The 57,671-nt window shown below is 42.5% G+C and carries 54 protein-coding genes (1 of these 54 running past the window's edge); 13 read left to right on the top strand and 41 right to left on the bottom strand.

Annotated elements, in window-relative coordinates; all coding sequences use genetic code 11:
- Positions 1-38: 38 nt before the first annotated feature.
- From L1611_RS10965 to L1611_RS10890, 16 genes are all read right to left on the bottom strand, one after another.
- Complete coding sequence (locus tag L1611_RS10965) at positions 39-296, bottom strand: HPr family phosphocarrier protein (protein ID WP_225066462.1); 258 nt, start codon at positions 294-296, stop codon at positions 39-41.
- A gap of 175 nt (positions 297-471) precedes the next feature.
- Positions 472-1,407, bottom strand: a complete 936-nt coding sequence (gene whiA, locus L1611_RS10960) for a DNA-binding protein WhiA (RefSeq protein WP_236313129.1) — start codon at positions 1,405-1,407, stop codon at positions 472-474.
- Between the two features lie 34 nt (positions 1,408-1,441).
- The gene (locus L1611_RS10955) at positions 1,442-2,398 is read right to left on the bottom strand and encodes a gluconeogenesis factor YvcK family protein (RefSeq protein ID WP_236313128.1); all 957 of its coding nucleotides are present in this window, start codon (positions 2,396-2,398) and stop codon (positions 1,442-1,444) included.
- Positions 2,382-3,284 (bottom strand): RNase adapter RapZ, encoded by a 903-nt coding sequence (rapZ, locus tag L1611_RS10950; RefSeq protein WP_236313127.1) that lies wholly within the window; start codon positions 3,282-3,284, stop codon positions 2,382-2,384. Before rapZ ends, L1611_RS10955 begins: the two co-directional genes overlap by 17 nt.
- A 96-nt stretch (positions 3,285-3,380) precedes the next feature.
- Positions 3,381-3,839: an NUDIX hydrolase gene (locus tag L1611_RS10945; protein ID WP_236313126.1), complete on the bottom strand. Its 459-nt coding sequence runs from the start codon at positions 3,837-3,839 to the stop codon at positions 3,381-3,383.
- 1,020 nt (positions 3,840-4,859) lie between these two features.
- Positions 4,860-5,813: a thioredoxin-disulfide reductase gene (gene trxB, locus L1611_RS10940; protein ID WP_236313125.1), complete on the bottom strand. Its 954-nt coding sequence runs from the start codon at positions 5,811-5,813 to the stop codon at positions 4,860-4,862.
- Positions 5,814-6,055: 242 nt separating this feature from the next.
- A complete protein-coding gene (locus tag L1611_RS10935; RefSeq protein WP_236313124.1) occupies positions 6,056-7,672 on the bottom strand; it encodes a tetratricopeptide repeat protein in 1,617 nt (538 codons plus the stop codon).
- A gap of 686 nt (positions 7,673-8,358) precedes the next feature.
- Positions 8,359-12,207, bottom strand: a complete 3,849-nt coding sequence (locus L1611_RS10930; RefSeq protein ID WP_236313123.1) for a family 43 glycosylhydrolase — start codon at positions 12,205-12,207, stop codon at positions 8,359-8,361.
- A gap of 991 nt (positions 12,208-13,198) precedes the next feature.
- Entirely contained in the window at positions 13,199-13,849 is a 651-nt protein-coding gene (gene hisIE, locus L1611_RS10925) for a bifunctional phosphoribosyl-AMP cyclohydrolase/phosphoribosyl-ATP diphosphatase HisIE (RefSeq protein WP_236313122.1), read from the bottom strand.
- Positions 13,846-14,604 carry an imidazole glycerol phosphate synthase subunit HisF gene (hisF, locus tag L1611_RS10920; protein ID WP_236313121.1) on the bottom strand — a complete coding sequence of 253 codons (759 nt, stop codon included), beginning with the start codon at positions 14,602-14,604 and terminating at the stop codon, positions 13,846-13,848. The genes hisIE and hisF overlap by 4 nt, the downstream gene beginning before the upstream one ends.
- The gene (gene hisA / locus L1611_RS10915; RefSeq protein WP_236313120.1) at positions 14,605-15,339 is read right to left on the bottom strand and encodes a 1-(5-phosphoribosyl)-5-[(5-phosphoribosylamino)methylideneamino]imidazole-4-carboxamide isomerase; all 735 of its coding nucleotides are present in this window, start codon (positions 15,337-15,339) and stop codon (positions 14,605-14,607) included.
- A complete protein-coding gene (hisH, locus tag L1611_RS10910) occupies positions 15,326-15,973 on the bottom strand; it encodes an imidazole glycerol phosphate synthase subunit HisH (RefSeq protein ID WP_236313119.1) in 648 nt (215 codons plus the stop codon). The genes hisA and hisH overlap by 14 nt, the downstream gene beginning before the upstream one ends.
- On the bottom strand, positions 15,974-16,564 hold the full coding sequence (gene hisB / locus L1611_RS10905; RefSeq protein ID WP_236313118.1) for an imidazoleglycerol-phosphate dehydratase HisB: 591 nt from the start codon (positions 16,562-16,564) through the stop codon (positions 15,974-15,976).
- Positions 16,565-16,567: 3 nt separating this feature from the next.
- Positions 16,568-17,836 (bottom strand): histidinol dehydrogenase, encoded by a 1,269-nt coding sequence (gene hisD / locus L1611_RS10900; protein ID WP_236313117.1) that lies wholly within the window; start codon positions 17,834-17,836, stop codon positions 16,568-16,570.
- Complete coding sequence (gene hisG / locus L1611_RS10895) at positions 17,833-18,453, bottom strand: ATP phosphoribosyltransferase (RefSeq protein ID WP_236313291.1); 621 nt, start codon at positions 18,451-18,453, stop codon at positions 17,833-17,835. The genes hisD and hisG overlap by 4 nt, the downstream gene beginning before the upstream one ends.
- 23 nt (positions 18,454-18,476) lie before the next feature.
- Positions 18,477-19,655 (bottom strand): ATP phosphoribosyltransferase regulatory subunit, encoded by a 1,179-nt coding sequence (locus tag L1611_RS10890; protein ID WP_322972542.1) that lies wholly within the window; start codon positions 19,653-19,655, stop codon positions 18,477-18,479.
- A 730-nt stretch (positions 19,656-20,385) separates the two neighbouring features.
- Here L1611_RS10890 and cax point away from each other — a divergent pair.
- Positions 20,386-21,444 carry a calcium/proton exchanger gene (gene cax, locus L1611_RS10885; RefSeq protein ID WP_236313116.1) on the top strand — a complete coding sequence of 353 codons (1,059 nt, stop codon included), beginning with the start codon at positions 20,386-20,388 and terminating at the stop codon, positions 21,442-21,444.
- A 630-nt stretch (positions 21,445-22,074) separates the two neighbouring features.
- Here the strand turns inward: cax and L1611_RS10880 are convergent.
- The 11 genes from L1611_RS10880 to uvrB all read right to left on the bottom strand — a co-directional run bounded on the left by L1611_RS10880 (position 22,075) and on the right by uvrB (position 33,899).
- Positions 22,075-22,605, bottom strand: a complete 531-nt coding sequence (locus L1611_RS10880) for a hypothetical protein (RefSeq protein WP_236313115.1) — start codon at positions 22,603-22,605, stop codon at positions 22,075-22,077.
- A 19-nt stretch (positions 22,606-22,624) separates the two neighbouring features.
- Positions 22,625-23,152, bottom strand: a complete 528-nt coding sequence (locus tag L1611_RS10875; RefSeq protein ID WP_236313114.1) for an acyltransferase — start codon at positions 23,150-23,152, stop codon at positions 22,625-22,627.
- Positions 23,152-23,796, bottom strand: a complete 645-nt coding sequence (ppaX, locus tag L1611_RS10870; protein ID WP_236313113.1) for a pyrophosphatase PpaX — start codon at positions 23,794-23,796, stop codon at positions 23,152-23,154. The genes L1611_RS10875 and ppaX overlap by 1 nt, the downstream gene beginning before the upstream one ends.
- Complete coding sequence (locus L1611_RS10865; RefSeq protein WP_236313289.1) at positions 23,786-24,739, bottom strand: nucleoside recognition domain-containing protein; 954 nt, start codon at positions 24,737-24,739, stop codon at positions 23,786-23,788. Before L1611_RS10865 ends, ppaX begins: the two co-directional genes overlap by 11 nt.
- Before the next feature lie 31 nt (positions 24,740-24,770).
- Positions 24,771-25,583: a prolipoprotein diacylglyceryl transferase gene (gene lgt / locus L1611_RS10860; protein WP_236313112.1), complete on the bottom strand. Its 813-nt coding sequence runs from the start codon at positions 25,581-25,583 to the stop codon at positions 24,771-24,773.
- A 13-nt stretch (positions 25,584-25,596) separates the two neighbouring features.
- Positions 25,597-26,532, bottom strand: a complete 936-nt coding sequence (hprK, locus tag L1611_RS10855) for an HPr(Ser) kinase/phosphatase (RefSeq protein WP_236313111.1) — start codon at positions 26,530-26,532, stop codon at positions 25,597-25,599.
- A gap of 496 nt (positions 26,533-27,028) precedes the next feature.
- Positions 27,029-27,394, bottom strand: a complete 366-nt coding sequence (locus tag L1611_RS10850) for a phage holin family protein (protein ID WP_236313288.1) — start codon at positions 27,392-27,394, stop codon at positions 27,029-27,031.
- Between the two features lie 9 nt (positions 27,395-27,403).
- Entirely contained in the window at positions 27,404-28,528 is a 1,125-nt protein-coding gene (locus tag L1611_RS10845; protein ID WP_236313110.1) for a DUF4097 family beta strand repeat-containing protein, read from the bottom strand.
- A 51-nt stretch (positions 28,529-28,579) separates the two neighbouring features.
- Entirely contained in the window at positions 28,580-28,885 is a 306-nt protein-coding gene (locus L1611_RS10840) for a hypothetical protein (RefSeq protein ID WP_236313109.1), read from the bottom strand.
- A gap of 152 nt (positions 28,886-29,037) precedes the next feature.
- Entirely contained in the window at positions 29,038-31,911 is a 2,874-nt protein-coding gene (gene uvrA, locus L1611_RS10835; RefSeq protein ID WP_236313108.1) for an excinuclease ABC subunit UvrA, read from the bottom strand.
- 5 nt (positions 31,912-31,916) lie between these two features.
- The gene (gene uvrB, locus L1611_RS10830) at positions 31,917-33,899 is read right to left on the bottom strand and encodes an excinuclease ABC subunit UvrB (protein ID WP_236313107.1); all 1,983 of its coding nucleotides are present in this window, start codon (positions 33,897-33,899) and stop codon (positions 31,917-31,919) included.
- Between the two features lie 434 nt (positions 33,900-34,333).
- Here uvrB and L1611_RS10825 point away from each other — a divergent pair, with 434 nt between their 5' ends.
- From L1611_RS10825 to L1611_RS10800, 7 genes are all read left to right on the top strand, one after another.
- Positions 34,334-34,612, top strand: coding sequence for a YobA family protein (locus L1611_RS10825; RefSeq protein ID WP_236313106.1), 279 nt, complete (start codon positions 34,334-34,336; stop codon positions 34,610-34,612).
- Complete coding sequence (locus tag L1611_RS20940) at positions 34,554-34,715, top strand: DUF3221 domain-containing protein (protein ID WP_407681721.1); 162 nt, start codon at positions 34,554-34,556, stop codon at positions 34,713-34,715. Before L1611_RS10825 ends, L1611_RS20940 begins: the two co-directional genes overlap by 59 nt.
- Positions 34,716-34,778: 63 nt before the next feature.
- Complete coding sequence (locus tag L1611_RS10820) at positions 34,779-35,477, top strand: AIM24 family protein (RefSeq protein ID WP_225066488.1); 699 nt, start codon at positions 34,779-34,781, stop codon at positions 35,475-35,477.
- Between the two features lie 128 nt (positions 35,478-35,605).
- Complete coding sequence (locus L1611_RS10815; protein WP_236313105.1) at positions 35,606-36,463, top strand: sulfite exporter TauE/SafE family protein; 858 nt, start codon at positions 35,606-35,608, stop codon at positions 36,461-36,463.
- Positions 36,464-37,048: 585 nt separating this feature from the next.
- On the top strand, positions 37,049-38,383 hold the full coding sequence (locus L1611_RS10810; protein ID WP_236313104.1) for a spore germination protein: 1,335 nt from the start codon (positions 37,049-37,051) through the stop codon (positions 38,381-38,383).
- On the top strand, positions 38,376-39,437 hold the full coding sequence (locus L1611_RS10805; protein ID WP_236313103.1) for a GerAB/ArcD/ProY family transporter: 1,062 nt from the start codon (positions 38,376-38,378) through the stop codon (positions 39,435-39,437). The genes L1611_RS10810 and L1611_RS10805 overlap by 8 nt, the downstream gene beginning before the upstream one ends.
- Positions 39,434-40,504: a Ger(x)C family spore germination protein gene (locus L1611_RS10800; protein ID WP_236313102.1), complete on the top strand. Its 1,071-nt coding sequence runs from the start codon at positions 39,434-39,436 to the stop codon at positions 40,502-40,504. Before L1611_RS10805 ends, L1611_RS10800 begins: the two co-directional genes overlap by 4 nt.
- A 543-nt stretch (positions 40,505-41,047) precedes the next feature.
- On the opposite strand, the gene L1611_RS10795 is transcribed toward L1611_RS10800, so the two are convergent.
- Both L1611_RS10795 and L1611_RS10790 read right to left on the bottom strand, forming a co-directional pair.
- Positions 41,048-42,403 carry a murein hydrolase activator EnvC family protein gene (locus L1611_RS10795; protein ID WP_236313101.1) on the bottom strand — a complete coding sequence of 452 codons (1,356 nt, stop codon included), beginning with the start codon at positions 42,401-42,403 and terminating at the stop codon, positions 41,048-41,050.
- A gap of 461 nt (positions 42,404-42,864) precedes the next feature.
- Complete coding sequence (locus L1611_RS10790; RefSeq protein ID WP_236313100.1) at positions 42,865-43,383, bottom strand: AAA family ATPase; 519 nt, start codon at positions 43,381-43,383, stop codon at positions 42,865-42,867.
- Positions 43,384-43,780: 397 nt separating this feature from the next.
- On the opposite strand from L1611_RS10790, the gene L1611_RS10785 reads away from it, so the two are divergent.
- Entirely contained in the window at positions 43,781-44,890 is a 1,110-nt protein-coding gene (locus L1611_RS10785; protein ID WP_236313099.1) for a hypothetical protein, read from the top strand.
- 52 nt (positions 44,891-44,942) lie between these two features.
- Here L1611_RS10785 and L1611_RS10780 read toward each other — a convergent pair whose 3' ends face one another.
- Together L1611_RS10780 and L1611_RS10775 are read right to left on the bottom strand one after the other, a co-directional pair.
- Positions 44,943-45,170 (bottom strand): DUF2198 family protein, encoded by a 228-nt coding sequence (locus tag L1611_RS10780; protein WP_236313098.1) that lies wholly within the window; start codon positions 45,168-45,170, stop codon positions 44,943-44,945.
- 138 nt (positions 45,171-45,308) lie between these two features.
- The gene (locus L1611_RS10775) at positions 45,309-45,731 is read right to left on the bottom strand and encodes a hypothetical protein (protein ID WP_236313097.1); all 423 of its coding nucleotides are present in this window, start codon (positions 45,729-45,731) and stop codon (positions 45,309-45,311) included.
- A 147-nt stretch (positions 45,732-45,878) separates the two neighbouring features.
- Between L1611_RS10775 and L1611_RS10770 the strand changes: the two genes are divergently transcribed.
- Both L1611_RS10770 and L1611_RS10765 read left to right on the top strand, forming a co-directional pair.
- Positions 45,879-46,334 (top strand): nuclease-related domain-containing protein, encoded by a 456-nt coding sequence (locus L1611_RS10770; RefSeq protein ID WP_236313096.1) that lies wholly within the window; start codon positions 45,879-45,881, stop codon positions 46,332-46,334.
- Entirely contained in the window at positions 46,235-46,831 is a 597-nt protein-coding gene (locus tag L1611_RS10765; protein ID WP_236313095.1) for a hypothetical protein, read from the top strand. Before L1611_RS10770 ends, L1611_RS10765 begins: the two co-directional genes overlap by 100 nt.
- 165 nt (positions 46,832-46,996) lie before the next feature.
- Here L1611_RS10765 and L1611_RS10760 read toward each other — a convergent pair whose 3' ends face one another.
- From L1611_RS10760 to rpsN, 4 genes are read right to left on the bottom strand one after another with little or no spacing between them, the layout of a single operon-like run.
- Positions 46,997-47,365, bottom strand: coding sequence for a hypothetical protein (locus tag L1611_RS10760; RefSeq protein WP_236313094.1), 369 nt, complete (start codon positions 47,363-47,365; stop codon positions 46,997-46,999).
- Positions 47,366-47,392: 27 nt separating this feature from the next.
- On the bottom strand, positions 47,393-47,647 hold the full coding sequence (locus tag L1611_RS10755) for a type B 50S ribosomal protein L31 (protein WP_236313093.1): 255 nt from the start codon (positions 47,645-47,647) through the stop codon (positions 47,393-47,395).
- A 28-nt stretch (positions 47,648-47,675) separates the two neighbouring features.
- Positions 47,676-48,836, bottom strand: coding sequence for an FAD/NAD(P)-binding protein (locus tag L1611_RS10750; RefSeq protein ID WP_236313092.1), 1,161 nt, complete (start codon positions 48,834-48,836; stop codon positions 47,676-47,678).
- 23 nt (positions 48,837-48,859) lie between these two features.
- Positions 48,860-49,129, bottom strand: a complete 270-nt coding sequence (gene rpsN, locus L1611_RS10745; RefSeq protein ID WP_225066500.1) for a 30S ribosomal protein S14 — start codon at positions 49,127-49,129, stop codon at positions 48,860-48,862.
- A gap of 847 nt (positions 49,130-49,976) precedes the next feature.
- Between rpsN and L1611_RS10740 the strand changes: the two genes are divergently transcribed.
- A complete protein-coding gene (locus L1611_RS10740) occupies positions 49,977-51,116 on the top strand; it encodes a YibE/F family protein (protein ID WP_407681720.1) in 1,140 nt (379 codons plus the stop codon).
- A complete protein-coding gene (locus L1611_RS10735; RefSeq protein ID WP_236313091.1) occupies positions 51,113-51,889 on the top strand; it encodes a YibE/F family protein in 777 nt (258 codons plus the stop codon). Before L1611_RS10740 ends, L1611_RS10735 begins: the two co-directional genes overlap by 4 nt.
- 538 nt (positions 51,890-52,427) lie before the next feature.
- On the opposite strand, the gene L1611_RS10730 is transcribed toward L1611_RS10735, so the two are convergent.
- The 6 genes from L1611_RS10730 to L1611_RS10705 all read right to left on the bottom strand — a co-directional run.
- The gene (locus tag L1611_RS10730) at positions 52,428-53,519 is read right to left on the bottom strand and encodes a Gfo/Idh/MocA family protein (RefSeq protein WP_236313090.1); all 1,092 of its coding nucleotides are present in this window, start codon (positions 53,517-53,519) and stop codon (positions 52,428-52,430) included.
- A 172-nt stretch (positions 53,520-53,691) separates the two neighbouring features.
- The gene (locus L1611_RS10725; protein ID WP_236313089.1) at positions 53,692-54,657 is read right to left on the bottom strand and encodes a Gfo/Idh/MocA family protein; all 966 of its coding nucleotides are present in this window, start codon (positions 54,655-54,657) and stop codon (positions 53,692-53,694) included.
- A 97-nt stretch (positions 54,658-54,754) separates the two neighbouring features.
- On the bottom strand, positions 54,755-55,633 hold the full coding sequence (locus tag L1611_RS10720) for a sugar phosphate isomerase/epimerase family protein (protein ID WP_236313088.1): 879 nt from the start codon (positions 55,631-55,633) through the stop codon (positions 54,755-54,757).
- 65 nt (positions 55,634-55,698) lie between these two features.
- Entirely contained in the window at positions 55,699-56,532 is an 834-nt protein-coding gene (locus tag L1611_RS10715; protein ID WP_236313087.1) for a carbohydrate ABC transporter permease, read from the bottom strand.
- Between the two features lie 17 nt (positions 56,533-56,549).
- Entirely contained in the window at positions 56,550-57,488 is a 939-nt protein-coding gene (locus tag L1611_RS10710; protein ID WP_322972541.1) for a carbohydrate ABC transporter permease, read from the bottom strand.
- Positions 57,489-57,553: 65 nt separating this feature from the next.
- Positions 57,554-57,671, bottom strand: partial view of an ABC transporter substrate-binding protein gene (locus L1611_RS10705; protein ID WP_236313086.1) — the end only. It continues 1,187 nt past the right edge of the window; 118 of the gene's 1,305 nt are visible here — the last part of the coding sequence; its start codon lies off the right edge, out of view; the stop codon is at positions 57,554-57,556.

Raw genomic sequence — 57,671 nt, 5'->3', positions numbered from 1 at the left:
AAACACCGCTCCTTCACAAAGGAGCAGTGTTTTTGTACTTATTCAGCTGTTGTAATGTATTTTTCTAACGCTTTGAGAGCTTCTTCTTCATCTTTCCCGTCTGTCACAATCGTTACTTTCGAACCTGATCCTACAGCCAGGCTCATAATTCCCATGATGCTCTTTGCATTCACTTTCTTTCCGTCTTTCTCTAAAAATACATCCGCTGAAAAACGATTCGCCTCTTGGACGAAGAGTGCTGCTGGACGAGCCTGCAAGCCGGTTTTCAATTCAACCGTCAAATTTTTTTCTAACAATGGATCATTCCTCCTTGTACAGTCCTATATTGATTTATATAACAACTCTTCATAATAAATGTAAAAAAGTTATATTACGTTCTCCTAAAACAGGCAGTCAGCTGTCCCCTTCGTTTTGCTTGTGACCGGTCTATATGTAAGCGTTCACTTCATTTTGAAAAGAAAAACGCCTGTCTTATATTTTTCCCAGGCGTATTTTATTGGCCATTTCATCTAGCTTCCGTAATCGATGATTGATTCCGGATTTACTGATTGGACCAGAAGTGACGAGTTCTCCAAGCTCTTGTAGTGTAACATCCTGATATTTTACACGCAGTTCTGCGATTTCCCTAAGTTTGTCAGGCAGTTTCTCCAGTCCGAGTTCACGCTCGATCAACCGGATGTTCTCGACCTGGCGCATGGACGCTCCGACGGTCTTATTCAGATTCGCTGTTTCGCAGTTCACGAGACGATTCACCGAATTACGCATATCCTTCATGATCCGCACATCCTCAAAATATAAGAGAGCATTATGAGCGCCGATCAAAGTCAGAAACTCAGAGATCTTTTCTCCTTCTTTCAAGTAGATGATAAATCCTTTTTTCCGCTCTAACATTTTTGCATTGAGATCGAAAGAATTCATCAGTTCCAACAGCGATTGGGTATGCTCTTCATACATTGAGAATATTTCCAGATGATACGAGGTTTCCGGATGGTTCAGGGATCCACCTGCAAGGAAAGCGCCTCTCAGGTAGGATCTCTTACAGCAGCTTTTCTTAGTGATCTCTTTCGAAACGTCCCTCTTGAAGGAAAAGCCTTCACCCATTATATCCAGTTCGTTCAATAACGTCCGTGAATCATGCTTGATCCGTACGATGTAGACATTATTCTTTTTCAACCTCATTTTCTTCCTGACGAGCAGTTCAGCTGGATAACCATACAGCTGCTTGATCAATGTATAAATCCTTCGTGCGATTGCAGCATTTTCGGTAGGAATATCAAGTATAATTTCCCTGTTCGCTATTGAAATTGAACCATTCATTCTAATCAGGGCCGACAACTCAGCCTTTGAACAGCACTTTTTCAACTCAAGCTTCGTCAATTCTTTTTTCGTATCTGAAGCAAAGGACACCACGGACACCCCCTCTTCTTTTCCATACCGGGGTCTAATAGTCTGATACTAAATCCAGAATGATTTCTGAAACACGCTTCGCATCATGCCTGATCAGCGAATCATTATATTGAACTATTTTATCACTGATTACCTTAAAGCCAAAGGATTTTAGCCTCTTCTCATCATATTCAACAGGCTCTCCACCTTCTGCTTCATATTTCGTCAATACATTGTCTGGTACTTTATCATTATTTACAATAATTGTATCAATTATCTGTTGTCCGATATGGGAGACGAGTTTATTCACATGATCAGAAGCAGTAAAGTAGTCAGTCTCGCCCGGCTGTGTCATCACATTGCAAATATAGACTTTCCTGGCAGTAGAATTCTTGATCTCTTCAGGAATGCCTGGTACGAGCAAGCTCGGAAGTATGCTCGTATATAAGCTTCCCGGCCCGATCAGGATCAGATCGGCATCCCGGATCGCACGTAAACTTTCATCAAGAGGCTTTACCGTATCTGGCGTCAAAAAGACCCGAACGATCTGTTTACCTGTATGAGGGATTTTCGACTCTCCTGATACGATCGATCCATCATTCATCTGGGCATTCAAGATGACACGGTGGTCGGAAGCGGGCAGTACTTTTCCGCGTACGTTCAAAACCTTCGACAGTTCCCGGATTCCCGTCACAAAATTACCGGTGATGTCTGACATTGCAGCCAACAATAGATTTCCTAGCGAGTGTCCTGATAAGCCATTTCCATTTGTAAAACGATGCTGGAAAAGTTGCTCCACAAGCGGTTCCACTTCTGAAAGGGCAGCCAATACGTTCCGAATGTCTCCCGGAGGTATGATGTCGAGCTCTTCCCTTAATCTCCCCGAACTCCCGCCATCATCAGCAACCGTAACGATTGCTGTAATATCAACGGGGAATTTCTTCAACCCTCTCAACAGGACTGACAATCCTGTCCCCCCGCCGAAAACGACTACTTTAGGCCTTCGATTCAATCTCTGGTACCTTTTTATCTTTCTTGATATCACGGTGGCTGCTATGAACGTGATATTCTTTGCGTAAATAATCCTTCAAGTGTTCAGCAAGGGTGACTGAACGATGTTTTCCGCCAGTGCAACCGACCCCGATCACAAGCTGGCTTTTTCCTTCCCGCTTATAATGAGGGATGATGAAGTCCAGTAGTGCAGTAAGCTTTTCGATGAATTTTTGTGTTTCAGACCACTTTAGTACATAGGAAGAGACTTCTTCCTCCAGGCCGGTTTTTGGACGCATATGCTCGACATAATGAGGGTTCGGCAGGAAACGGACATCGAACACAAGGTCAGCATCAATCGGCATTCCGTATTTAAAGCCGAATGACAAGACATTGATCGTAAATGGATGGGATTCATTGGTCTTATATCGATCAATGATCGTTTCCCTCAGCTGTTTCGGCTTCATATCCGTCGTATTTAAAATGGTTTGGGCTCTGCCTTTCAGTTCTTCAAGCAATTCCCTTTCATTTTTGATTCCGTCGAGCGGCAAGCCGTCAGGAGCAAGAGGATGTGAACGCCGGGTCTCTTTATAGCGTTGCACGAGTGTGGCATCCTCTGCATCCAAAAAGAGGATGTGCGGTTTTATAATTGAGGAATCTGTCAGTTCATCGATCGTTTCAAACAACTGATCGAAGAACTCCCTTCCGCGTAAATCCATGACAAGTGCAACTTTGGTCAGTTTACCAGTGGAATCTTCCATCAGTTCGACAAACTTCGGAAGGAGCGCTGGCGGCAGGTTATCGACACAGAAATAGCCAAGGTCCTCGAAGCTTTGCATCGCTACCGTTTTTCCTGCGCCGGACATTCCCGTGATGATGACCATCCTGAATTCTTGTTGTTGTTCCATCTATACCCCGCCTTTCTTATTTAATTTCAAGTAAAACAGGCTTGATCCAGCCTCTTTGAAATCGATCAAACATTCACCTGTTTTCGACAACCTTTTTTATGATGGATCTAAACGATAACTGAGCAGTTTGAAGTCAGGTGTATACGTAAACGTCCCGATGATCATCCCGTTCCCGGTCATCATATAATCGAGGATATGATAATCCCCTGGGGCCATCGGCAAGCTTGAAATTTCTTCTTTCGGTTTCCAGGCCAGCTTCCCTTCCTCCGATTCAGAAACCACTTCACCTTCGAAGCCAGTTGCATAGAAGGTGAACATCATCCATTCCTCTACAATTTGCTCATCTTTTTTAATGATAAAATTGAAAACACCTTTTAATCTTGGATTGAGTAGATAAAGTCCTGTTTCTTCACGATACTCTCTGATAACCGCATCTTTAATCGTCTCTTCAGACTCCATTTTTCCACCGGGTGCTACCCACCACCCACGACGAGGTTTTTGCAGCACTAAGATTTGATTATCTTTTTCGAGTACACAATTCGTCACTCGTTGCACATGATTCACCTCTTTCCTTGATTATACTACGTTTTCGAGCACTCCAACAATTCTATTAACTAGTTTATGTAACAATTCAATGAATATAAGAAAAGCGCAAATGCCCTGGACAACCACGAAGGTCACTGGAAGCCCGACGAGGAAGCTCATAAGATCGGTTTTTCGTGTTGTAAGTACTCCATAAAGGTCTTATGAGTACCTTAAGATCGGTTTTTCGCGTTGTAAGTGCCTCATAAAGGCCTTATGAGGACCTTATGATCGATTTTTCGTGTTGTAAGTGCTTCATTCAGGTCTTATGAGTACCTTAAGATCGGTTTTTCGCGTTGTAAGTGCCTCATACAGGTCTTATGAGTACCTTAAAATCGATTTTTCGCGTTGTAAGTGCCTCATTAAGGTCTTATGAACCAAACAAAGTTCGGTTCTGCGCGGGTGAACCCTTTGACCTAAATCAATGTATCGACCGCCGCAAGAGGACTGAAGGTGATCCAAGGGGTTGGGCGTTGGAGCAACAAAATCATTATACTTTCTTATCCTTTTGAAAAAGACACCTACCTATTTGGATTGATTTCTCTAGTTTCGATGAACCCAGCTTGAACTCCTTTTAATTGGTAAAAAGCAATTTGGCATCAAGCCGTTTCGTGTAAATAGATCTCTTGCGGACATATAGGCCCTTATCAGTGAAAAAACCAAGTGATTCAAACATCAGTGGACATACATGCCTCTATTTGGCTCAATGAAAGCTGTTTTTTGATGATTTGCAGGATAAAAGATCTCTGGTGTCGACTAATGATATAGAACGTAGTTATCTTGTGCGATTAAGGTTTTTCTCATAACCTTCTCAAAAAGCAGGTCTAGGAACAAAAAAAAGCACGGAACCATATGGCCCGTGCACAAAAATAAGAAATTTATTAAAAGGGGGTCAATTTCTTAAGTCTATAATACCCCACCAATATTTCACATTTGTTACAAAATGGTTAAGACGGAATTACTTTTTCCGACTAAAGAAAAATCAACTTGTTTTTACGAATTGACACTCAACTTTTCCATAAGGGTCTCGACATAATGCTGCGCACTTTGTGCCGCAATACTTCCATCACCAGTCGCTGTTACAATCTGACGTAATGTTTTTTCGCGGATATCTCCCGCTGCAAAAATGCCTGGAATCTTCGTTTCCATTTCAGAGTTCGTTTCAACGTAACCATTTTCATTCGTGATTCCAAGATCCTTGATTGCTTCATTCAGCGGAAGCATTCCGATATAGATGAAAACACCATCCGTCTTGAATTCTCGTTCTTCACCGTTATTAGTGCTGACTAGCGTCACACTGCCGACTTTGTTGTTATCTGCGTTGATTTCTTTTACAGTATGGTTCCAGATGAAGTCGATCTTTTCATTATCAAATGCACGGTTTTGTAAAATTTTCTGGGCACGAAGCTTATCACGACGGTGGACGATAGTCACTTTTGAAGCGAAGCGAGTCAAGTAAACGCCCTCTTCAACCGCTGAGTCTCCTCCGCCTACGACGACAAGCTCTTTGTTTTTAAAGAATGCGCCGTCACAAACCGCACAGTAGGACACACCACGTCCGCTTAATTCTTTTTCCCCAGGGATGCCAAGTTTTTTGTACTCTGCACCTGTACCGATGATGATCGAGCGGGCTTTATATTCCTTGCCACCGCCTGCTTTAACTATTTTATATTCTTCCCCATCAATGATTTGTTTCACGTCACCATATGCATATTCAGCACCGAATTTCTTTGCGTGCTCGAACATTTTATTGGATAGATCAGGCCCTAAAATATGGTCGTATCCAGGATAATTCTCAACATCTTCTGTGTTTGCCATCTGACCGCCTGGAATTCCGCGTTCAATCATCAATGTGCTCATATTAGCACGAGACGTATATACAGCAGCTGTAAGCCCAGCAGGACCCGCACCCGCGATGATTACATCATAAATCTTTTCCTCTGACATGCTCTCCACTCCTTTTCAACAACCAATTTCAATTTATAGTTAGTTTAAACGGATAATGATCTTCTTATTAGTATCGTATTAAATGCCCCGATGTTACGTCTAATAAAATGCTCATATCGTCCTAAGTATGTGCTTCGTTGGTAACTGGGCGCTATAAACTGCAGTGTCTGGCACCGAAATCCAGCCTTACTCTCCCAAGGGGTTGTGGATGGTGCCTGGCACCGCTCTTAAGACACTGCTCTTTAGTTTGGTTTCATGGTTTGTCGGTGGTGGAGTATTTTGAGCGTTTTGCTATATTTTTGGATTGTTGAGGCCGATATCCCGAATTGTTCAGCTACACTCTTTTGGGTTGTTTGCTTCTCTTGTAGATAGTCTGCCATATAAGCGATTGCAGCGGCCCATGCTTTAGAATTTACAATTGACAGTGATCCTTCTCTCGCCTCATTGATCAGGAGGTGCCATAAGAATGCGGTATTTGAATCAAGTTCACCTCGCATGGCTAGCACTTGTTCAAGAATGACCAATCCCTTTTCCATATCGTCTGACGGCTGGTGAAGGTGTTCGATTCCGCTCTCTTTCTGGATTTGTACCGATTCATAGCCTCGTTCGAACAAGATCGTCGCAGCCAGTTCCTTCATGATCAAGGTCTCATTTTTTTCCGCACAGAATGCTTCCAGGGTCGACGTCGTGTCCTCATCATTCCAGTTCCGGATCAACAACAAATGGGACAACTTGTTTTTATGGATCGTACTTTTCAGCTTCTTGATCCTTTCCGACAGATCATTTGGATCCTGCAGTTTATTCAAGGGCATAGTATATTGATATTCAGCTTCCTCTGAATCGAGAGTGTTATCTCGCAACTTTTCCAAATAGTACGTTGCAACTGTGCTCTCCTCATCCAGATCAAGTACCTTTTCCCATGCTTTTTCCGCTGATTGTATTCGCCCTGTCTTTAAAGAAGCTACTGCCAACCAGTGAAAAAACGTCACATTCCAAGCGTATCCATGTGATCTCACCGAATTCAGCCACTGGAAAGCAAGCTCGTCCTCTTCTAATAAAGCGAACGTGCTACCAAGCTTGTAACGATGTTCCGGGATGATCGGATGGATCACCTTCAGACAATTTGTAAAACGTTCAAGTTCTTTTTGCTGGTGCAGCTGCTTATAAAAAAGAGCAGCATTACAAAGCGCATGAAGATTCCCGGAATTTTTACCGAGGACATCATCAAGCACCAAAAAAGCTTCATCATATTCACCAAGATAAAAGTGAGCGAGCGCCAGATTATTATAAGCCGCCCAAAATTCAGGATGTGCCAGGACCATCTCTTTAAGCAAATCCCGCGCACCAGAAAAATCGCCTTTTTCAAGGCTGCGCCGCGCTTTTTCATGTTTGACAATCAGCTTCTCTTCGGATGAACACTTTTCTAGATCTTCCCCAAATTCAGTATGTATCAGATCAAGCAATTCCTCACAATCCTCATAGAATTCACCGTTCGGATCGTTCTCCATATAGCGTACGGCTTCACTTTCAGCTTCCCGGAACATACCGAGATGAGCATAATTATTCGCCATGAAGTAATAGCATTCCGAAATGTCTGAGTCAATTTCGCTTACGATATATTCAAGCAAGTCGTTCGATTCGATGAAATCTCCTAACTCTGCTAATGTGGCTGCAAGTTGGCACAGGTAAGTCGGTTCCTCAGGTTCGACTTGGACCGCTTTTTCAAATAGCTGTTTGGCTTTTACAAGGTCTTTCTTTTGGTACGATTTAATACCACGCTGAAAATAATACTCCCCGCTTCTCGCAAAGGGAACGACATTACCCCTTGATTTCACCGGAGTGTTCTGGTTTACATTCATTTAATTCAATCACCCGTTCTCTAAAACTGTCCATCGAAAGTATAACACACCCTTTCTCTGACGAACACAATAAATCAAGAGTTTTCATTTCACGGAAAATTATAGGAATTACCAAAGTGTTACTTGTGAATACACACTTTCCTGTAATAAACCCCAACATATAGGTGAATACTTTAAATGATCGGTAACTCGAACATAAATATGGAATGTCAATTTCCGGATCCATTAATAAAAATTTTAATTAATTATGCAGGAGGAGTGCCCATCCTGCTCACTAGTAAACCTTTCGTTAACAACGTTCGTGACAAGCTTCTACTCGCCTGAAGTCAATCTTGGGTAAGCTGTATACATTTCATACACCTTTCTCAATCAGAAACTCTTTCATCCGATTGAAATCATCCGTACATACTCTTAAGGCTTGTAAATGTTATACATTGGTTTGATGGAAAGTTCCAAGTATTAAGGAACGTTAGGAAAAATCGTTTTAAAAATAAAAGTGACAGATTAAGATGGCTATAATATTTCCTTTCTAGAGGCATGTTTTCCTCATTCCATTTACAAACAAAAAGGAGTACTGCATGACGTAGTTTTCTTCGGGTCCATTGTTAGTAAGAGGCAGATACATATATATAAAAGAACACACAAACTAAATTCCTCAAATTTGTGTGTTCTTTCTTAAATATTTTTTATTTTAGAAGATCAGCTAACTCTGTCAAAAGATCGCTATTTTCTTCAGTAATAGATTTTCCCTTCTGAGAAGCCAGTTTATTTTGATAAGCGGTAATCTGGCCATTCACCGTCTTATCATTACCCTTTTCAGCTGATTTTTCTGCTGCTTGCAGCGATTTGACCAGTGAGTTGGCAACTCCTTTATTTGTTACAAACTCCTCTGTCAGACGGCTTAAGCTATCAAAATCGACTTTCACTGTAAACTGGATTTTCGCTTCCGCCGTGTTTCCAGCATGGTCAGTAGCAGTGGCAGTTACGGTGTTTTCTCCGATATCAAAGCTGTAGGCTGGTCCTTCAACAACCGAACATTCTTTAAAAGCAACACCAGATACCTCGTCGGTTACACTGCAATTGATTGCAATAGCGGCATCTACGGAATAGGATTCTTCATTACCGCTAAACTCAATCACAGGAGCGTTTGTATCAAGGGTTATTGATTGTCGGTACGTTTCACTGGTATTTCCGGCATTATCATTAAACTGGACATATACCGTTTTTTCGCCATCGCCGGCCGGTAAAGTGAATGGCTTCGAAGCCTCGTACGCTTCCCACTCTGTCCATTCTTCTGTGTCTGTAGAGAAACGAACCTGATTCACTCCGCTCTCTTCATCGGTCGCTTCGAGCTTAAGCGTTATTTGCCGATCATTCGTAAATTCATCTCCGTTATTAATCGTAAACTTGCCTTCAGGTCCTTCGGTATCATTCCCGGAATCGATGAATACCGGTTCGGTGATGCCTTCTAAAGTCGGCTGAACTTGTTTGATTGTACCGTCTTCGTTAAACTCCATCTTATCGATCATCACTTCACGATTATACCCGTTACCGCCAGGAATTGCGTGTCGGTGATAAACCATATAGTAATCTTCGGTATTTGGAACATTTAACACAGTGTGGTGCCCAGTCGCCTTGATTCCCTGCGATAAGTCTTTACTTAAAATCACACCCTGCTTTGTCCAAGGTCCCATCGGTGAGTCACCTGTTGCATAAGCAACCTGGTAATTTTCGTCACGTGTATCGTTTTCTGACCACATGAGATAATACGTATCATTGCGCTTAAAAACAACTACGCCTTCTCTAAAGTTAGGCGGGGTCATTTCAACGGGGTCTTCTGCAAAGGAAACCATATCCGCATTCAACTTGGCACCAAATAAGTGCCCATTGCCCCAATAGAAGTAAGACTCTCCGTCATCATCTGTAAACACATACGGATCAATAGCCTGTCCCGGATGTTGGCCTGCCGGTATTAAAGGTTCTCCTAAAGCATCTTCAAACGGACCTGTGGGAGAGGAGGATTTTGCTACGCCGATGTTCGTGTCTGCTGAGAAGTAATAATAGTAGTTACCATCCCTTTCCGCAATCGCAGGCGCCCACGCGCGGTTATCAGCCCATGTCACATCATCAGTCGCCAGATCCAATATTACCCCTTGGTCCTCCCAGTTCAATAAATCTTTGGAAGAGAACACTTTGAATTGAGAACCGGACCATCCTTCAAATCCATCGGTTGTCGGGTACAAGTAGTAAGTGTCCCCGAACACAGCAATATGCGGGTCCGCATAAAGTCCAGGCAATGTCGATTTTGGATGGACCTTGACACGGACCGTCCATTCCTCTGTATTGCCATCTTCATCGGTCACCGTGTACGTAACAGGATTCGTAAAATCTTGCGCTTCACCGGATGCAGGGCTTACAGTAGAACCAGATAATACAGTAATCGTTGGAGTTAGATTGGTAATGTCAACGCCTTCCCCGTCCTTTACATGAACGGTGATCGTGTTGGAATCTTTATCGATTTCCGATCGACTCTTTTGGCCAGGGACTTCGAAATTACCGATATCTGTGGCGTCAAGATTAGATTCCAAGACTTCTGTTTCGTTAAGAGCACGGTTATATACTTTTACATTGTCGAAATACCCTTCAAAGTACTGGTCTCCGGAGTAAAAGGACTTCCCTAAATAGGCCAGCAAGTCTGTCCCCAGGTCTGACATAGACACGGTAACATCATTGTTTTCATCAACAAGCACGCCGTCTTTATACATCTTCATACTCGTAGGTTCAATCACCAAGGTGATATTCATCCACTTACCCTGGATCGGATCGGTACTCGTTTTCACATCCTGTTCATTTGACCAACTGCCTGTCGTGATGGCGTTTCTAATTTCATTGTTCCGGGTTCTCAGGAACATATATCTCTGATTATCTTTTCCAACCGTAAAGGTGAAAAAGTTTCCGGAAACAGTTTCCGCTTTAATATCCATGGAGACGGTCACGGTATCTCTTCCTTCGAAGAAACCTATCGGAAAGGAAGCAAACGTTTCGTTTGTCCCATCTAAATACAGCACTTGTGAATCTTTTTCTTCATCTGTCACATACGTGGCATTTCCATGCAAAGTACCGGTGTAGCTATTGCCGGAAACGTCTTGAATGGTATCGCCCGAAGCCGTTTCGTCAAAATTGTACGTAAGCACAGGCTCTTCTTGTTCTTCTTCGTCAGGTGTTTCCACTTCGACTGCCCATTTTTCCATTACGGCATCATACTCTTCCTGGGTGATATTCAGCACAGAACCATGTCTTTTTTTGTTTGAACCTAATGAATACTCGGAAGTAGACAATTTTTCAAAGTCCCCGCTTGCCAGGTCAGTCGTCAGTAGTGGAAGATATCCTTTGCCGGTTGCATACTGATCGACCATCAGGTTCCATTCTTCACGATCATTGAACTTAAAGATGAGCGGTCCTTCCACATCACTTCCGGTTAAGCCCAGCGGTTCAAGGTTGCCAACCTTTGACCATTCGCCAAGGATTTCCTCGCTTTTTTCAATTGTTAACTGTCCGTCCCCCGAGTAGCGGTAATACAATCCATCGTCTTCGATGATGGTTGTATCGATAATATGTTGATCGCCCGGGCGGTCAATATACACCTGTGGTTCGGTGAACGTATGGAAGTCTCTTGTCTTTGCATAGTAGATATCGTGCGGTTGAAAATCTTCTTCACCAGGCATCCTTGAAGCCCAGAACACGACATACTCACCGGTTTTCTCATCATAAAAAGCTTCCGGTGCCCACGCATTGCCCGCCTGTTCCGGTGCGACTTCTACCATTCTGGGTTCCGACCAGTTCACGAGATCAGTAGATTCCCAAACTATAATCGACCGGCTGCCTGCCCTTTGTGCCGCATTCCAGCCTTTTCCATTAGCAATCCGTAAATCCGTGGCGATCATGTAAAATTTATCGCCTTCATGAGAACGGAAAAGATACGGATCACGTACACCTTTTTCACCTACATCGGATGTCAGTACCGGATTACCGTCATTTAAGTCTTTCCAATTCAATCCGTCGGTACTACTGGCGAAATAGATTTGTTCACCGGTAGAATGTTCGCCGGTAAAATGAGTCATTAAGTATGCGTCGTATTCCTTTTCCTCTGGTTTTGCTTTTACTGTGAGCGGAATCTCTTTTGTTGCGCTTGCTTCCCCGTATGTGATTGTTGCCGTTAAGGTTACTTCTGTATCGGTTTCCTGCCTTGTAACAACACCTGAAGGAATGTCATCATAGTTTTCATTTACCTGTTCGTTGACATTGACCACATCCGTTTTATCTGTTTCCCAAGTGATTGCGGCTCCTTCCATACTGCTTGATGGTAAGGTGATATTGCCGCGAATGTCGTCTGCGTTCGGAATGACAAGATCAGCTTTTGCTTCCTCAACCAATTCTTCGTCTGTTAATTCCTCCGCTTGCACAGCTTGTATTGGAAGTAGTGAAAATAACAGGGTGATCGTTAAAAATATGGAGAAATACTTTTTACTCTTCAACCTTTTTACCTCCTTGTTTTAAAATGAACTCCTGACGCTCTTCGTCCTACAATCCCCAGCAATGCTCCGGTCAGAAGAAAAATAATGGCTGTCTCCGTGTTATTCTCTTTTTGGGCCGTAATTACGAGATACTCGCCAATCATTTCTCCGGTCCCCATCAGAAAGCCATCAACGGGTTTAATAAAATCCGGCTTGGTTCAATTGTAAAGCGTTTTCAAAATCAACTGAATAGAATCATTTATCAGAAAAATAGAAATATTTTAACACATAGAGAGCAGGCAAACAAAAAAGTGGAAAAATTTTAGGGAAAGTGTAATTTTTTTAAATCGACACTGTTTGCAGTGAGCGATGGATATTTTTATACAAAAATCAACTTCGGGGAATGCGGAAAGGGTACAGCAGCTTACATACTTTTTGAATAGGATTATATATTTAAAAAATTTATAAAAGTAACAAATTGCAACTATTTTCAGAAAAGTGTATTTATTTTACTTGAGGATTGTGATTTAATGGCTCGTCTTACATAACACACCAATCAATTATTGTTGTAGGCTCTTTACAAAAGAAAACGACAGGATTCTAACGTTTTCCTTTCCACATCTGAAGTCATTTCATGTTAAAATCACACTTTTATGTACACATATCTGTGACACAATTCCTTTAAAAATAGCTTTTTCCAGCCCATGCAATGGCTTCTTGTACCATACATTATGGTGTTTTTCCCCATAAGAAATCCCCTCTAGAATAAACAGTACAGTAACTCTCTTTCTACTGTCTACTAGAAGGGGATATACCACCATACCGAGGTTATCTTCTTGTAAACCTCAGAAGGTCAAACCTAAATCTTCTTGAACATTTACACTTTTTAATAAGGAATTTCTTCTTGTATGGATTCAGCTGCATAAGCGCTTTTTATTAAATTGCGCATTTATAGGGTATAGTTCAAAAAACCTCCAAAGAGCCTTTTTTATTTTAGACACAATTTAGGCGATTATTCCTTTCCGTTCTTCCTGGTATGTCGTTCTTTTAAAACAGCTAAAACATCGTTGAGCGGCAGATCCTGTTCTCTGAGCAAAACCATCAAGTGGTAGAGCAAGTCGGCAGATTCCCACATTAGCTCATCTTTGTCCCGGTTTTTGGCGGCGATGATCACTTCCGAAGCCTCTTCACCGACTTTTTTGAGGATTTTATCGACGCCTTCCCCAAACAGGTATGTCGTGTAAGAACCTTCAGGACGGGTCCGCTCCCGTTCGGCGATCAACTGTTCAAGCTCTGAAAGGATCGCCAAATGACCATCAGGCCCTGTACCCTTGACCTCCCCTTCGTCGAGGAGCGAATCATCAAAACAACTGAACGATCCTTTGTGACAAGCAGGCCCTTTCGGATTCACCAGCACTACAAGTGCATCCTGATCGCAATCATAACGGATATCGTTGATTGTCTGCGTGTTCCCGGATGTCTCCCCCTTATGCCAGAGCTCCTGCCTTGACCGGCTGTAAAACCATGTCTCCTTTGTTTTGAGGGATTTTTGCAAGGATTCCTCGTTCATATAGGCAAGCGTCAGCACTTCCTTGCTCTTGACATCCTGGACGATTGCTGGAATCAAGCCTTTTTCATCAAAACGTAGCTCGCTTAACTTCATCGGACATTCACCCCTTGCTGCCGCAAATGATCTTTTACTGCTGATATGGAAGTCTCTTTGTAATGAAAAATGGAAGCCGCTAATGCTGCATCCGCATCTGATTCTGCAAAAACCTCATGAAAATGCTCGGCAGATCCTGCACCACCCGAAGCGATCACTGGCACTGTCACCGCATCACGGACCGCTTTCGTAAGTTCGATATGAAAGCCGGATTTCTCACCATCACGGTCCATGCTCGTAAGTAACAGCTCGCCGGCTCCTCGTTTTACAGCTTCCTTCGCCCAATCGATCACTTCCCAATCAGTAGAGCGTTGCCCGCCATTCGTATACACCCGCCATGAGCCGAGATTTTCGTCATAACGGGCATCAATCGCGACGACGATGCATTGTGAACCGAAATATTCAGATCCGAGTGTGATCAGATCCGGGTTTTTAACCGCTGCCGTATTCAAGGAGACCTTGTCAGCCCCTGCGCGCAGTACACTCTTGATATCTTCCAAAGAGTTGATTCCGCCGCCGACCGTAAATGGGATCGCGAGTGTTGCGGCAACCTGCTCGACCAAGCCTATAATCACATTACGCCGTTCATTGGAAGCTGATATATCAAGGAAAATCAGCTCATCCGCACCTTGTTCGTCATACGCTTGAGCGAGTTCGACTGGATCTCCTGCATCTATGATATTGACAAATTGAATACCTTTAACAACCCGTCCGTCCTTTACATCAAGACAGGGTATGATTCGTTTCGTTAACATCTACTGACCTACCTTTTCTAGTGCCTCCGAAAGAGTAAAACGCTCCGTATAGAGCGCCTTCCCTATGATCGCACCTTGGATTCCATCTTGCTGCCGTCCTGCTAATACGTGTAGATCCTCCAGGGAGCTTACTCCGCCGGAAGCAATCACCTCTGCACCTGATTCCCTTGCAAGCTCTGCGATCGCTTCGACATTCGGGCCTTCAAGCGTTCCGTCACGGGAAATATCGGTAAAAATGAAGTGCATGGCACCAGCCTCTGCAAGCTCTTTCGCAAGCTCGACCGCTTTCACCTTCGAGTCATTGAGCCAGCCTTCCGTTGCAACATAACCATCGCGAGCATCAAGTCCGATCGCAATTTTCCCTTCATACTTATGGAGCATATCTTTCGTGAAAACAGGATTTTTAACGGCTACACTTCCTAAAATGACGCGGTCAACCCCATTTCTCAAATAGAAATCGATGTCTTCCTCCGTCCTGATGCCACCGCCGATCTGCACCTTTACCTCTAACTCAGAGGCTACTTGAAGGACATGTTTGTGATTTACTTTCTCAGCTGTTTTCGCTCCGTCCAGATCCACCATATGTATCCATTTGGCACCATGATCTGCAAAAAGCTTCGCCATTCCAAACGGGGAATCGCCATAGACAGTCTCCTGTTCATAATCCCCTTGAAAAAGCCGAACACATTTACCGCCACGCATATCGATGGCCGGATACAGTTCAAATCGCTTCACCCTGCTGCCTCCTCTCCACATAAGCACCGAAGTTTTTCAGGATTTCCATGCCAGCATCACTGCTCTTTTCCGGATGAAATTGAGCCCCGAAAATATGGCCACGGCCGACGACCGCCGGAACTTCTTCAAAATAATCAGCCGTTGCAAGCAGGACATCCCTGTCTTTCGTCTGCACAAAATAAGAATGGACGAAATAGACGAAATCAGTGCTTAGATTCTGAAGTAAAGGTGTTTCAGGCTTTTGAATGAGCATCCGATTCCAGCCCATATGCGGTACTTTATAAGTCGTGTTGTCTGACGTGATCCCCGGAAGACGCACGATACGTCCTGGTAAAAGCTTCAGCCCTTCCGTTAAACCATTCTCTTCACTCTCTTCAAACAACAGCTGCATCCCGAGGCAAATGCCGAGAATCGGCTTTCCGGACTGGACAGCTTCGACGATGAATCCGTCCATGCCATCTTTTTTCAACGCATGCATCGCGTCTTTAAAAGCACCGACCCCAGGCAGCAGCAGCGCATCCGCCTCTACCAATTCTTCTTTCTTTTCGGAGAGGAAGTGATCAATTTCAAGACGTCTCAGCGCATTTTGTACCGAGTGCAGATTTCCCATTCCATAATCGACAATCCCGATCATTTACAGCATTCCTTTCGTGGAGGGTACACCTTTCACCCTCGGATCGATCTGTGTCGCTTCATCCAGCGCCCGTCCAAGCGCCTTGAATATCGCTTCGATGATGTGATGGGTATTCGTTCCATGATGGACGATCACATGCAGGTTCATCCTCGCTTCAATCGAAAGCTTCCAGAGGAACTCGTGTACAAGCTCTGTGTCAAAGGTTCCGACTTTTTCAGACGGCAGCTCTGCCTTCCATTCAAGATGCGGACGGTTGCTGAGATCGATGACAACCTGGGCCAATGCTTCATCCATCGGAACGATTGCATTCCCGTACCGGCGGATTCCGCGCTTATCTCCGAGCGCTTCAATGAGAGCCTGACCAAGGCAAATCCCGATATCTTCCGTCGTATGATGATCATCAATTTCTGTATCCCCTTCCGCTTGCACGTTCAAGTCAAACAGTCCATGCCTGGTCCATAGATCGAGCATATGGTTCAAAAACGGCACTGGTGATTGGATATTCGACTGACCGTCTCCATCAACCTCGAGGCTCAGTTGGATCGCCGTTTCGTTCGTTTTCCGTGTAATCGTTGCTGTCCGTTCTGTCATACCTTACTCTTCCTCCAATCGATAATCGATCGCTCGCGCATGGGCTTCCAAACCTTCAAGACGAGCGAGTTTACTGATTTTTCGGCCGTTCTCAAATAAAGCGTCGGTACCATACGATATGATGCTTGATCTTTTTGTATAATCCTCCACACTCAATGGACTTGAAAAACGGGCTGTCCCATTTGTCGGGAGAACATGATTCGGTCCTGCGAAATAGTCACCGATCGGCTCTGAACTGTTTTTGCCGAGAAAAATGGCACCAGCATGCTTGATCTGTCCAAGTAACTCGAACGGTTCATGAGCCACGACCTCAAGATGTTCCGGGGCAAGCTCGTTGACAGCGTCAATCGCCTCTTCTTCCGTATTCGCTATATAAATCACACCATTGCTGATGACAGATGCTTCAGCAATTTCTTTCCTCGGGAGGCTTTCGAGTTGGCGGATCACTTCCTTCGACGTTTCTTCGGCGACTTCAATTGAGGTCGTTATAAGAATTGCCGATGCCATCTGATCATGCTCCGCCTGCGACAAAAGGTCTGCCGCCAAAAAGACTGGATTCGCTGTATCATCGGCATAGATTAAGATTTCACTTGGGCCTGCAATCATATCGATTCCAACGAGACCGAACACTTCCCGTTTGGCCAACGCAACGTAGATGTTTCCTGGTCCGACGATTTTATCGACTGGCATAACTGAGTCGGTTCCGAACGTCAATGCCCCGATCGCTTGTGCGCCTCCAACTTTATAAATCTCATCAACCCCGCTCTCATGTGCGGCGACCAAAACACTTGCAGGAATCGTTCCATCCGGGCGAGGAGGCGTTGTGATCGCGATCCTGCCGACCCCTGCTACCTTTGCAGGAATAGCCCCCATCAGGACAGATGAAGGGTATTCTGCTTTTCCGCCTGGTACATAAATCCCCACTGATTCAAGCGGTGTAATTTTCTGTCCTAATACAGTTCCATCTTCCTCTGTCATCATCCACGATTGACGGACTTGCTTTTTATGATAAACCTTTATGTTCCGGGCAGCCTCCTCGATGATCTCGATCACTTCTTCATCAAGTGATTCATAAGCTTTTTCAATTTCGACATTCGTGACCTTCAATGCTTCAAGTTCTGCTCCGTCAAATTTTTCCGTCAACTCGAAAAGAGCTTGATCTCCATCTGATTTAACCAGTTCAAGAATCTCAATGACAGCCTGCCTCTGTTCTTCAGTTCCTTGATTCAACTGCTTCCGAAGCTTAGCTCCTTTTAATTGTTTTACTTTCATCGCGCGATCTCCTCCCCTTCAATGACCTTATCCAATCGATGCACCATCTCATCGACTGCGTTTGCTTTGATCCGGTAACTGACCGGGTTTACGATGAACCGCGATGTAATATCGATGATTTTTTCCGTTTCAACGAGCCCGTTTTCTTTTAACGTCCGACCAGTCGAGACGATATCGACAATCCGATCCGCCAGCCCGATCAATGGGGCCAACTCGATTGATCCGTTCAGCTTGATGATCTCGACCTGCTTGCCCTGGCTCCTGAAATAATTCGAAGCGACATTCGGATATTTCGTTGCGATTTTTGGTGCTACTGCATCAAGTTCTGTACCTGGGATTCCAGCCACCGCGAGATAACACCGTGAAATCCCAAGATCGAGCACTTCATAAACGTTCCGCTTTTCCTCAAGCATAACGTCCTTCCCTGCGATTCCAACATCTGCAACACCATGCTCGACATAAGTCGGAACATCCATCGGTTTCGCTAATATGAAGCGTAAATTTGCCTCCTCGATTTCAAGGATCAATTTTCGGGAATCTTCAAACTCTGGCGGAAGAGTATAATCTGCTTCACGAAGCAGTTGGACAGCTTCTTCAAAAATCCGCCCTTTCGGCATCGCGATCGTCAATGTTGAAGAACTCAATGCTCTCCCCCCTCTTCTTTTCCGAGATAATACGTAACATTGGAAAATTGTTCCGTATAAGCATCAAGGCTCTCGATCCCCTTGATGTCCTGGGCAACCACCATTCCGCCTTTATCTCTCAATTTCCTCACGAACGCATAAGCTTCTTTCCTATGCTTTTCCGAAAAAATGACGCAATGTGTGAAAGGCTCCGTTTCTCCTCTCTGGATCGCTTCCATCAAGTAATCCAAGTCGATGCCAAAACCGGTCGCCTTAGCTTCCTTATCAAATTTCCCTAGGAGGTCATCGTACCGGCCACCGTTGCTGATCGGTGATCCGAGCTCAGGTGCGTAACCTTCAAACACGACACCCGTGTAGTAGGTCATATGGCTGACCAATGTTAGATCAAGCGTGGTAAGCTCATTGACTCCAAAAGCTTTCAGGCATTCCCGCAATGCATGAAGTTCTTCGATCGCTTCATATCCTCTTGTTGAGGTGATCAACTTCTCAGCATCCTCCAGCTTATTTTCTCCTCTCAGATGAAGGAAGTCCAGGAGGCGCTTTTGATCGATTGACGACAATGGAAGCTTCTTCACATGCTGCTTGTATCCGACGTAATTTTTCTCATATAAAAAGCGCTTCAACTTTTCAACACGCTCGTCCGTTCCGAGGATTTCCTTGAATAACACATCTACATAGCCAAGGTGGCCGACCGCAACCTGGAAGTTTCGCAGCCCCACATGCTCAAGCGTTTCGATCATTAAGGCAATCACTTCACCATCCGCACTTGTCGAGCCATCACCGATCAATTCCACTCCGAATTGTTCAAACTCCGCAGGATGTCCTCCTTCCTGCTGTTGGGCACGGAATACATTCGCCGAATAAGCAATCCGCATCGGTTGTGATTGACCTTGCATGGTTGACGCAGCTACACGTGCAATCGGGGCTGTCATATCCGGTCTCAGAACAAGCGTTTTACCCTCTTGATCAAGCAATTTGAAAAGCTGCTGCTCCAGAGTGGCCGAAGCTTCACCTACTGTGTCGTAATATTCGATGGTAGGGGTCTGCATAAAACGATAGCCCCATTTTTGAACAGCGTGCTCCATCGCCGAACGGCTCTTCGATTTGATTTCATACAGGTCAGGCAGCGTATCCCGCATACCTAAAGGTTTTTCAAAGACTAATGGTTTCGTCACAACTCTCACTCTCCGAATCGATCTATTTGAATTCAATATTGGATTGAGTTTATAAAAAACCTGATACGCAAACCCTTTTTGGATCCGCTTCTTTGCCCCCTTAAAAAAATGGATGAATTTTTTGAGCGAAGCGAACAATGGCTCATGAAAAAGAAGGCGTTTTGTCTTGCAAATAAGCCTCTTTTTCCAATGAGACAGTTTAAGGGGGCAAGGTGCTTTGTAAGGGATTCTTCAAGAATCTGTGTAAACATCACTCACGAATACCTTCAATTTGGATCCGCTTCTTTGCCCCCTTAAAAAAATTGATGAATTTTTTGAGCGAAGCGAACAATGGCTCATGAAAAAGAAAGCGTTTTGTCTTGCAAATAAGCCTCTTTTTCCAATGAGACAGTGTAAGGGGGCAAAGGTGCTAAACCGAAAAATCCTTTAGTTCGCTAATCAACTAATAAGATAAAGGTATAATAAGTAGTCTAACTTTCTTCCCAAAACACGTCAACCAAAAATTTATACATCTGACGCTTATCTTTACCCTATTTATTCCTTCTTAAAATAACCAGTGAACAAAAACTTGAATTTTAATTAACATGAATCGTTCCTTACAATTCAGAGTAAGTTAAGATAAAATGAAAATATTAAATAGGCATCCATATATTTTCCCGTACACCCGGCAATTACATAATGGGATTTTCTGCTTGGTACGTATTAAATAAGCTGTGAAAGAAGGTGTCATATGTTCAATAAAATATTTTTCCTTGCCATATTGGTCGGTGTCCCGGTATCTGTAGCAGGCAATATACTGCATTGGCCAGAAGCGATCATGTTCATTATATACTGTCTGACCATCGTAGCTCTTGCCGCTTATATGGGGCGGGCGACAGAAAGCCTCGCTATCCACTCTGGACCGCGGATCGGCGGACTGTTGAACGCTACATTCGGAAATGCTGTTGAACTTATCATTTCGATTTTTGCTTTGAAAGCTGGTTACGTCTCGATCGTCCTTGCCTCTTTGACTGGTTCGGTACTAGGGAACTTGCTCTTGGTCGGTGGTCTTTCCTTTTTCATCGGTGGCCTGCGTTTTAAAAGACAAAGGTTCAATGTCCACGATGCAAGGCATAATTCCGCCTTGCTCATGTTCGGGGTTGTCGTCGCCTTCGTCTTTCCTGAAATTTTTGCGATGAATCTGAATGAGGCTGAAGCCCTGACACTAAGCATTTGGGTCTCCGGAATATTGATCGCACTTTACTTAGGTGCCCTTTTCTTCAAGCTGGTGACACATCGCGGTGTATACAGCACTGAGGGTGGAGATGAGGAACCCCATGATGAAGAAGCTGAATGGACCGGAAAGAAAGCGTTGATCATCCTTGCTCTGGCGACTGCTGCTGTAGCTTATGTAAGTGAAGCGCTCGTCCATACATTCGAAACCGTCGGTGAACAATTCGGCTGGAGTGAAGTATTCATCGGGGTCATCATCGTTGCGATTGTGGGTAATGCTGCAGAACATGCCTCTGCGATCATTATGGCGTACAAAAATAAGATGGATATAGCAGTGGAAATCGCAGTCGGATCAACCCTGCAAATAGCGATGTTTGTTGCACCGGTACTCGTGCTGCTTTCTCTGATTTTCCCTAAACCGATGGCGCTCGTCTTTACGATACCGGAGCTTGTCAGCATGGTGCTCGCCGTCCTCTTGACGAATACGATCGCTAATGACGGTGATACGAACTGGTTCGAAGGGGCCACCCTCCTTGCCGCTTATTTCATTATGGGCGTCGGCTTCTACTTGTTATAAGATAGCCCAATCATTTTGAATATTTCAATCGTAGGGCTGTCCCATTAGTGTCTGACTCTCACCGTCCCTAGCAAACATTTTGAGAAAAAGTGTGTTTTTGAAACAAAATGTTGTGTGGTGGTGTCTGACACTATTGTTTTTGGGACACCCCCTTCCTTTTTTATCTTTGTAAGATGGAAGTCATGTTTGCGTGATGGTGACCAGAAATATGAAAAAAAATGCCGGTCTCTCACAAAAATCAGGTTAAAAAGCAGATTCCACCGATTTTTTCGGTCAATCTAAGAGTAGTATCGTGCTACGGGAGTCTAATTGCACGTTTTTGCAGAACGGTTGCTCGAATATAAAAATTATTGCACGGTTTCATTGATTAATTGCACGATTTCAGAGAACAATTGCGCGAATCCCAAACATATTGCATCAGGAGTAAAAGAATTGCACCGGATTATTAAGAAGTGCACCACTTTGAAGGGGAGCGACCCGAAGTTCTTCACTGGAGGTCCAAAAAGATTGTTGGCACCATAGGAAGACGAAAAAATACTTCATTGTAATTATAAACATAAAAAAAGCCCCACTCTGAAGGAATCGATACAGATTCGCTCAGGATGAAGCTCATAGCTTTAAAGTCTCAATCTATTTATAAACGTGGTTCACATAACGATGGACGAAACGGCGTACTTCCCGTTCCTGGACATGGAAATGGAACTGGCATCTATGGACATTTTTGAAATAACTGAAGTCTGTCTGAAGATATTTCTCGAGTTGCTTTCGATGCATATGTACGACAAGCTCACTCGACTGGTATGGCACAGCAATTTTCAACATTGAAATGTACGGCAGCTCCTTGAACAAATAGACCAAGTTGTCAATCAGCAGTCTTCCGATTTTCATTTTGGTTGAAAAATAATGATCATAATCATCCAGATATTCCGGGCTGACATGGTCACTATTTTCGAAACGGATGACCGCTTCTTTACCGTTCCAATAAGCATCACGGATATAGTCGCTACCTCTTAGACGGGAAACAGCAGACAAAAAGAAGAAACGGTCCTGTTGCTCTGTTTCCTGTTTCACTTTCTTCTGGACAACTGGCCGAACCCAGGCATCGCTTATTTGAAACTCACCATTCATATAGATCAACGACATTCTCTTCTTTTGCTCCATTTGACACCCACCTTTTAATCTATATATCGTCATTATTCGACAATTGTTTATATTTGGCCATCTCTTGTTTTGTATAAATAAGCCTCATAGGATTTCCTCCTACAAATGAACCGGGCTCAACATCCTTATGGACCAATGTTCCGGCTGAAACGACAGCGCCCTCACCGATCGTCACACCGGGCAGGATCGTACTGTTTGCCCCGATCATCACTTCGTCTCCAATATTTACATTACCAAGACGATACTCTTTTATCAAATATTCATGTGTCAAAATTGTCGTATTATATCCGATAATGGCGTTTCGACCGACCGAAATCCGTTCAGGGAACATGATATCGACCATCACCATCAATGCAAAAGCAGTTTGTTCCCCCACTTTCATACCTAAAAAAGTGCGGTACAACCAATTTTTCACTGGGATGATCGGTGTATACCTGGCAAGCTGTATGACTACAAAATTTTTCAATACCTTGAAAAACGGCACCGTTTTGTAGATCTGCCAGAGCGCATTGCTCCCATTTACAGGATGACGCTCAGTATTACGCATTATACATTCACCTCTAGAACTTTTAATAGGTCCGGCATTTCCTCAAGCATGAAATCAGGCTCAGATCGTTCAAGGGCTTCTCTCCCTTTGATCGTCCAGGCAACAGCGGCCGTCAGTGTCCCCGCATTTTTACCAGCCTCAATATCATACTTGCTGTCCCCGACCATGATCGCTGAAGCTGTGTCCGACTGAAGCTTGTCCAACGCAAGGGTCACTGGCTGCGGATCCGGTTTCGCCCGTTCGACATCATCGATAGTCACTATCGTGGTGAAGTATTCACCTAAACCAGTAATCTCTAAACCCAGCTCAACAGCATCCCGCATTTTCGTGGTCACGATTCCAAGCTTAAACCCTTTCTCATGCAAGGTTTTCACAGTATATGCTACACCTTCATAAGGTTGTACATATTTTTCATGATGGGCAAGATTATGCTCTTTATACGTACGGACCATCTCGGCAACCGACGTCTCATCCACTCTTGTAAAAGAATCCATCAAAGGCTCCCCAATGAAGGAAATGATATCTTCACGAGTGTATTGCTTTGGCTTGAACTGTTCCAATGTATGTGTAAATGAAGCGATGATCAAATCATTCGTGTTAATCAATGTTCCATCTAAATCAAAAAGGATCGTATCAATTTTCATAGTTGGCTTCCTTTCGATGTCTATAAACGTTCTTTCCTTCAACACGGTTCCACACAAAAGCAACCACCATCGTCAATAAGATCGCAACAACAAGCCGGATGGCGAGCAACGGCCATACGGGTATTCCGAGCGGTATGAAAATCAACGTATCTTCAATGACAGCATGGCAGGAAACGAGAAAGATGAATGCAAGATAGAGATCCTTCTTTTCAACGCCATCTTCCTTGACTGCCTGCATCATTACTCCAGCACCATATGCAAGCCCGATTAAAATCCCTGCTGCTAGAGTTGTAGACGTATTCGGTTTCATACCGAGTGATCTTGTAATCGGCGACATCCAGCGTGAAAATACCGTCAACCAATTCAAATCCTTCATGATCTGAATGAAAATCATCAATGGGATGACGATCGCTGCAAGCTGGACGATTCCGATGAATCCTTTTTCCAAACCGTGCCATAAAATGTTCCAAAAACCATAAACCTGTTCTTCTGTTCCTGAAATGAATCCGTAGACCGCTTTCTCTGAGCCGCCTTTCCATATAACTGAAATGACGAAGGCGGAAATCAGAGCAAGTCCGATCCGAACGACAAGCACAATCCACATCTTGATCCCGACCTTTGTGGCTACGGAGGATTCAATCAATAGATTATGTGAAAACGAAAGCATGACTGCCAGGATGAACACTTCTTTTACAGTAAGATCAAGACTCAGTATCGCTCCTATACCTGCATATAGGTTTAGAAAGTTACCGATGACAAGCGGCAGGGCTGCTTCACCTGATAGACCGATCCATTTCATCAGAGGCTCTGCAAGCTTCACAAGCCAATCCATCAATGGAGTCTGTCCGAGAATCGTAACAAGAAGTGTGATCGGGAAGATGATTTTTCCTAGCACCCAAGTTGTATCTAAGCCTGCCTTTAAGCCATTTTTCAATGTATTCATCATTTCCCCGCACTTCCCTTTCTCTATGCTGCTATAATTCGTTATATTTTTTATCTGCTAATCCCGTCTTACGGCGATAAATGATAAGACCGATGCTGACGACAATCAACACGATGGAAATCACCTGGGCGATACGCAAATATTCCGTCAGCATCAAGCTGTCTGTCCGCATTCCTTCCACAAAGAATCGTCCAACTGAATAATAAATGACATAAGTCAAAAACAGCTCGCCCCGGCGTAAATTGACGCGTCTCATTCCAATTAACAGGGCAAAACCTATGAAATTCCAGATTGACTCATATAAAAACGTGGGATGATAGTACGCCCCATCTATGTACATCTGATTGATGATCCAATCCGGCAGATGTAAGCCTTCTAAAAATCCACGTGCCACTTCGCCGCCATGGGCTTCCTGATTCATGAAATTTCCCCAGCGTCCGATTGCCTGGCCGAGGATGATACTTGGCGCTGCGATATCCACAAGTTTCCAGAACGATAGATCTTTCACTTTTGAAAACACGTAAGCTGTCAAAAACGAACCGATCAGCGCACCATGGATCGCAATCCCGCCTTCCCAAATTTTGAAGACTTCCCCAAGATGATCTTTATAATAATGCCATTCGAACGTAACATAATAGATCCGCGCACTAATGATCGCTACTGGCACAGCGATCATGACGAGATCAACAAATGTCTCTGAGTTTATGCCTAAACGTTTTGATTCGCGGACTGCGATATATAGTCCGAGTAAAGCTCCAAATCCTATAATAATCCCATACCAGTATATGGTCAATGGCCCGATTTCAAGTGCGACACGGTCCAACGGCTGTATATTTGCAACCATAGCTACTTACCTCCTAAAAGTCATCGTAGTCTGGAGTATCGATGACATTGTTCAGCTTATCCGAAAACTGCTGGGCTGCATTCACACCCATTCTTTTGAGACGGAAATTCATGGCTGCCACCTCGATGATGACAGCAAGGTTACGACCTGGACGGACGGGAACCGTCAACCTCGGAAGCTCACAATCGATGATTTTCATCGTTTCTTCATCAAGACCTAGACGGTCGTATGTTTTGTTCTGATTCCATGTTTCTAGATGGATCGTCAAGGCAATTTTTTTGAAATTACGGATAGCACCAGCCCCGAACAGGGTCATGACGTTGATTATTCCGAGCCCACGGATTTCCAATAAATGCTGGATCAGATCAGGTGGGCTTCCGACTAGAGTCTTTTCATCCTCTTGCCGGATCTCGACCGAATCATCCGCAACCAACCTGTGTCCCCTTTTAACAAGTTCAAGTGCGGTTTCACTTTTGCCTACACCGCTTGCCCCTGTGATGAGAACGCCAATCCCATAGATATCGACAAGGACACCATGGACAGCTGTCGTTGGAGCAAGCTTGCTTTCTAAATAGTTTGTCAGCCGGCTGCTTAGACGGGTCGTCGTCAATTGTGACCGCAAAATCGGGAGGCCCATTTCCTCTGCAGCTTCCCCTAATTCCGGAGGGACCTCCCATCCTCTCGAGATGATGATCCCGGGTGTTTGCTCCCGACAAAGCTTCCGAAGACGTTCCCTGCGAATCCGCTCATCAAGACCGTTCACAAATGACAATTCTGTCTTCCCTAACAGCTGGAGACGGTCAGCTGGATAATAGGCAAAATACCCAGCCATCTCAAGGCCAGGACGGGAAATATCACTTGTCGAAATCGTTCGATGGATCCCGCGTTCGCCATGGACGAGCTCCAATCGGAATTCATCGATCAAATCTTTTATATGTACGTTCGCCATGAAGATCCCTCCTACTTTTTAGCGTTTCTACCACACTATATTTTAGCATTCTTTTGCAAATCATGCCGAATCTACACTTGGTTTTCCATAAATAGGATGAAAAATCAGGGGTCACTTAAGTAAATCACCGAAATATTTCGGATTTGCACCGATAAATTTCAACTTTGCACCGATATATTGTTCATTTGCTCCGATAAAATTGGAAATCGCCTCGAATTATAATTTTACGCCATTACGCTATGAAAAGAATCCATCAAAACGATCAAAAATGGAGGTGAAACCGGTATAGAGATGATTTAGAGAGGCGGTCGGCACTGGAATCGCTTACATGTACGAAGACAAAGAACTTTAATGAGATAAAAATGAGGATGCCTTATAATAAAGGCAGATCTGAGGATGAGCTTTGATAATCAGAGGTAGTAAGAAAGTACTGAATGGACACTAAAATGACTGACCAAGAAGCGATTTTCATCGAATCCAGGCCAGTCTTCACTTTTTAACGTTCTTTCAACGGTTTGACGATCAAGTTATTGATCAACAAGTTCAATATCGAAATGATAACCGCTGCGAGAAGCGCCATGCTGAAACCAGAGATCATGAATGAATCTCCCATTAATGCCTGCGTCAGCATCAGTGTAATCGCATTGATGACGAACAAGAAAAGCCCCAGGCTTAATATCGTTACAGGTAAGGTCAAAATCACTAAAATCGGTTTGACGATTACATTCATGATCGCCAACAATATACTAGCAATGATGGCCGCTCCGATTCCGGATAAATAAAATGACTCACTGAAAAAACCAGAGACGACCATCAATACGATCGTATTAACGATTAAAGAAACAATCCATCCTTTCACAATCCTACCTCCTTACCGCTTCGCAATCGTAATCGAACCGGTCTTCGCAATTGCTTCAACTTCATAGGTAGTCGGCGCCCCTTCGTTCGCTATGAACTCCATACGCCTGAGCACCACATCCTTTGTTTCCTTTTTAATATCAACATTATCAAGGAAACAATTCAAACTTCCAATTGTAGCTCTCATATTTCCATCAACACGCAGGCTGTCCGGTACGAGGATTTCAATTTTACCTGCGACTGTTTTGAATGAAGCTTTTCCTGGCATGGCTTCATCCAGTGTAAATGTAATCGAACCATTCAGGGTTTCAGCCTCTACGTCTTCATATTTTCCATTTAAGCGAATCGCCCCGTTCAGCGTCTCGAGATCAAGCTTTTGCCAACTGCCATTCTCTAATCTGATTTTTCCATTCGATGTCGAGGCATTCAAGGATCCACCATCTACCCGGTTCAATGACACAGCGCCGTTTGTCGTGCGCACGATCATCCGGTTGGTCTGTAATTCATCAAGTGTAATTGGGCCATTCCCTGTACGCAGTTGGATTTCCTCATACACTTTTGTCGGCACATACATATGCGCTTGCACCTTCAAGCGGTTTTCATCCACCAGGAACTGGAGCTCTCCTGTTTCTGTTCCAAAGTGAGTATTTTTCAAAAAATAGGCCTTCGCCTCTTCAGCCGACTGGGTCCTATAAACAGAAGCACGGCACTCCACCCGGACGCTTTGTTCTTCCCATTGGTGCAGCTGGATCCCCCCATTGGTTACACGGACCTTCAATCGGTTGAAATCGACCTCATTTTCTTGGAAAATATGATCGACTTCTATTGATTGACCGAAATTGAAATCAAAATCTGTATCTTTTAATTTGGTCACTACCCGATCGATCAAGCCGGAAAACTTACTGATCGTAGACAGTTCGGATTTTTTCCCATACGTACTGGATTTGCTTCTCTCCTGGTTTTCCTGCTCGTTGGATTTTTGTTTTTGATCGATGTTTTCGACTGATGGAGCCTCGGGAGTCTGCATCTGCTCTTTGTCGGTACGGTCATTTCCCATTGCCTTCAATAACTCAACCGCCTCAGCTGATGTAATCTTCCCTTCATCCAGCATTCTTAAAATCATCTTCCGTTCTTCCATTTCAAATCCCCCTCCATATTCAAAGTTATCAGGTTATGTTTATTCAAAATGCTATTTCTGTTGTAAGACGCGAATGCCCTTCATAAGGTTCCAGATGGCAGCGGTCACTGCAACTCCGCCTAATAGGATCATACTGATAATCGTAAAATGATTCAGGATCTGGCCGGACTCAAAAAATAAAATCGACAAGGTCGCTAAGGCAATCACTGGGATTAAATGTGAGGTAGATGCAAGCCTAGCATGCTGCCTTACATCTAAATCATCAATTAGCAGAAAAATGATGGCTGGTACGATGAAAGGCGCGAAAAATATACTCATATAACTTAATGATTTAAACAACTTCCCCGATGAAGACACCCTTGTTCTCCCCCATTCAAAATATGAAAATGAATATTTGAAGCACTTATTATATGTATGTGATACGGCTGTCTGACATTCAGCACTCTATTGATTCGACATAAATAAAAAAAAGCCTTCTAAGAGCAGCCATCTTAGAAGACTTTACGATTTTATTTCGCTATGGTTTCAGTTTTCTTGATTTTCGCTTCCATACGTTTGCGATCACGCTTCAAAATAGGAGCTAAATACTTACCTGTATAGGAAGCTTTGTTCTCAGCGATTTCTTCAGGTGTACCAGTACCTACAATCGTGCCGCCCTTGTCCCCGCCTTCTGGGCCGAGATCGATGATATGGTCAACCGCCTTGATAACATCGAGGTTATGCTCAATGACCAGAACCGAATCTCCATTATCAACGAGACGCTGGAGGACAGTCAACAAACGCGAAATGTCATGAACATGCAAGCCTGTCGTCGGTTCGTCAAGTATATAGAACGTTTTTCCTGTTGAACGCTTGTGCAGCTGGGAAGCGAGCTTAACACGTTGTGCTTCCCCTCCAGATATCGTAGTCGAGGATTGTCCGAGCTTGATGTAGCCGAGACCGACGTCCATCATCGTCTGGACTTTCCGTTTGATCTTAGGGATGTTTGCGAAAAACTCAACCGCTTCCTCAACGGTCATGTCAAGAATATCTGCGATGTTCTTCCCTTTATATTTCACTTCAAGGGTTTCGCGGTTGTATCGTTTCCCATGACAAATTTCGCACGGAACGTACACATCCGGCAGGAAGTGCATTTCGATTTTGATAATTCCATCTCCGCGGCACGCTTCACAACGACCACCTTTTACGTTGAAGGAAAAACGACCTTTCTTGTAGCCTCTCACCTTCGCTTCGTTCGTTTGCGCAAAAACGTCTCGGATGTCATCAAAGACACCGATGTATGTCGCTGGATTCGAGCGTGGTGTACGGCCGATAGGAGACTGGTCAATATCAATGACTTTGTCGATGTGATCGAGTCCTAGGATCTTTTTGTGCTCACCCGGCTTCTCCTTGGCACGATGAAGCTTTTGTGCAAGTGACTTGTGAAGGATCTCATTGATCAAGGTGCTTTTACCAGAACCTGAGACTCCTGTAACACCCGTAAAAACACCTAGCGGGATATCTACGTTCACTTTTTTCAAATTGTTTTCGGTAGCATCTTCAATCGTCAGCTTACGGCCGTCCGATTTCCTTCTCTCATTCGGAAGAGGAATGAATCGTTTCCCAGACAAGTAATTTCCGGTCAGCGAATTTACATCATCCATGATTTCCTGAGGTGAACCCTGTGCGGTGATCTCCCCGCCATGTGCTCCAGCTCCTGGTCCGATATCAATGATGTAATCGGCGGCCAGCATTGTATCCTCATCGTGTTCGACGACAATCAACGTATTTCCGAGGCTTCGCATCTCTTCCAGTGTGTTGATTAATCGATCGTTGTCTCGTTGATGTAATCCGATTGACGGTTCATCTAAGATATAAAGGACACCAGTCAAGCGTGAGCCGACCTGGGTTGCGAGACGGATACGCTGTGCTTCCCCGCCTGATAATGTGCCTGCGGCTCTGCTCAATGTAAGATAATCGAGTCCGACATTCACGAGGAAACCAAGACGATCATTGATTTCACGCAAAATCAACCGCCCGATCTGTTCTTCCTTTTTCGTTAAATCAAGATTTCTGAAAAACTTGTCCGCATCCTTTACAGACATGTCCGTGATGTTTCCGATATGATGATCTCTGATCCGGACCGCCAGCGCTTCCGGCTTCAACCTGTGGCCATTACAGCTTGGACAAGGCTTTTGCGCCATATAGCCTTCCATCTGTTCGCGGATGTAATCAGAACTTGTTTCACGATAACGGCGCTTGATATTATTCACGACACCTTCAAAATGAATCTTGTTTTCCCTCACTTGGCCGAAATCATTCTCATAGCGGAAATAAATTTTATCCCTTCCGCTGCCATATAAAATTTTATCCATTTGTGTTTTGTTAAGCTTTTTGACCGGGACATCCATGTCGATACCGTAATGATCGCATATGCTTTTCAAAAGCTGAGGGTAGTATTGGGAACTTTGCGGCTCCCACGGGGCAATCGCATGGTCACGCAGCGTACGGTCCCAATCTGGAATAATCAGGTCCAGATCCACCTCAAGCTTCGTACCTAATCCATCACAGGATGTACACGCCCCGAACGGACTATTGAAAGAGAACAAGCGAGGCTCAAGTTCTCCGATTGAAAAACCACAATAAGGACATGCATGATGCTGGCTGAACAATAGCTCGTCCTCGTCGATAACATCGACGATCACCTTTCCATCTGCAATGTTCAATGCCGTTTCAAGTGAATCTGCAAGCCGTGTTTCTACACCCTCTTTAACGACGATCCTGTCAATGACGATTTCGATCGAGTGCTTTTTATTTTTTTCAAGCTTGATCTCTTCACTGACGTCCATGATTTCCCCATCAACACGAACACGAACATATCCTTCCTTCTTGATATCCTCAAGGACCTTCACATGTTCCCCTTTACGCCCGGATACGACCGGTGCCAGGATCTGAAGTTTCGTACGTTCGGGATATTCGATGATACGGTCGACCATCTGCTGTATCGTTTGGGAAGTGATCGGAACATTATGATTCGGACAGATCGGCATACCGATCCGCGCAAACAAGAGCCGCAGGTAATCATAAATTTCCGTGACCGTACCTACTGTAGAACGGGGATTCTTACTTGTCGTCTTCTGGTCGATTGAAATCGCTGGTGACAGCCCTTCGATCGAATCGACATCGGGCTTGTCCATTTGGCCTAAAAATTGACGTGCGTATGCAGAAAGCGACTCTACGTAACGGCGTTGACCTTCTGCATAAATCGTATCGAAAGCAAGAGAAGACTTTCCTGAACCGGATAAGCCAGTCATGACGACCAGCTTATTCCGAGGAATCGTGACATTGATCCCTTTCAGGTTGTGTTCCCTCGCTCCTTTTATCGTTATATATTCATTTGCCATTGGAGTCATCCTTCCGCTTTTAGCTCTAATACCATGTCACGTAGCTCAGCTGCACGCTCGAAATCGAGACCCTTCGCAGCCTGCTTCATTTCTTTTTCCATCCGCTCGATCACTTTTTCCCGTTCCTTCTTATTCATTTTCTTGACAGCTTTCGCTTGTCCGGCTTCCGCCTCATCCTCAGCTGCAATCGTTGCACGGATCAAGTCCGGAATCGCCTTTTGGATCGTTTGCGGTGTAACACCGTGCTTTTCGTTATAAGCAATCTGCTTCTTACGACGACGTTCTGTCTCGTCGAGCGCAATCCGCATCGAATTGGTGACCTTATCTGCATACATGATGACGTGACCGTTCGCATTACGTGCAGCACGTCCGATCGTCTGGATCAAGGAACGTTCAGCTCTCAAAAAACCTTCCTTATCGGCATCCAATATGGCAACGAGCGATACTTCAGGAATATCCAGACCTTCACGAAGAAGGTTGATCCCGACAAGGACATCAAACACACCTCTACGCAGATCACGGATGATTTCGATCCGCTCGAGCGTCTTGATTTCCGAGTGCAGATAACGGACCTTCACGCCGTTTTCATTCAAGTAATCAGTCAAGTCTTCTGACATTTTTTTCGTCAAGGTTGTGACAAGGACTCTCTCATTCTTATCTACCCGTTCTTGTATTTCATCCATCAAGTCATCAATCTGACCCTCAATCGGCTTAACTTCGATTGTAGGATCAAGGAGACCAGTAGGACGGATGATCTGCTCGACCATTTCAGGGGAGTGTTCAAGCTCGTAAGGTCCAGGCGTCGCGGATACATAGACCGCTTGACTGACCTTCTCTTCGAATTCCTCGAACTTCAGCGGCCTGTTGTCTTTAGCCGACGGCAATCGGAAACCATGCTCGACAAGCACTTCTTTCCGTGCCTGGTCACCGTTATACATTCCACGGACCTGCGGAAGCGTCACATGTGACTCATCGACCATCAACAGAAAGTCCTTCGGGAAGTAATCCATCAACGTATAAGGCGTCGAGCCGGCAGGACGGAGGGTCAAATGACGGGAGTAGTTTTCGATTCCTGAACAAAAGCCCATCTCCTGCATCATTTCGATATCGTAACGCGTACGCTGTTCGATCCGCTGTGCCTCCAGAAGTTTATCCTGATCCCTCAACTCTTTGAGGCGTTCCTCAAGTTCAGCCTGGATGTGTTCGATTGCGATTTTCATCTTCTCTTCACGGGTTACGAAGTGGGAAGCCGGAAAGATCACAACATGATTGCGTTCACCGAGGATCTCACCTGTCAGGGCATTGACCTCAGTAATCCGATCGATCTCGTCACCGAAAAATTCGATCCGGATACAATGCTCATCACGTGATGCTGGAAAAATCTCGACGACATCACCGCGGACACGGAACGTACCACGGGTGAAATTCACATCGTTCCTCGCATATTGGATATCGACAAGGTCACGGAGCAGCTGATTCCGGTCCTTCTCCATGTCCGGTCGGAGCGATACGACGAGTTCACGGTATTCTTCAGGATTACCTAAACCATAGATACAGGATACACTTGCGACGATGATGACATCATTACGCTCAAAAAGTGATGATGTCGCAGAGTGGCGCAGCTTATCGATTTCATCATTGATGCTTGCATCTTTTTCTATGAAAGTATCGGACTGAGGTATGTACGCCTCAGGCTGATAATAGTCATAGTAACTGACGAAATACTCTACCGCATTATTCGGGAAGAGTTCTTTAAACTCACTATACAACTGGCCTGCCAGCGTCTTGTTATGTGCGATGACAAGCGTGGGCTTATTGACCTGCCGGATGACATTCGACATCGTGAACGTCTTTCCTGTACCTGTTGCACCGAGCAACGTCTGGTGCCTTTTTCCAGCCTTGATCCCTTCGATCAATTTCTTGATTGCGGTAGGCTGATCCCCTTCAGGCTGGTATTTCGATACTAATTCAAACTGCTTCTCACTCATGCGACAACCCTCCGATTCTTAAATCTCACTATCAAACATTATAGCACAGGATCAGGAAAAAATAACAAGAAAAACGAACTTACATTCGCCTTCTTTCGCCTGTTGGCCCTGTTATGTTAAATATTGGTGCCTATTTTGCGATTTCGCTCCCCTTCCACCGGACGATTCCGCAATCCTCACCACTTGTACACAGATGTGCTGGTTTCCACGTTCACCACAGGACGTGTTGGTTTTTAGTCAAAGATCCTTTTATGTGCAGGCCACTTGAGGGGTAACGCCTGGTTCGCTTTTCCCGCACCAGTGCCGTGAATTTGCTTAAGGATTTGTAAAAGTGATTATACTTTCTTCAAGTGGATGAAACAACAGACATGCTTTTCCCGTCTATATAGATAAGGAAACTTGAAATCACGCATCACTGACTTGGAGGACCTGCTATGAAAAGATGGTTATATGGAGCTGTACTGATTGTCTGTATGTTTCTATTCGCAAATTTCGTCATTATTCCGAACTTGCCTGGAAATGCAAATATGCCTGAAGAGGATATATGGGAGCAATCGATCACTGGCTATATTGTCGATAAAGAAGATGAACGTATTCTTGTTTTGGAGGGAATTGAAAAGGAGCAATTGAAGGGTTTTGAACCGAAAAAGATTGATGACTATCCTGTTGGAGGAGCCTATTTGGTTCCATGTGGAATCACCACAATCCTATAAGGTCGGCCAGAAAGTAGAGGTTTGGCCAAAAGGGGCAATCGCAGAATCTTATCCTGCTCAGGGAGAAGCTGGGAGGATCAATATAATAGAAGATATCGAATAAAAGGAACGAAGGACTGTAATGGCGAATTGAACGGATAGACTATTAAAAATTGAAGGTGATAGAATGTCCAAATATTCAATTGAAGAGTTCGTCAGACAAACTTCCCAGGAGGATAAAGGCGAAGGCCTTTTCGAGCTCGAAACTCCCCGTATCCTGGAGATCAATCTTGACGGCAACATCTGGGCGAAGATGGGTTCGATGGTCACTTACCATGGGAACATCAAATTTGTCCGGGAAGGGATCCTTGAACATGGACTTGGCAAAATGTTCAAAAAAGCATTGACCGGTGAAGGTGCCGCCCTCATGAAAGCGAACGGTTCAGGGAAGCTCTATCTCGCTGACCAGGGAAAGAAAATTACGATCCTCCAATTACAAAATGATTCGATTTATGTAAACGGAAATGACTTGCTCGCATTCGAACCCTCAATCGATTGGGATATCAAATTGATGAGGCGCATCACCGGGATGATGGCAGGCGGTCTGTTCAACGTTCATTGCCAGGGGACAGGGATGATCGCCATCACGTCCCACTACGAACCGTTGACAATCCAGGTGTACCCGGGACGACCAGTCTATACCGATCCGAATGCCACCGTCGCATGGTCCGGGTCCCTCTCCCCTGATTTCCAGACGGATGTCTCTTTGAAAACGTTCTTCGGTCGAGGGAGCGGTGAATCGATCCAGATGAAATTCGAAGGCAATGGGTTTGTGGTCGTACAGCCATATGAGGAAATTTACATGCAGCAAAACAGTGGAAACTAGATACTTTTCAGCCGAAAAGTGGCCTTGAGCCACTTTTTCTATTTATGGAAAAGGAACGAGGTGGAACTCATGAATCCTTTCCTGTAACATAGAAGGAGTGGATATTGCTTTTTTAAGAAGGAGAACTTATGGAATTACTATATATCTTTCTTGGTTTCACTGTCGGGATTTTATCTGGTTACTTCGGGATCGGTGGCGGATTCATTTTGACTCCAGTGTTGATGTTGATCGGCTATGCACCCGTGGTCGCGATCACGACAAGCCTGTTATACGCGATCGGCTCTTCGGTTTCGGGCGTATGGGCACATTTTAAAATGAACAATGTCGTATGGAAGACAGCAGTCTTGCTTGGCTTAAGTGGTGTTGTTGCAACCCAATTCGCGAAACCATTCGTACTCTGGCTGGAACGGAACGGCTTCGATGAAACGATTATTCCAATTCTTTATGCTTTGATCATTGGTTATTTCGCGTATTCTCTCTTAAAGAAACCTGATAAGAAAATAACCGTGAAAATGGTAGAGTCCGGGCTTCTCAAAATAATAATCATCGGCTTCATCGGTGGATTTTTGTCCGCGACATTAGGAGTAGGCGGCGGATTTGTCATGGTACCGCTTATGATTTCTATCATGGGTATTGAATCTCGAAAAGCAGTCGGAACAAGTCTTGTCAGTGTGTTAATGATCGTTACAGCAGGTTTCATCTCTTATGCGGTCACGATTGATATCGACTATCTGCTTGGATTCATATTGGTTGCCGGAGCATTATTCGGTGGCCAGGTAGGGGCAAAATTAACATCATTCTATTCGAACGACCAGATCAAAAAATACTTCGGCCTACTTTACATTACGACGCTCGTCAGCATTTTGTTCGAATTGTTCAATCTTGACATTGCCGGTATTTCAACCCTTGGACTTTACATGATCATCCTGCTTGGTAAGTTTACAAAAGACTTGATCCAGCGGAGACATCAAAAGTCACTATCATAAGTTGGAAAGACAATACCTGAAAATATAGTCAAAATCATATAAATGAGGGTAGAGGCTGACCCAAAAGTTTTGACAAAAGCTTTTACCGGAAACAGGAGACCCCTATCTGCTCAAAAACCTTATGCTTCAAAAAAATACAGGGCACCAGAGATCTTATTTGGTAAAATTCATTAAAAATCAACAGCCTCTTACCAGGATAGCGGAATGGATCTCCTCTAAAATGATGTACTCCTTTGATCATCATCCCAAAATCAGAACTGACAGAACAGAGCGTCTGTTTCAGAAAAGACTCAATAATGGAAAACCCATGGAGAATTCTCCGTGGGTTTTTCCCATTGATAAGTCTTCTGGGTCAGCCCCTTTCTTGTACTTATAAACATAGGCTTAAAGCAACGTTTTACTGTATTACTCTGTGTCTCCATCCACTATGAGCAAAAATGTGGAATACCAAATGAATCCCACTTATTTCAAATGGATCTATATCAAATCAGGCTCCCTTGACTAATTGTCATTCCCTGTATATATAGCTTCAGGCAAGGAGACAATGATAAACAATGATCATTTTTTGGGAGGGGACATCGAATCATGGATCCATTCATAAAAGAACTGAAAGAAAAGTTCGTACACAGTGATGATTTGTTTCTCCACGAGGAAGAGATTCTTGATGTTCCTGTCCTCCTAGTAGGATTCAAGTCGTTGATTGATTTCACCAAAACCAAAGTGACCCTCCAAAAATATATAGATACCGCCATTTCTTCCCAAAAAACGATTGGGGAGCTATTGAATGAGATCGGTGAGGTCAAAGAGAAAGACTTGGAAGAAGCCGTTTCATCCATCATGACAGGGAAATTGCTGATCATCAGTAACAGTCATCGTAAATATGCCGTCATAGAACCTTTTCATAATATGTTGAATCGGGCCATTGAGCCGCCTACGAATGAAAATATCCTACAAGGTTCATTAAGTTCATTCAATGAGGATATCAAAACCAACATTGGCCTGATCAGGAAGCAGATCAACGCCAGCAACATACGGGCGGAATTCTTTTCGGTCGGTTCTGAACAGAAAACGAAACTGTCCATGCTCTATTTTGAGGGCCAAGCAGATAAAAAGTTGGTGGAGAAAATCAGGTCCTCATTTGAAAAGAACCAGGACCGAGAGATCAATAACTTGCAAAACCTTGCCAAATCCTTAGGCTTTTCCGGTTGGTCTGTCATTTCAAAAGTCAATACAACTGAACTGCCTTCCGAAACCGTTGCTTTCTTAAGAAAAGGAAGGGTGGCCTTATTTGTTGATCGTTACCCATTTGCGCTCATTCTTCCCTGTTTCCTATGGGATATGTTTACGCTCGAAAACGATCGGAACTATCCCATTCCCTTGATGGCTTCGATACGCCTGGTGCGGATCTTCGGGATTCTTATCTCATTGCTCATACCCGCTTTATATGTCGCCCTTGTAGCCGTCAATCCTGAAGTTTTGCGAATAGAGCTTGCGCTGAGCATTGCCCAAAGTCGGGAAGCCATTCCCTACCCTGCCTTAGTCGAGATCCTTCTGATGCTCATCATATTGGAATTGATCATTGAAGCATCGGTCAGGCTGCCCAGTTCCATCGGTCCGACCATTACAATGGTCGGCGGGATCATCCTTGGACAGGCCGTTGTGGAAGCAAAACTGGTTAGTACCCTGCTGATTATCATCCTTGCAGCGACCACAATCGCAAATTCGACATTGGTAGGCATACAAAATTCCCTGGCCGTCCGTTTGTTCAAATATGTGTTGGTCATCCTGGCATCCATCTATGGTGTTTTGGGGATATTGGGAGGGATCGTATTGATCAGTGCCTATCTCGCCAGTATTGAAACGTTCGGAATCTCCTATCTTAACTTGAATTACGCAAAGGAAGGAACCAAAAATGGATAAGAGTCTTCATGTGGTTCTGATGTACCTTTTGGTCCATTTAGGCCTCATCTTCTTTTTATATCCTAACGATATCATCAGCAGCTCGGATGAGGGGCAGTGGATGCCGATTGCAATAGGGCTCCTCTTCCATTTTGTGTTGGTTTGGATTTATATGAAAGGATTGAGCTTTTTCCCGAAACAGAACATCATCCATATCTATTCCGAAATGGGCAAAGGCTTTGCGACATTCTTCCTCTTGCCGGTTTTTATGTATTTGATGTTGGTGAATGTCATCGGAGTCCGCGCTTATTCTGAAATCATCACCATCATTTTTCTATCCAATACGCCTTCCTGGGCGATCATCATCCTGTTCCTTTCCATCTCAGGGTATTTGGCTGCAAAAGGATTGGAAGTGATCTTCCGCACAGGGATCCTATTAGCGCTTATTTTCATCCCGATCATCTTTTTTGTATTGATCGCTACTTTTCAAAATGTGGATTGGAATTATCTGTTACCACTCATCGACGATGATTTCCATTTTATGACGACCCCTTCCTATATGAAAAGTTTTTCTGCTTTCATAGGAGGTTTTCTGTTTCTTGGATTTATCGCGCCCTACCTTACCTATAATCGTAAAAAAGTGCTGATGGCGGCAACACTCCTGATCCCGTTTTTTGTTTTCGCCGTTTATATTCCCATTCTCACTTTTGGCCATGGGACGGCTTCAAGGTTTTTGTTTCCCTATATCATGGCCGTCGATTCGACCTATATCAACTGGCTGATGTTCGATCGGGTCACGATGTTCTTCATCTTATCCCTGGTCACCTTTATCATGCTTCACCTTTCGCTGTTATTATGGATGGCCTATCAGATTATGAATCACTGGTTTCCGCATCAGCCCTTATATAGTATCCTTTCGTTCACCATCGTAACCTTCATCACATCGATCATGATCATTGATTGGAAGGCAGTGGAACGACTGTTATGGTGGAATTCATTTCTACAGTTTTATGTACTATTGACCATTCCATTGTCTATTTATTTTATAGGACGCCGAAGGAAGGGACGCGCATGAGAATCATTCCGTTAAAGCTATTGATCACGCTATGTACGGTCTTTCTATTGAGCGGATGCTGGGACACCAAAGATATCAATCACCGCTCTTTGCCCATTGTCATGGGGGTGGCCATGGAAGATGACCAATATAACATCCATCTGCAAATACCAGATCCGGATACGGATGTGATGCAGGTCAGGATCGTGTCAGAAACCGGAGAAACAGTAAGCCAAGCCGTCGATAAACTGAGTGCCAATATGGAAAGCCGGATTGATTTACTGCATGTAAAAGTGATTGTGATCGAAAAGGAGTTGGCGAAAGAAGGGGTCAAAGACCTCATCTCCGGATTTATGAGGGCACGCGAGGTTTCGCCAAAAGCATTGGTCGTGGTCAGCGATGAAAAGATTGAACCGTTCTTTTCCAATTTGAACAATACGACGGATCCCCAAGGGACCACCCTCTTTGATTTTTTTGATAAAGATGCGGGATGGAGCCCGCAAATTGCGCTTACAAGAGTGTGGGAGCTCTATCGCAGTATTCATTCCACTACAAGGGATGTTGTGTTGCCTATTATAAAATCCGGTGACAGTACAGTCATCCAACACCTTGGATCCGCTGTCATTAAGAATGGCAGAATGGTTGAACGAATCGATCCAGAAGAAACGTTGCTTGTCAATGCGTTCTATGAGGAAAGCACGCATGGAAAAGTCGAGGTTATGGAGGAGGCGACCGTCCTGATCGTCGGCAATACGATGGATCATAAAAGCCGGAACATCGATCAAGTGCCTTACTTGAATAGTCAGCTTCATTTGAAAGTGGTCCTCTTGGAGACCATAGGAAAGCCAACTGACAAAGAAATACGGACTGCTCTAGAAACACAGCTCACAAATCGTTTCAACGAGATGTTTTCGAAAATTCAAGAGAGCAAGGCAGACGTTTTAGGGCTCGGCCAATACTTCCGGGCCAAAATCCCTAGTGAAGAGCTGAAGAAATGGCGATCCGAGCACTATCCAAAATTGAAGATGGAATTTGAAGTCCATGCCGTCATCCGAAATGAAGGACAAATAAAATTAGGGGCTGATTAATGCCACTGTGAAGATCATTATGCACTTAAGCAATGATCATCCATCATTTTGACCGCAATTCGATAAGTTTTGAATATTCGCCAATAAAAACCAACACGGCCCCTATGACAAGAATTCCAGCACCTAATGCAATTAAACTTTGTGACGCTACACTTTCCATACTTTACCTCCAAGTTTTTATATTGTATAAATATGCCCGTTATTTTATATGGTGTCCGCAAATAGTGATTAGGTTTTTCTTATAAAGAAAAGCGATAACGCCCTGATTTACCACCAAGGTCACTGGAAGTCCGACGAGGAGGCTCGAACCAAACAAAGTTCGGTTCTGCGTGGGTAGACACTTCGAACTAAATCAATGTGTCGACCGCCACAGGAGGACTGAAGTGATCCAAGTGGTTGGGCGGTGGAGCTGGACATTTCTTCACCGAAACCAAAATTTTTATGGTTTCTTATCCTAAAAAAGAAGCTTACCCTCAGACGGATAAGCCCTTTTTGTACAATATAAGATGAATAAACGCAGATCCTTTAGACAGATCCCGTAATCTAAAAGAATTTTCTTGGATTGACCGCATTGGACTTACTTGAATTCCATTGTCCTTTGTGAATTTCAAAGTGTAAATGCTGTCCAGTTGATCGACCTGTATTCCCCATAATTCCAATCTTCTGTCCTTTTTGAACAGATGAACCATTTCCAACGTATCGATCTCTTAAATGAGCATTAACTGTTGTATAGGTTTGTCCGTTGAGATAGTGGGCAATAAAGATTACATTTCCATAACTGCTAGAGTAATAGGATTTAATGACTGTTCCAGATGCAGACGCCACAATAGGAACTGTACCACCTTTGGCAATGTCAATACCAGGGTGCATTCTTCCCCATCGTGGTCCAAATCCAGAAGTAAAATAGCCGTTTGATGGTTTGATGAACATTCCGCCATTAGGAGCAGATTTTTTAGTTGTTTTAGGCGTTTTAGATGCTTTATGACTCTTACTGCTAGTATTAGAAGATTTTTTCTCTACTTTTGCAGTTGCGCGTTTTTCAGCTGCACGCTTCTCTGCAGCTCGTTTTTCGGCAGCACGCTTTTCTGCTGCTCGTTTCTCAGCTGCTCGTTTTGCGGCTAAACGTGCCGCCTCTTCCTGTCGGCGCTTTTCAGCTTCAAAAGCCGCTTGTTGTTTTTGAAGTAAATCTGCTTCATCTTCCAAGTTACCGAGTTCCTCATGCATATGCTCTTCTTCTTCTTTCAACTCACTCAATAATTCATTTTTACGATCTACTTTTTGCTTCAAGCTTTGTTTCAATCTTTCCAGTTCTTTCATCTGCTGATTCAAAACTTCAAGCTTTTCTTCGACCTTCATCTTTGTCTCTTCAAGTTTTGTTTTATCAGCTTTGTGTGCTTCAAGGATTTCTTTATCCTGCTCTGCAATTTCATTCAATGCAAACACACGATCAAGGAAATCCGCAAAACTTTTTGAGCCAAGCAATACTTCTATGTATTGTACAGAACCACCATTTTCATACATCGCTGTTACGCGATCCTTCAGCATTTTATCACGCTCTTCAATCCGCTTAACCAATACATCAATTTCAGATTTGAGCTTTTCGATATCTTCCTTTGTCTTTGAGATTTCTCCCTCTTTGGTATCAATTTTATTCTCGGTCTCCGACACTTGTTGATCAAGTTTTTTAATTTCTGTATCAAGTAAGTCTTGATTGTGTTTTATTTTTTCAATTTCTACTTTTACCTTATCTCGGGTACTTTTATTTTCTTCCCGTTTCTCTTTAACTTCATGAATCTTTTCCTTTAATGACTCTGCATGGGCATCTTGTTCCCCTAAAGAGCTGAATCCTCCGAATAACAAACTAGCAGATGCCAGGACTGCAATCGTATTCTTTTTCAATCTTTCATCCCCCATATACTTAAAGACTATGTAAAAGTTTGAGCTGACCGATTATGGGTTTGCAAAAAGTTCAACAAATAAACCTAAAAAGTATTGACTTCCACAATCGAAAATCCACTTGTATACTATACTAGAAAATTTTTAGCAAAAAAATAGTCTATAAGTCCAATAATTTCAAATCCAGTAATGAATTTGGCCTAGATTTCCAATTGCAATTACTGATATGATAGGTTTTGTAAAAGCTCCCATTTTGATAGTGAATAAGTGAGGGATGTTATATTTTCATGAAATTTGGCCATCATTTTTGGGGTTTAGTGCTCGGACGGAGGATTTTCCTGTCTATTTTTTGACGTTAGTTTCTATTTAAATAAAATAAATACGTACACTAAAATACTAAGAGTACGCTAAATTATTTATTTTCACAGGTGCCTCCTTAGCCCCTTTTTCGGAAGCTTTATGTTTTAATCGTTAAGGTAGTTATCTATATTTGTATTATCTTTCAGGATAATTGAATTGAACCCTTCATCAGTCAGCATTTTTAAAATCTCTGGTTTGCTTTCCTTTTCAAAGCTAGAATTCCATTTAAACATCTTCCTGAACATACTAAGTGTTGGAACATAATTTGCTTTTTCTAATCCTAGTTTTTGTAGGATAAACCTTTTAATTATTCTTTGTATTCTTTTTGGATAAGGTGTATCCAAAAAAATAATTAAATCAGCAGTTTGGAAACTTTTCCCGACCCAACTATGACTATGGGATCCTTCTATAATCCATCTTTCAGTGCTGATTATATTGTCCAAATATTTATCCCTTTCTTCATCCGGTCTTCTTATATCCCCAGATTCATGTCTTTGCCATACTACATTATCTAACTCATAAAAAGGAACATTAAACGAATTTGATAAAGTTCTTGCTAATGTTGTTTTCCCGCTTCCAACAGACCCAATAATATGTATTTTGTTAGGAATACCCATGTTCATTTAACCACCACGTATTGAAATTATTTTAAACTTATACTGAAATTCATTCCGCTATAACAGACCTTGTCGAGAGGCCCTTTTTATTGTAAACAGAGCATAATACTATTGATAAAATGCCATTAATACCCTGACTCCTGTTTGTATATAGAATTACTGTTTTACATTTTGAACAAATACTTTACCCGAATTTCACCCTTTCAATGACCATTTGTTAAAACAGCTTCCATTAGTTAGTACCAATTATTTCAAATGAGTTGATCAAACTCAAACACTTTTATATTTTTTATTTCAATTCAATTAAAATACCGCCTGTTTCTATCATCCTATGTTAAAATGTAGGCTGCTTTTTCTGCAAAACATTCAAACTTAATAGAGTTCCAGGATGGAGGTGTTCAGCATGAAAAACTTGTCTTCCCTATTCTTTGTTGTCTCTGTTATCTTCTTAATGGCAGCTTGTTCTGATTCAAGTCCAACTACATCAGAGGAGGACAAAAAGAAATCCGAAGCCGAACAAGAACACAATGCGGTAGATAAATCCAGGGATCAGGAGAAAGAAGACTCCAATCCAATCCAGCCATTTAAAGCCTTAAAGCCATCTGATGGTACGAAGCCCCTAAAGGAAAAGCTGTCAAAAGAAGAACAAGAGAAGATGCCGGCGGCAGAATCATATGGAAACGATCGTACGAGGTCGGTTCCTGTTGGGCAAACCCTTGTGAACGGAGCGGAGGATCCAAGTGATGGTCCTTTGAAAAACAACCGGATCGTCGCCTTTTATGGCCATCCTAACTCTGCTAATATGGGGATACTTGGTGAAATGGAACCCGAAGCCTTGATGAAAAAGTTAAAAGAACAAACGCAGTCTTATTCAGATGCTGATCCTTCTAAACCAGCTATTCCGGCCATTGAACTGATCACGACAGTTGCCCAGCGTAGCCCCGGTCCTGAGGGAAAATACTACCGTATGACTCCTGAGGATGATATTGAAAAGTATGCAAAGCTTGCCAGGGAAAACAACGCCCTTCTCCTGCTGGATGTGCAGCTAGGTAAGGACTCTGTCATGAATCAAGTGAAGTTAATTGAAAAATGGCTGAAGTACCCTTATGTTCATCTTGCCATCGATACGGAATTCCATGTGGGTGAAGGAGAAACGCCAGGGATGGACCTTGGCCAGGTGGACTGGGCTGAAGTCCAAAAAGCGGTAGAATATTTATCAAAGCTCGTTGAAGAAAATAACTTACCGGATAAATTTGTACTTGTCCACCAATTCACGGATAAAGCCATCACGAATAAAGCGGCAATCAAGCCGACCAACAATGTAGAAGTCGTACTTAATTATGATGGATGGGGTCCAGCCTCTACAAAACAGTCACTTTATCGGAAATTTGTCAGAAATGAGACCTCCCAGTATGGTGGATTTAAAATCTTTTTAAAAAAAGATGAACCCGTCATGAAACCATTGGATGTTATAAAACTTGATCCCAGCCCTGCGATCATTAATTATCAATAAGCATAAGGTCATATGCAAAAAAAATAGCGTCTATTTCTTGATGAAATAGGCGCTAGCTCCACTTTTTATCCACTTTTTTCCCGACACGGGTTGAAAAATATCCCCCGATTAGCATCCCAATAATTCCTGTTACGATCGTCCAATAATATTCAAAATCCATAAAGATTACAATCATAATGACAATGCTCAGCCCGATGGCAACCCATCGATTGTATGTAACTCGGACAAGAAACGGTATAAGTATAATGGGCAAGATCAATGCCCCAAAAATTTCAACCATTATGCAGAAAGACGCCCCCTCAAAACAAGTGACTTCAGTTGGGATTCATATTACATGTCCATTATACGCCTTAGAGGTGAGGCAGTTCAATCTAATCAGATGAAAACCGCCCATTCGGACGGTTCTGAAAGCTATATCTTAGGCGTCAGCGATTGCAATCCCGGTAAACGTCACCGGTCCGATTACAGATGCCTGGTTCAGGAGACCAACCGGGTTTGTCAATTCAACTGTCAAAGAATAGACTTGCCTCCCAGCCGGTACGTTGAAATCTACTGCATTGAATGCTACAGTCCTACTGGTTTCAACTGTAATATCAATTTGGGATGTTGTGGTAAATATGATTTGCGTACCTCGGAAGATTTTAAATAGAACGATGGGGGATCCTGCGGTCGTTTCCCATCCGACAGTTGCCGTCAGTTCAACTTGTTGAGCTTGAGTCGGCAACGATAATCCGAATTCTGCTAGTTTCATAGTCGAAGGGGATGCGGGAACAACCCGATTCAATGAACCATTACTTGTAGCGGGCGCACTTACGAAGTAATCTAGTATTTGTTTAGCCATTTTTTCACCTCCCTTTTACAATTTATGCTTTGGAAGGTAAATAGTTTGGACAGGCGTGTAAATCTTTCGATAAAAAGATAGATTACGAGAAGGATATGAAACTATTTTAGAGAAAATAGTTTCTATTATAAAAAGGAGTTGATTCAAATGATCAAAAAAGAACGGACCGAGCCTGCGAAAATTCATAAATTGGAAGCGTTATTACGCCGATTACCTCCTTCACATCAGAAGTACCCACTAATAGAAAAAGAGCTGGCCATGTGTAAAGCTGGTTATCGAGGTGAGCAAGCACTGGATTTTTATTTGGAGTACCTCCCCGAAGATGACCACATTATTTTCCATGATTTAAGGCTTTTTGACACCCGCTACTATTTTCAAATCGATACGTTGCTTGTCACCCCCTATTTCATCCTCATAGTTGAAGTGAAGAATATCGCAGGTAAAATCAGGTTTGACGAAATCAATCAGGGTCCGGACGAAAGATGGTATGTATGGAGGAAGGATTGCCTGACCCATTTCTTCAGCTTCAATGGCATAGTACAAAATTGTCCCACTGGCTGCACCTTCATGATCTTCCCCATATTCCGATCGATCACATCGTAGTCATCAGCCGGCCCTCGACCATTATAGAAACCACTGAATACACACCCGTAAAAATAACCCACAGTGCAAACCTCCCTTTTGAAATCGAAGCCCTCAATAGAACCTTTCCAGAAGCGACCTACAACAAAAAGCAACTGCGGAAACTCTCCAAGCTACTGCTCAAAAAACATACTCCACACGACCCGAACGTCATGAAACAATTCAAAATCCAACCTGAAGAATTGTTGCCTGGCGTCTATTGTATGGAATGTAAAACCCTGACGATGGAAAGACATTATGGCCGCTGGATCTGCAGCGAATGTTCGTTCATTTCGGGAGATGCGCATTTCGAAGCACTGAAAGATTATCGGATGTTAGTGAATACTTCGATATCGAATAGGGAGTTGAGGAAGTTTCTTAGTATTTCATCCAGTTATGTTGCTAAAACACTCCTTCGATCTATGAATATACCTTCTGAAGGAACTAAGAAGGGACGAAGATATAAGCTAACACTTTAGAATCACCGATATTTTTTTCATTTGCACCGATAAAATTTGGATCTGCACCGATATATTTTGTGTTTGCACCGATAAAATCAGCACATGCTACGTTATCTGTTATTGTCTTCTTCCGCCCCGGCACCACCCCCTTCCCAATAGGAAAAAACCGCCCAAGCGGACGGTTTAATGGACTTTTTTCGGATTCATATAAAGCAAAAACGCTGCTTGCTTATCGTTCCTTCTTCTTTTACGGATCACGTCACTGCAATCCAACCAATCGATATGCTGCAATTGCAAACTCAACTCTGTATCGATTTCCTTTTCAATCTCTTTCATAAGCTGATCCGTTTCTTTGACAGAACGTCGGAAATACTTCGCTGCTTGATGGAGAGGTGAATGTTTTTTCATCAAGGTCATGAATTGATCTGCAGTATCAGATTGTTGTGCCAATGAATCTTCCAGCCCAACTATGAATTTGTACAGATCACGCTTATAACCAGGTAAAGCCTCAACGATTTCTCTCGCCAACATTTCAGACAAATAATCGTTCATCTTGATCTCTCCTTGCTCTGAAGATATTTATTTGCCTGTTTTCATGTTGTATTTTTTCAAGAAACGTTCTGCACGACCACCGCGATCTGAGAACTTCTGTTTTCCAGTATAAAAAGGATGGGTATCTGAGCTAACCTCAACCTTAATTAATGGATACGTGTTTCCATCTTCCCACTCGATTGTTTCAGATGAAGACATGGTTGAACCTGTTATAAATTTAAACCCGCTGTTCGTATCCATGAAAACGACTTGTCGATACGCGGGATGTATTCCTTTTTTCATTTCAATCTCTCCTTACCGTTTGAATGAGTTAAATTGCTGCTAACCTTTCAGCAATTTTTCTAGCTCCTGAAATATTTCTGGAGACCGGCCCTATTTCAAGTTCAGCTAAAGCCCCTGCTACATGCAATCCCTTGCCCCATTCCAGTTCAGGAGAGACAATCGGGAAACCGCATTTTGAACATTTCAAGCCATGTTTTTCGATTGTCCTACTTAACCACCCCTTACCAGGAAGTGCACCTTCAACCCCCGTGGCAAGAATGATATGGGAAGCTTTCAGCTGAACTCCATTGTGAAACTGGAAGAGGAGCTGGGAATGTTCATCCATGGAACAGTTCATCACTTCTCCCGTAACAGTCATCAATCGACCCTTTCGTTCTAAATGTTTCTGCTTGTGAAATAAATGCTGGGTTATCGATCCTTTATGCCTTGCCTGTGTAATGATCTTTCGCCGTTCATCATAATTTTCCACCCTATAAAATTTCCGCATATATTTAGGGCCCATCCAGCCTGGATCACTATCGAATTCATGAACCCTGTTTAGATGCCGTTTAACCTGTATAACCGGAACATCATCACAGATTTTATTTATTAGGTGAGCAGCAGTAATGCCTCCCCCTATGATAGCCACAGGTACGGATCCGCTTTCCATTGAAGGCAGGTTTTTATCAAAGATATGGAAGACCTTTTCAGGGTGCCGTTCATTCAGTTCTTTTGCCCAGTATGGATAAGAAGGCTGATCATTGACACCTATTGCTAAAACAACTCTCTTTGAAGGGACAGATTGACCATCGCTTGTTCGTACGATCCAATGATTACCCTTATACTCCAGCTCATTTACATATCCGATCTTCCAGGCTTTATGCAATTGAATTTCACTAAAAGTGTGATGGCAATGATGATTGAACAATTCTAAATGAGGTTTCTGGTAGTACCCATAGAATGCATTATCAAAATTAAGACGCTTGGCGTATCTTTCAAGGCTGGATGGATGTGTATCGACATGATGGACGACAGGAGAACGAAGGTAATCCATTCCGATTCTTGAAGTAAGCTGTTTCCACCTTCGCATCGGAACTGGTGATGGATCAATGATCTGAAGATGGTGTATGTCTACCTTCCCGTTTTTCAGCAAGAACGTAGCAATGGTACAACCATGGATCCCTCCGCCGATTATCAGCCATTCCTTCATAGTTAGTCTCTCCTTCTAAGGTGTTACCAGCTTGATTTTTTGACGCCTGGAACTTGACCCTTATGTGCATACTCACGAAAAGCGATCCGGGACATCTTGAACTTTCTTAAGTAGCCTCTCGGTCTTCCCGTTACCTGGCATCTATTGTTCAAACGTGTTGGAGAAGAGTCTCTAGGCAGTTTCCTTAGTGCCTCGTAATCCCCTTCTTCCTTCAACTTTTTGCGGATTTCAGCATATTTCTCAACGAGTTCTTGTCTCTTTCTTTCCTTAGCAACTTTTGATTTTTTAGCCATATCCATTAGCTCCTTTCAACAAAAAATGACCATTAATAGTAATCATTACGATTTAGAAACGACAGGCCTGCCAATAGAGATTCGACCCGTTGGCTTAAATCGTAACTATTACGATTTATTATCGTTCACCCATTATATCTTCTTCCTGGTTAATTGTAAACCTTAATTTCAGAATGTCAGAACCGCAAACAGAGTTAATGACAAATCCATTTCTCTTTAATGTTATACTTTCGTGACTCATTGAACATTTATTGAACATAAATACCAAGAAAACAACACATGAGATGAAAAAATCAACTGCAAAAATGGCGATATCGTGCTAGCAAATAATAGTTCCATTAATAAACCTAAAACAAGTCCATTATCCTCTAGGAAATTACCCCTAAAATTAAATACAATTTTTCAACTGGATAATTTCCCCTTTTTTCAACGAAGTTACTATAAGATTACCATAACTAATTCTAAGATTCGTTCAAAAAATGCATTATTGAAGATTCCTTTACTAAACAATCTGGCCTTTTTGTAGAGTAATTTGCACCTCTATTAAGATTGTCTGTAAAGGAACAGTTTTTACCCTCCATTTTTATAAGGTGGATATTCGCTAAAACAAAGATCAGCCTTTCAGAACTAGAACACGATATAATCAGCTATGGTAAGAATGGACTTTATCAGTTATTTATAGCAGATAAGTGTTCAGGTTAGAATAGGAGGGAGTAAGATTCAGGGACGAAGCAAGGCAACACTCCGAAAAAAGTGTTCAAGATCTGAAAAACAAATGTAACATCAGTCTGGTAAATCAGTTTAAATGATAAACACTGAGCTCCACCCCATAGTTGGAGGGTTTTCTATGAGTATTGTCGTCAATACATTCAAAAAAATAACTTGTAAACAAATTCTTCTATACACCATGTTGACACTTTGTTTTGCCATCTCTGTCTTTTTTGTCAATCATAATCATTCTTTCTATGAACGACCTATAGCAAAAGTCGTAGAAACGAATCTGGAAAATACAACGGAAATCATTGATATGAATAATAATAAAGACCATCTTTTTACGCAGCATATTATAGCCAAGTTACAAAATGGAGAAAAAAAAGGACAGCTTATCCATCTAACGAACGAATATTCTTCTTCTGGAGCTTATGATCAAGAATATCATGCTGGAAATGAGCTGTTTGTTTCCATTGAAAAAAACGCAGATGCAAATGCAGATATAACTGGAACTATACACGACGTAAAACGTGATAAACACGTTTTGATCATTACGTGGGTATTTATCTTTACTTTGCTTGTCATCGGAAAAAAACAAGGACTTTTTTCCATAATCAGTTTAGTCGTCAATGCGGCTTTGTTATCTTATGCTTTAGATATTTATATGAGTACATCAAACATAAGTTTGATATGGGTATGCGGCATCAGTGTTATTTTATTTACCGTCTTTTCTTTATTACTTATTAACGGTTTTAATGAAAAATCATACGCAGCAATTGTAGCGACTCTTCTAGGAACGTTTGCTTCGTTGTTCATTACCTATCTTGTCATGTTGTTAACTTCCGAAAACGGCCTTCGATATGAGGAAATGCAATTCTTAACCCGTCCTCCTCAACTGGTGTTTATGGCAGGATTATTAATCGGATCTTTAGGAGCCGTAATGGATGTGGCGATTACCATGTCTTCTTCTATTTTTGGGTTATATGAAAAAAATAACAATATCTCAGTAAAAGCACTTAGAACTTCTGGAATGGATATCGGAAAAGATATTATGGGAGCCATGACAAATATCCTGTTTTTTGCTTATATAAGCGGTTCCATTCCAATGCTTATTTTATATTTTAAGAATGCTTCTCCATTCGGTTTTAGCCTTTCCATTAACCTTTCATTGGAATTAGCTCGAGCGCTAGCTGGTGGTATTGGGGTCGTGATAACGATTCCAATAAGTCTATATACTGCTATTTTTTACGTTAATCGAAAGAAGGCGAGATCATGAATGTATTAGTATGGCTTGCAGCCATTTTATTTTTATTGATGGTACTGATTGGTGGAAGTAAAGGAGCACGGTCTTTTATTGCTTTATTCTTCAACTTCGGTGTGATCTTCATGACCATACTGTTTATGACAGATCCAAATGCTGATCCGATTATCTTAACATTGATTGCAAGTACCATCATTAGTTGTATTACTCTCTTTTTCATTAATAACGTGAACAATAAAACAATAACAGCATTTATTTCTACTATTATAACGATCACTATTTTAATCTTTTTTATCGCAATCGTAACAGACGATGCTATGATTCAGGGATTCAGTGAAGAGGAAATAGAGGAGATAAGCATGTTTTCGCTTTATATTGGAGTAGATTTTGTGAAAATCGGGGTTTCAATGATCATCATGAGTACAATTGGTGCCATAACGGATATTGCCATTTCTATTGCATCTCCCATGCGTGAAATAATTCATCATAATCCATTGATTAGCAGGAAAGATTTATTCACATCTGGACTAATTATTGGGAGGGACATCTTAGGAACAAATACGAATACGTTATTTTTCGCCTTCTTTGGAGGCTATCTCGCACTACTGATCTGGTTTAAAGAACTTTCTTATTCTATAGGAGAAATCGTAAATTCAAAAGTATTTACCGGTGAAATGATAACGATCCTTTGTGCCGGAATTGGTGTAGCTTTAGTTATACCAATTACTTCCTGGATTACTGCATATGCCTTAGTGAGAACAAGAGAGAAGAACGAGTTATCTAAATAGACATTATAACAGGAATACAGAAGTAATTTGTGTAAAAGGAAGTGACTAATGGCCATTGCTTTGTTCCTATTAAACATTAGAGCTCATTAAAGATAAAAGTCGGTTTATCCCAATGGTTGGATATAAACCGACTTTTTGTCACTTCTAAATAAACCCTAGTACTATAGGGTGTTATACATTGTATGGGTGTTTTCGGAATGCTAGTGGAATTTCCCGAAGGCACAAAGTTTATGAATGATGGGTGGTCTTGGCCTTACACTTCTTAACCGAAGTTGGTTAGGAGTGACATTGACGAATCAAGGGTATTATTTCCTACTATATGCGATTAAGTTACTCCGTGGAATTAAGCTATGCATCTATTGTTTTAAAAGATTACAACGGAGGTTTCAAACACCTTTTCAAAAAGCGATCAGCATTAATGATAATTTTCGAATAGGGATCAACGCTTGGCTGACACCTGTTTTCACAAATTCGATCATCTCTGCCCTCAGCAGTCATTTCCCTGATCTGGAATATACCTTTATCACGCCTACTGACGTTAATTAATGTATGCTGGTAATTTGATTTCAACTTCTCTTCCTTGCTCTGCTGATCGCTGAACACCATCAACAATGGCTTGATTGTAGAGTATCTGTTCGCCAGGAATTGGAGCTGGTTTGTCTTCTTTAATTGCCACAACAAAATCACGGACTTTTTCATAAAAAATGTCTATATTATGAGATTTTACAGGGATATTCGTTTCCGCATGCTGTTCATTCACATCATGAAACAAGCTGATTGAACCGATACCGCCATCCCATACTCCGCTCCACGGCCCACTTCCTGCTGGTGTAAGTTTTAATCCAGCATCCGTTCCCAGGAAAATAGTTGGTCCTAACGAGTCCATGTGCATTGCCCAAGAAATCTTGAAGTTGAGGACCTTACCACCTTCTAATCTGACTAGTGCCACACCAAAGTCTTCTACTTCAAACTGATCTGCATGACCAAAATACTTTGGATTCGTTCCAAACAGGTTGGAAGTGTAGGCCGAAACTGTTAGCGGCTTAGGATACCCCAATGTATTTAACGCAAGATCCAAAGAGTAACATCCAATATCTGCCATGGATCCAGCACCTGCAAGTTTCTTATTGATAAATGTCCCACCTGGGATTCCTCTACGGCGTCCACCACCTGTTTGCACGTAATATACCTCTCCAAGGGTACCAGATTGCACAAGATCCTTTATTACTTTCATATTTGGATCATATCTAGGCTGAAAGCCAACAGAAAGAAGTCGGTCATTTTTTTTCGATGCTTGCACCATTTCAATAGATTGATCCAGTGTTACTGACATCGGCTTTTCAACTAGTACATGTTTCCCGTTATTTAGTGAATCAACACTTATTTCATGATGAGAAAAATTCGGTGTACATATACTTACACCATCCATATCCAATTTTAAAAGCTCTTTGTGACTTTCAAAAGGTTTTGCACTTTTGATACCTGACTTTTCAATAAAGTCCTTTGCCTTACCTGGTATGATGTCTGATACAGCGACGATCTCAACATCATTCATTTTCAGGTATGCTCTAGCATGAGCACCTGCTATTCCACCACTACCAATAATTCCAATCTTAATTTTATATGACATCATTATTCCCCTTTAAGTTAGAATTAAACCTAAGTAAATTGCTTGTCGTAGAATCATGCATCTCATCTAAAATTTACATTGCGTTAGGGATCTCCTACTGGTTCTGTTCCATTTGGGATACTAACACCGGTTGTTAATAGTGATTGTGAATGCCTCCAAGTTGTAATTCCTTCTATTTAATAGGTTGATAATTCGCTTCCTTATAAATCTTTTCTGTTAATTGAACAACCCTTTGAGCAAATTCTCCTTTTACATAATCCGTTCCAAGTCTTAGTAATGCATCGATAAAACTTTTATCCTGATTTGTAGTTTGCTCGGAAAGTTCTGGGTAAACCGGCTTTTCATTTAAATAGCGGATGGTCAACCTTCCATTATCATAAAAGATCGCTCCGAATTCCCCGCCAAATACATACGTTTCATGCCAACAAGGAGCATCTCCAACTATATTTAAGGAACCGATTAAACCATCTGGAAATCGCAGTGTGGTAAACGAATTAATTTCTACATCACAATCTCTCATCTCGATATTTGTATGAACTTCCTGTGGCTGCAACCCTGTTGTCCAGAGTAAAATATCAATAATATGACTTCCAGAATCCATTAACATACCGCCGCCAGATAAGGCTGGATTTTGTCTCCAGGTATTTTCCATCAATTGTTTCCAGTTTTGATATAATGAAGCGTTCACAGATGTTAGCTTTCCAATCTTACCCTGCTCAACGAATTCTTTAATAAAAAGAAATTCCGGTTGAAAATGACGCTGGTAAGAAACTTGTAAAACCTTTTCTGCTTTGTTTGCAGTCTCTATTAATCTAGTTGCCTCTGTTGAAGAACATGTCATTGGTTTCTCCACTAATACATGCAAACCAGCTTCTAAGCAATCTGTCGCTTGTTTAAAATGTAAAGTATGCGGAGAACAGATGACAACTGCATCAAGATCCACCTGTTTTATCATCGCATTGTAGTCAGTGAATTGCTCAGCATTTTTCAAGTTGAATTTTGTAATGAATTCCCCTCTATTCTTTTCACTCGGATCAGCGACTGCTCCAATTTTCACGTTTGCAAGTTCTTGCAGTTGCTTGCCATGAAGATGGGATATACCACCTGTTCCAATAAAGCCGATTTTTACTTGTTCCATTTTCTTCACCCCTTAAGGGACGTTAGATTTCTAACCAAAGAAATTATTTACCTTGGCTAAAAGATGAGATCAGTTACAATGTTTTGCAAGTGTCAAATTATTTGAAAAATTTTTCTAAGTGTTCTTTTGCTTTAATGATCCCTTTCGATTCCGCTTCAATTGATCCCCAGAATCGATGATCTTCTAATTCAATACTTACTGGTCCGTTATAATTAAGCTGTTCAAGGCGTGTAGCCACTTTACCCCAATTCACTTGTCCATACCCAGGAATGGTGTATCGCCAAGGACCTTCAGAGAAACTATATTTCACCTCAAATGTTGCAGGGAGAATCCCAAAATCATATTGTTCATCTAGAAGGATTTCCGTATCCTTACCATGACAATAGGTAATTCTTTCTCCAAATTCATTTAAAACACGTAGATAGTCAATGCCAAGTCGAACCATATGTGATGGATCAAAGTTTAATCCAAGATGTTTTGAAGGAATTGCGTTAAACATTGCCCGCCACATTTCTGGTGTACAGCCGATGGTTGGATATTGTGGTGCAGGACCAGGCCAACCTTCAATCGCAAAGTAGACATCTTCTTTTTCTGCTTGCTTGATAATTTCCGGAAAGGTTTCTTTCCAAATTGCGAAACTATCTGCTCTAGATTGATTAATGTCTTCTGGAGCTAGACAAACAAAGAGAACCTTTCCCCCCAAGCGTGCCACATCCGTAATTTGTTGTTTTAACTTCTCTGCTGCTTCTGATCTTATATTATCATCTTTATTCAGCAGTTTTGTTTGGCCAACTGCACCAACACCATCGATAGAGCCAACCTCAACATCCGTTTCTTCAAAAATATGTTTGATTTCTGAGGTGTATTCTGGAATATCAACCACATCTAATCCGACACTTTTTGCGAATTCCGCAACACCTCTAATCCCCTTCGAACCAATTTTTGGTGGTATTCTCATTCCTATTTTGGTATTCATTCATGAAGACCTCCTAATAGATGTTATGTTATGTTTACCTAATGACCTATTAACCTATTACGCGATTATTTAATTCCACTAAATTTAATACCTTTAATAAACGTTTTTTGCAGAAAGAAGAACAAAATAATGATTGGCACTGTCATCATCGTTGATACCGCCATCATTAAGCCCCATTCAGTACCCATTTGAGTTTGGAATTGCTGGAGTCCCAATGATAATGTATATTGAGTTTCGTCTGTTAAATAGAGTAATGGACCAATAAAATCTGTCCAGCTAGCCATGAACTGGAATAGACCAACTGCAAGAACTGCCGGTTTGGCTAACGGAAGCATAATTTGCCAATAAATCCGAAACTCGCTTGCCCCATCGATTTTGGCGGCATCCCTTAACGTATCCGGTAATCCCAAGAAAAACTGTCGAAGTAAAAATATGTAAAATGGCACACCAAAGAACGAAGGTACAATTAAAGGTAAATTTGTTCCGACCCATCCAATCTTGTTAAATATTAAAAATAAGGGAATCATCGTTACCTGACCTGGAATCATCATGACCGCAATGGTAATGAAAAATAAAACGTTACGACCTTTCCATTCCAATTTCGCAAAACTGTAAGCTACAAGAGGACAAGAGAGGACAACACCAAAGGTACTTAAAAGAGTAATTACCATTGTATTATCTAGATAAGTAAAGAACGGTATATATTCCATAGCATCCAGGTAATTTGACCATTGAAATGGTTTAGGAATCCATTCCGGTGGAAAGGAAAACACTTGTGTCAAAGGTTTTAAAGATGTTGATACCATCCATATAAATGGAACAATGAAAAAAGCGGATGCGATAATTAAACCTACGTGTGAAAAGCCTTTCTGTAATTTAATTTTAACTTTCGGCTCCATTAAACGATCACTCCTTTCTATTTGCCCTGGTAGTGAACCCAACGATTTGAAGTCATAAAGATCAGGGCAGTCAGGGACATAATAATAATAAAGAGAATCCATGCCATTGCTGAAGCATAACCCATTCTAAAAAACTTAAACGCATTATCGTATAAATGCATTACATAAAACGTTAAGGAGTTTGCCGGAGTCCCCTGACCTTGGGTCATTGTGTATGGCAGTGTAAACTGTTGAAATGCGCCAATAGCTCCCATTACCAGGTTAAAAAAAATAACCGGTGTAAGTAACGGCAATGTAACATGACGTGTTTTTTGCCACCAATTGGCCCCATCGACTTCAGCTGCTTCATAAAATTCCTCTGGTATATCGTTAAGTCCAGCAAGATATATGATTACTGATTGACCAATCCCCCAAAGAGACATCAAAATAAGTGACGGTTTAGACCATGCTTCACTTCCGAGCCAGTTTGGCCCCTGTAATCCAACCACATCCAGCAGCCCATTTACGAGACCAAAACCAGGATTTAATAGCCACATCCATAGAACTGCTAAAGCAACATGGGGTACAAGCGTTGGTAAAAAGAAAATCGTCCGATAAATACCCATTCCTTTGATCTTCATATTCAACAACATTGCTAGAGAAACCCCGAATATAATACCTAAGGGGACAAAAATGATTGTAAAATAAATCGTGTTGTAAATAGATGTCCAGAATAAGTCATCTTTAAAAAGGTCCTGGTAATTTTTAGAACCAACGAATTCCCCCGGCTGTAGAATACTATATGATGTGAAACTAAAATATATAGACGCTATAAGCGGAAAAGCAAAAAACACTAACAATCCTATAATCCAAGGTGAAGCAAAAAGCCATCCATGTAAATTTGATTTTGTAGATAACATCTTTCGCTTCACAATTACTGGTTGTTGAACCCTAGTACCTTTAGTAACTTCCGCCATATAGATTCCTCCTTTCAATTTTTTAAAGTGGAGGCAAGGAGAAACAGATCCCCTTGCCCTAATGGTTACTTATACTTCTCAAGAGCCTTGTTTACTGCTTTTGTAGCTTTATCTAAGTTTTCCTGCGCTGTCCCTTTACCTCTAACGGTGTTTTCTCTTGCATCTACTAATTCATTCCACATT

The organism is Pseudalkalibacillus salsuginis (assembly GCF_021646685.1).
Taxonomy (GTDB): domain Bacteria; phylum Bacillota; class Bacilli; order Bacillales; family Fictibacillaceae; genus Pseudalkalibacillus; species Pseudalkalibacillus salsuginis.
This window is presented reverse-complemented; position numbering and strand designations above follow the sequence as displayed.

Bases quoted from the DNA above. Each gene is read 5' to 3' on its own strand.
- ppaX (WP_236313113.1), bottom strand. From the start codon at position 23,796: ATGAAAATTGATACGATCCTTTTTGATTTAGATGGAACATTGATTAAC.
- L1611_RS10750 (WP_236313092.1), bottom strand. From the start codon at position 48,836: ATGAAGGAATGGCTGATAATCGGCGGAGGGATCCATGGTTGTACCATT.
- L1611_RS10720 (WP_236313088.1), bottom strand. From the start codon at position 55,633: ATGAATACCAAAATAGGAATGAGAATACCACCAAAAATTGGTTCGAAG.
- L1611_RS10775 (WP_236313097.1), bottom strand. From the start codon at position 45,731: ATGGCTAAACAAATACTAGATTACTTCGTAAGTGCGCCCGCTACAAGT.
- uvrB (WP_236313107.1), bottom strand. From the start codon at position 33,899: ATGAGTGAGAAGCAGTTTGAATTAGTATCGAAATACCAGCCTGAAGGG.
- hisIE (WP_236313122.1), bottom strand. From the start codon at position 13,849: ATGAAGTTAAGCGAGCTACGTTTTGATGAAAAAGGCTTGATTCCAGCA.
- uvrA (WP_236313108.1), bottom strand. From the start codon at position 31,911: ATGGCAAATGAATATATAACGATAAAAGGAGCGAGGGAACACAACCTG.
- L1611_RS10730 (WP_236313090.1), bottom strand. From the start codon at position 53,519: ATGTCATATAAAATTAAGATTGGAATTATTGGTAGTGGTGGAATAGCA.
- L1611_RS10820 (WP_225066488.1), top strand. From the start codon at position 34,779: ATGTCCAAATATTCAATTGAAGAGTTCGTCAGACAAACTTCCCAGGAG.
- L1611_RS10770 (WP_236313096.1), top strand. From the start codon at position 45,879: ATGATCAAAAAAGAACGGACCGAGCCTGCGAAAATTCATAAATTGGAA.
- hisB (WP_236313118.1), bottom strand. From the start codon at position 16,564: ATGACAGAACGGACAGCAACGATTACACGGAAAACGAACGAAACGGCG.
- L1611_RS10810 (WP_236313104.1), top strand. From the start codon at position 37,049: ATGGATCCATTCATAAAAGAACTGAAAGAAAAGTTCGTACACAGTGAT.
- L1611_RS10740 (WP_407681720.1), top strand. From the start codon at position 49,977: ATGAGTATTGTCGTCAATACATTCAAAAAAATAACTTGTAAACAAATT.
- L1611_RS20940 (WP_407681721.1), top strand. From the start codon at position 34,554: ATGACTATCCTGTTGGAGGAGCCTATTTGGTTCCATGTGGAATCACCA.
- L1611_RS10805 (WP_236313103.1), top strand. From the start codon at position 38,376: ATGGATAAGAGTCTTCATGTGGTTCTGATGTACCTTTTGGTCCATTTA.
- L1611_RS10755 (WP_236313093.1), bottom strand. From the start codon at position 47,647: ATGAAAAAAGGAATACATCCCGCGTATCGACAAGTCGTTTTCATGGAT.
- L1611_RS10880 (WP_236313115.1), bottom strand. From the start codon at position 22,605: ATGGAGCAAAAGAAGAGAATGTCGTTGATCTATATGAATGGTGAGTTT.
- L1611_RS10865 (WP_236313289.1), bottom strand. From the start codon at position 24,739: ATGAATACATTGAAAAATGGCTTAAAGGCAGGCTTAGATACAACTTGG.
- L1611_RS10935 (WP_236313124.1), bottom strand. From the start codon at position 7,672: ATGAATGTAAACCAGAACACTCCGGTGAAATCAAGGGGTAATGTCGTT.
- rapZ (WP_236313127.1), bottom strand. From the start codon at position 3,284: ATGGAACAACAACAAGAATTCAGGATGGTCATCATCACGGGAATGTCC.
- lgt (WP_236313112.1), bottom strand. From the start codon at position 25,583: ATGGTTGCAAATATACAGCCGTTGGACCGTGTCGCACTTGAAATCGGG.
- L1611_RS10815 (WP_236313105.1), top strand. From the start codon at position 35,606: ATGGAATTACTATATATCTTTCTTGGTTTCACTGTCGGGATTTTATCT.
- L1611_RS10725 (WP_236313089.1), bottom strand. From the start codon at position 54,657: ATGGAACAAGTAAAAATCGGCTTTATTGGAACAGGTGGTATATCCCAT.
- trxB (WP_236313125.1), bottom strand. From the start codon at position 5,813: ATGTCAGAGGAAAAGATTTATGATGTAATCATCGCGGGTGCGGGTCCT.
- L1611_RS10760 (WP_236313094.1), bottom strand. From the start codon at position 47,365: ATGAACGATTATTTGTCTGAAATGTTGGCGAGAGAAATCGTTGAGGCT.
- hisH (WP_236313119.1), bottom strand. From the start codon at position 15,973: ATGATCGGGATTGTCGATTATGGAATGGGAAATCTGCACTCGGTACAA.
- hprK (WP_236313111.1), bottom strand. From the start codon at position 26,532: ATGGCGAACGTACATATAAAAGATTTGATCGATGAATTCCGATTGGAG.
- L1611_RS10845 (WP_236313110.1), bottom strand. From the start codon at position 28,528: ATGGAAGAACGGAAGATGATTTTAAGAATGCTGGATGAAGGGAAGATT.
- L1611_RS10800 (WP_236313102.1), top strand. From the start codon at position 39,434: ATGAGAATCATTCCGTTAAAGCTATTGATCACGCTATGTACGGTCTTT.
- hisD (WP_236313117.1), bottom strand. From the start codon at position 17,836: ATGAAAGTAAAACAATTAAAAGGAGCTAAGCTTCGGAAGCAGTTGAAT.
- hisG (WP_236313291.1), bottom strand. From the start codon at position 18,453: ATGCCGAAAGGGCGGATTTTTGAAGAAGCTGTCCAACTGCTTCGTGAA.
- L1611_RS10780 (WP_236313098.1), bottom strand. From the start codon at position 45,170: ATGGTTGAAATTTTTGGGGCATTGATCTTGCCCATTATACTTATACCG.
- L1611_RS10710 (WP_322972541.1), bottom strand. From the start codon at position 57,488: ATGGCGGAAGTTACTAAAGGTACTAGGGTTCAACAACCAGTAATTGTG.
- L1611_RS10735 (WP_236313091.1), top strand. From the start codon at position 51,113: ATGAATGTATTAGTATGGCTTGCAGCCATTTTATTTTTATTGATGGTA.
- L1611_RS10715 (WP_236313087.1), bottom strand. From the start codon at position 56,532: ATGGAGCCGAAAGTTAAAATTAAATTACAGAAAGGCTTTTCACACGTA.
- hisF (WP_236313121.1), bottom strand. From the start codon at position 14,604: ATGTTAACGAAACGAATCATACCCTGTCTTGATGTAAAGGACGGACGG.
- cax (WP_236313116.1), top strand. From the start codon at position 20,386: ATGTTCAATAAAATATTTTTCCTTGCCATATTGGTCGGTGTCCCGGTA.
- L1611_RS10875 (WP_236313114.1), bottom strand. From the start codon at position 23,152: ATGCGTAATACTGAGCGTCATCCTGTAAATGGGAGCAATGCGCTCTGG.
- L1611_RS10790 (WP_236313100.1), bottom strand. From the start codon at position 43,383: ATGAACATGGGTATTCCTAACAAAATACATATTATTGGGTCTGTTGGA.
- rpsN (WP_225066500.1), bottom strand. From the start codon at position 49,129: ATGGCTAAAAAATCAAAAGTTGCTAAGGAAAGAAAGAGACAAGAACTC.
- L1611_RS10825 (WP_236313106.1), top strand. From the start codon at position 34,334: ATGAAAAGATGGTTATATGGAGCTGTACTGATTGTCTGTATGTTTCTA.
- L1611_RS10785 (WP_236313099.1), top strand. From the start codon at position 43,781: ATGAAAAACTTGTCTTCCCTATTCTTTGTTGTCTCTGTTATCTTCTTA.